The organism is uncultured Clostridium sp., assembly GCF_934754915.1.
Lineage (GTDB): Bacteria > Bacillota > Clostridia > Clostridiales > Clostridiaceae > Clostridium.
In genome coordinates this window covers 1-51,547 of sequence record NZ_CAKVKB010000012.1, presented here as the reverse complement: position 1 = coordinate 51,547, position 51,547 = coordinate 1, and the positions used below count along the sequence as shown (strand labels likewise).

43 protein-coding genes are annotated in these 51,547 nt (G+C 29.0%); 7 read left to right on the top strand and 36 right to left on the bottom strand.

Annotated features, from left to right (window positions below; translation table 11 throughout):
• Positions 1–444: 444 nt before the first annotated feature.
• The 28 genes from fliY to Q0F58_RS03780 all read right to left on the bottom strand — a co-directional run bounded on the left by fliY (position 445) and on the right by Q0F58_RS03780 (position 36,250).
• Complete coding sequence (gene fliY, locus Q0F58_RS03915; RefSeq protein ID WP_294372837.1) at positions 445–1,704, bottom strand: flagellar motor switch phosphatase FliY; 1,260 nt, start codon at positions 1,702–1,704, stop codon at positions 445–447.
• Positions 1,694–2,692, bottom strand: coding sequence for a flagellar motor switch protein FliM (gene fliM / locus Q0F58_RS03910; RefSeq protein ID WP_294372835.1), 999 nt, complete (start codon positions 2,690–2,692; stop codon positions 1,694–1,696). Before fliM ends, fliY begins: the two co-directional genes overlap by 11 nt.
• Before the next feature lie 18 nt (positions 2,693–2,710).
• Positions 2,711–3,112 (bottom strand): chemotaxis protein CheW, encoded by a 402-nt coding sequence (locus Q0F58_RS03905; RefSeq protein WP_294372834.1) that lies wholly within the window; start codon positions 3,110–3,112, stop codon positions 2,711–2,713.
• Positions 3,113–3,349: 237 nt separating this feature from the next.
• Positions 3,350–3,709, bottom strand: coding sequence for a response regulator (locus tag Q0F58_RS03900; RefSeq protein ID WP_294372833.1), 360 nt, complete (start codon positions 3,707–3,709; stop codon positions 3,350–3,352).
• Between the two features lie 18 nt (positions 3,710–3,727).
• Positions 3,728–4,327: a chemotaxis protein CheC gene (locus Q0F58_RS03895; protein ID WP_294372832.1), complete on the bottom strand. Its 600-nt coding sequence runs from the start codon at positions 4,325–4,327 to the stop codon at positions 3,728–3,730.
• Between the two features lie 24 nt (positions 4,328–4,351).
• Positions 4,352–6,397, bottom strand: coding sequence for a chemotaxis protein CheA (locus tag Q0F58_RS03890; protein WP_294372831.1), 2,046 nt, complete (start codon positions 6,395–6,397; stop codon positions 4,352–4,354).
• 36 nt (positions 6,398–6,433) lie between these two features.
• Positions 6,434–7,201, bottom strand: coding sequence for a protein-glutamate O-methyltransferase CheR (locus tag Q0F58_RS03885; RefSeq protein WP_294372830.1), 768 nt, complete (start codon positions 7,199–7,201; stop codon positions 6,434–6,436).
• A 12-nt stretch (positions 7,202–7,213) separates the two neighbouring features.
• Positions 7,214–8,338, bottom strand: coding sequence for a chemotaxis response regulator protein-glutamate methylesterase (locus Q0F58_RS03880; protein ID WP_294372828.1), 1,125 nt, complete (start codon positions 8,336–8,338; stop codon positions 7,214–7,216).
• Between the two features lie 13 nt (positions 8,339–8,351).
• Positions 8,352–8,840: a chemotaxis protein CheD gene (locus tag Q0F58_RS03875; protein ID WP_294372826.1), complete on the bottom strand. Its 489-nt coding sequence runs from the start codon at positions 8,838–8,840 to the stop codon at positions 8,352–8,354.
• Positions 8,841–8,842: 2 nt separating this feature from the next.
• Positions 8,843–9,301, bottom strand: coding sequence for a chemotaxis protein CheW (locus Q0F58_RS03870; RefSeq protein ID WP_294372825.1), 459 nt, complete (start codon positions 9,299–9,301; stop codon positions 8,843–8,845).
• A gap of 12 nt (positions 9,302–9,313) precedes the next feature.
• Entirely contained in the window at positions 9,314–11,269 is a 1,956-nt protein-coding gene (locus Q0F58_RS03865; RefSeq protein WP_294372823.1) for a DUF342 domain-containing protein, read from the bottom strand.
• Positions 11,270–11,370: 101 nt separating this feature from the next.
• Entirely contained in the window at positions 11,371–12,102 is a 732-nt protein-coding gene (locus Q0F58_RS03860; protein ID WP_294372822.1) for an aminotransferase class IV, read from the bottom strand.
• Positions 12,103–12,121: 19 nt separating this feature from the next.
• Positions 12,122–12,763 carry an HAD-IB family hydrolase gene (locus Q0F58_RS03855; RefSeq protein ID WP_294372821.1) on the bottom strand — a complete coding sequence of 214 codons (642 nt, stop codon included), beginning with the start codon at positions 12,761–12,763 and terminating at the stop codon, positions 12,122–12,124.
• A 279-nt stretch (positions 12,764–13,042) separates the two neighbouring features.
• Positions 13,043–14,236, bottom strand: a complete 1,194-nt coding sequence (locus Q0F58_RS03850; RefSeq protein ID WP_294372820.1) for a pyridoxal phosphate-dependent aminotransferase — start codon at positions 14,234–14,236, stop codon at positions 13,043–13,045.
• 548 nt (positions 14,237–14,784) lie between these two features.
• Positions 14,785–15,117, bottom strand: a complete 333-nt coding sequence (locus Q0F58_RS03845; RefSeq protein WP_294372819.1) for a DUF1292 domain-containing protein — start codon at positions 15,115–15,117, stop codon at positions 14,785–14,787.
• Positions 15,118–15,420: 303 nt separating this feature from the next.
• Complete coding sequence (nifJ, locus tag Q0F58_RS03840) at positions 15,421–18,930, bottom strand: pyruvate:ferredoxin (flavodoxin) oxidoreductase (protein WP_294372818.1); 3,510 nt, start codon at positions 18,928–18,930, stop codon at positions 15,421–15,423.
• Between the two features lie 237 nt (positions 18,931–19,167).
• Positions 19,168–19,599 carry a flavodoxin domain-containing protein gene (locus tag Q0F58_RS03835; protein WP_294372815.1) on the bottom strand — a complete coding sequence of 144 codons (432 nt, stop codon included), beginning with the start codon at positions 19,597–19,599 and terminating at the stop codon, positions 19,168–19,170.
• A gap of 155 nt (positions 19,600–19,754) precedes the next feature.
• Complete coding sequence (locus tag Q0F58_RS03830; protein WP_294372812.1) at positions 19,755–20,828, bottom strand: undecaprenyldiphospho-muramoylpentapeptide beta-N-acetylglucosaminyltransferase; 1,074 nt, start codon at positions 20,826–20,828, stop codon at positions 19,755–19,757.
• A gap of 78 nt (positions 20,829–20,906) precedes the next feature.
• Positions 20,907–22,673: a single-stranded-DNA-specific exonuclease RecJ gene (gene recJ, locus Q0F58_RS03825; RefSeq protein ID WP_294372842.1), complete on the bottom strand. Its 1,767-nt coding sequence runs from the start codon at positions 22,671–22,673 to the stop codon at positions 20,907–20,909.
• A 67-nt stretch (positions 22,674–22,740) separates the two neighbouring features.
• On the bottom strand, positions 22,741–23,298 hold the full coding sequence (locus Q0F58_RS03820) for a DJ-1 family glyoxalase III (protein ID WP_294372809.1): 558 nt from the start codon (positions 23,296–23,298) through the stop codon (positions 22,741–22,743).
• A gap of 158 nt (positions 23,299–23,456) precedes the next feature.
• A complete protein-coding gene (locus Q0F58_RS03815) occupies positions 23,457–26,375 on the bottom strand; it encodes a DNA topoisomerase IV subunit A (RefSeq protein WP_294372806.1) in 2,919 nt (972 codons plus the stop codon).
• A gap of 14 nt (positions 26,376–26,389) precedes the next feature.
• Positions 26,390–28,339 (bottom strand): type IIA DNA topoisomerase subunit B, encoded by a 1,950-nt coding sequence (locus Q0F58_RS03810; RefSeq protein ID WP_294372803.1) that lies wholly within the window; start codon positions 28,337–28,339, stop codon positions 26,390–26,392.
• A gap of 416 nt (positions 28,340–28,755) precedes the next feature.
• Positions 28,756–30,144 (bottom strand): glycosyltransferase family 2 protein, encoded by a 1,389-nt coding sequence (locus Q0F58_RS03805; RefSeq protein WP_294372801.1) that lies wholly within the window; start codon positions 30,142–30,144, stop codon positions 28,756–28,758.
• 460 nt (positions 30,145–30,604) lie between these two features.
• Positions 30,605–31,951: an NADP-specific glutamate dehydrogenase gene (gene gdhA, locus Q0F58_RS03800; RefSeq protein WP_294372798.1), complete on the bottom strand. Its 1,347-nt coding sequence runs from the start codon at positions 31,949–31,951 to the stop codon at positions 30,605–30,607.
• A 203-nt stretch (positions 31,952–32,154) separates the two neighbouring features.
• On the bottom strand, positions 32,155–32,757 hold the full coding sequence (locus Q0F58_RS03795) for a hypothetical protein (protein WP_294372793.1): 603 nt from the start codon (positions 32,755–32,757) through the stop codon (positions 32,155–32,157).
• Positions 32,739–33,770, bottom strand: coding sequence for a rhomboid family intramembrane serine protease (locus tag Q0F58_RS03790; protein WP_294372791.1), 1,032 nt, complete (start codon positions 33,768–33,770; stop codon positions 32,739–32,741). The genes Q0F58_RS03795 and Q0F58_RS03790 overlap by 19 nt, the downstream gene beginning before the upstream one ends.
• Before the next feature lie 164 nt (positions 33,771–33,934).
• Positions 33,935–35,728, bottom strand: coding sequence for an oligoendopeptidase F (gene pepF, locus Q0F58_RS03785; protein ID WP_294372788.1), 1,794 nt, complete (start codon positions 35,726–35,728; stop codon positions 33,935–33,937).
• Between the two features lie 117 nt (positions 35,729–35,845).
• Positions 35,846–36,250, bottom strand: coding sequence for a DUF6762 family protein (locus tag Q0F58_RS03780; protein WP_294372784.1), 405 nt, complete (start codon positions 36,248–36,250; stop codon positions 35,846–35,848).
• 381 nt (positions 36,251–36,631) lie between these two features.
• Here Q0F58_RS03780 and Q0F58_RS03775 point away from each other — a divergent pair, with 381 nt between their 5' ends.
• Positions 36,632–37,060 carry a hypothetical protein gene (locus tag Q0F58_RS03775; protein WP_294372781.1) on the top strand — a complete coding sequence of 143 codons (429 nt, stop codon included), beginning with the start codon at positions 36,632–36,634 and terminating at the stop codon, positions 37,058–37,060.
• Positions 37,061–37,151: 91 nt separating this feature from the next.
• Here the strand turns inward: Q0F58_RS03775 and dltC are convergent, their stop codons facing one another.
• From dltC to dltD, 4 genes are all read right to left on the bottom strand, one after another.
• The gene (dltC, locus tag Q0F58_RS03770; RefSeq protein WP_294372779.1) at positions 37,152–37,382 is read right to left on the bottom strand and encodes a D-alanine--poly(phosphoribitol) ligase subunit DltC; all 231 of its coding nucleotides are present in this window, start codon (positions 37,380–37,382) and stop codon (positions 37,152–37,154) included.
• A 14-nt stretch (positions 37,383–37,396) separates the two neighbouring features.
• Positions 37,397–38,554, bottom strand: a complete 1,158-nt coding sequence (gene dltB / locus Q0F58_RS03765; protein WP_294372777.1) for a D-alanyl-lipoteichoic acid biosynthesis protein DltB — start codon at positions 38,552–38,554, stop codon at positions 37,397–37,399.
• Positions 38,554–40,068 carry a D-alanine--poly(phosphoribitol) ligase subunit DltA gene (gene dltA, locus Q0F58_RS03760; RefSeq protein ID WP_294372774.1) on the bottom strand — a complete coding sequence of 505 codons (1,515 nt, stop codon included), beginning with the start codon at positions 40,066–40,068 and terminating at the stop codon, positions 38,554–38,556. The genes dltB and dltA overlap by 1 nt, the downstream gene beginning before the upstream one ends.
• A gap of 238 nt (positions 40,069–40,306) precedes the next feature.
• Entirely contained in the window at positions 40,307–41,494 is a 1,188-nt protein-coding gene (dltD, locus tag Q0F58_RS03755) for a D-alanyl-lipoteichoic acid biosynthesis protein DltD (RefSeq protein ID WP_294372773.1), read from the bottom strand.
• Between the two features lie 269 nt (positions 41,495–41,763).
• Here dltD and Q0F58_RS03750 point away from each other — a divergent pair, with 269 nt between their 5' ends.
• Together Q0F58_RS03750 and Q0F58_RS03745 are read left to right on the top strand one after the other, a co-directional pair.
• Complete coding sequence (locus tag Q0F58_RS03750; protein WP_294372771.1) at positions 41,764–42,435, top strand: metal ABC transporter ATP-binding protein; 672 nt, start codon at positions 41,764–41,766, stop codon at positions 42,433–42,435.
• A 24-nt stretch (positions 42,436–42,459) separates the two neighbouring features.
• The gene (locus Q0F58_RS03745) at positions 42,460–43,260 is read left to right on the top strand and encodes a metal ABC transporter permease (RefSeq protein ID WP_294372769.1); all 801 of its coding nucleotides are present in this window, start codon (positions 42,460–42,462) and stop codon (positions 43,258–43,260) included.
• 190 nt (positions 43,261–43,450) lie between these two features.
• On the opposite strand, the gene Q0F58_RS03740 is transcribed toward Q0F58_RS03745, so the two are convergent.
• Both Q0F58_RS03740 and Q0F58_RS03735 read right to left on the bottom strand, forming a co-directional pair.
• Positions 43,451–43,873 (bottom strand): Fur family transcriptional regulator, encoded by a 423-nt coding sequence (locus Q0F58_RS03740; protein ID WP_294372841.1) that lies wholly within the window; start codon positions 43,871–43,873, stop codon positions 43,451–43,453.
• Between the two features lie 60 nt (positions 43,874–43,933).
• The gene (locus Q0F58_RS03735) at positions 43,934–44,485 is read right to left on the bottom strand and encodes a manganese efflux pump (protein WP_294372766.1); all 552 of its coding nucleotides are present in this window, start codon (positions 44,483–44,485) and stop codon (positions 43,934–43,936) included.
• 259 nt (positions 44,486–44,744) lie between these two features.
• On the opposite strand from Q0F58_RS03735, the gene Q0F58_RS03730 reads away from it, so the two are divergent.
• Entirely contained in the window at positions 44,745–45,959 is a 1,215-nt protein-coding gene (locus Q0F58_RS03730) for a 6-phosphofructokinase (RefSeq protein WP_294372764.1), read from the top strand.
• 187 nt (positions 45,960–46,146) lie between these two features.
• Here Q0F58_RS03730 and Q0F58_RS03725 read toward each other — a convergent pair whose 3' ends face one another.
• A complete protein-coding gene (locus Q0F58_RS03725) occupies positions 46,147–47,448 on the bottom strand; it encodes an aminotransferase class V-fold PLP-dependent enzyme (RefSeq protein ID WP_294372762.1) in 1,302 nt (433 codons plus the stop codon).
• A gap of 141 nt (positions 47,449–47,589) precedes the next feature.
• Here Q0F58_RS03725 and Q0F58_RS03720 point away from each other — a divergent pair, with 141 nt between their 5' ends.
• A complete protein-coding gene (locus tag Q0F58_RS03720) occupies positions 47,590–48,060 on the top strand; it encodes a hypothetical protein (RefSeq protein WP_294372760.1) in 471 nt (156 codons plus the stop codon).
• 10 nt (positions 48,061–48,070) lie between these two features.
• Positions 48,071–48,697, top strand: a complete 627-nt coding sequence (locus Q0F58_RS03715; protein ID WP_294372757.1) for a DUF4397 domain-containing protein — start codon at positions 48,071–48,073, stop codon at positions 48,695–48,697.
• A 73-nt stretch (positions 48,698–48,770) separates the two neighbouring features.
• Here Q0F58_RS03715 and Q0F58_RS03710 read toward each other — a convergent pair whose 3' ends face one another.
• Complete coding sequence (locus Q0F58_RS03710) at positions 48,771–49,373, bottom strand: TetR/AcrR family transcriptional regulator (protein WP_294372839.1); 603 nt, start codon at positions 49,371–49,373, stop codon at positions 48,771–48,773.
• A gap of 493 nt (positions 49,374–49,866) precedes the next feature.
• On the opposite strand from Q0F58_RS03710, the gene abc-f reads away from it, so the two are divergent.
• Positions 49,867–51,547, top strand: a 1,681-nt coding sequence (gene abc-f / locus Q0F58_RS03705; protein ID WP_294372754.1) for a ribosomal protection-like ABC-F family protein, incomplete at its 3' end; no start/stop codon positions are given.

The following is a 51,547-nucleotide window of genomic DNA, read 5'->3' as shown; positions in this document are numbered from 1 at the left end:
TAAATTGCTTTACAGTCTTATTTGAATTTGAATTATACATATTTATAAAAGAACTTCTATTTATTCTATCTATACTCATATTCATTACTCCTCTTACTTCTATTAATATATTTATCGAACAAATATCTTTTAAGTTTACACTTACAATCTCTTAAGTTTATACTTACATTTTCTAATACATATCTTTTAATGATAAACTTATATAATAATTGTGGATATTTCATAATTATAAATTCATATAACCTTAATCAACATACAGTATAGATATTTACTGTTAATATACTAAATATTAATTGTTTTTTGATTCATACTAATACGAAAAATCTTCAATCAAAGAAATCTTGAAAAGATTTCTTCATAAATTGTCAATTGAAACATTTTGAGCAATAAAAAAAGCAATTACATAAAACATGTAATCACTTTCTTCATCCATGCCAAGCACTTTTATTTTTTTAATGTCTTAAGTCTTTCTGCGTCACTCACAATGCTTGTTATTCTTACACCAAAGTTTTCATCAACAACAACAACTTCTCCTAATGCTATCTGTTTTCCATTAACTAATATCTCAACTGGCTCTTCTGCAAGTTTCTGAAGCTCTATAAGAGAACCTGCACCAAGATTTAAAATATCCTGAATGCTCTTCTTTGTCCTTCCTAAAACTACAGATATATCTAATGGTACATCCATAATTAAGTCGATATTTTTTATTGGAGGTACTGTGCCTTGCTGTGATAATGGTGCAAAAGCTGCTTGATGCACCTCTACCGGCTGACCATACATCTGTGGTTGTCCTCCATACATCTGTGGTTGTTGTTGCATTTGTGGTTGTTGTGTATATTGTGGCTGTTGCATTTGCGCCTCCTGATACTGTTGTGGCTGACTTTCTGGTTCAGGCTGAATTTCCTTGCTTAAAATAGTTTCTTTTTTAGGTTCTTCTGGCTGTACTTGTGGAACATCTTGTTCAACATCCTCACCAGTCATTATTGCCACTATATTTTTTGCAGTCCTTATAGGAAATATCTGCATTATATTACTATCAACAATATCCCCAATTGTCATTTTAAATGACACCTTTACTATTGGCTCATCTTCTGGTATTGCATCTGATATAGGTATACTTGAATCTTTAACAACTTTAGCAGTTGGAGGTGATATATCCACTTTTTTTCCAAACATTGTTGCCATTGATGTTGCTGCAGAACCTATCATCTGATTCATCGCTTCTGAAACAGCACTTATTTCAAGTTCAGACAATTCATGTACATCTGTTACCTTTCCATCTCCCCCCATCATAAGGTTGGAAATTACAAGCCCATCATAGGTTTTTATTATTAATATGTTTCTTCCAACTATACCAGCTATATATTCTATATCTAAAACTATATTAGGAGTTTCAAATCCTTCCTTTATTTCCCTCAATGTTGTTACTGATACTACTGGTGTTGTTATATTAACCTGCTGATTTATAAGCTGATACAACGCAGTAGAAGCAGACCCCATTGATATGTTTCCTATCTCGCCTAATAAGTCTTTATCTGTGTCTGTTATTTCATCAGCAGTTACAGTGCTCACATCTGCATCTAAGTTTTTATCTGTATTTTCATCTTTATTTGTATCTATAGCAGAATCATTTTCTTTGTTATCTGGAGATTCTCCTGATAATAATGCATTTATTTCTTCTTGAGATAAAAAATTATTGCTCATACCCATTCACTTCCTTATCTGTTATATCTAATATCATAACTCCCATATTCTTGCCTGCTATTCCTGGCTTTGCGTAATAGCACTCTTCATTTCCTACAAATACTTTTACTGGGGATGAGCTCTTTGTATCAAGTCTAATCACATCACCTATATTAAGCCTTAAGAAATCTTCAACAGTTAACATTGAATGACCTAATTCTGCTACAATATCAACATCAACTTTCTGAATTCCTTCCTCAATTTTTTCTCTAGATTCTGCTTTTGAACTTTCATCATCATTTTGAAAAGAATACTGCACCACTAACTTGTCTAATATTTTTTCAATACTTAAATATGGAATACACATATTAATAAACGTACTGCGTTTATTCATTTCCACTGAAAATGTAATTAATGCTACAGGATCATTAGGAGCCAGCGTCTGATTAATTGCTGGATTTGTTTCTATTCCTTCCACCTCAGGCTCTACATCCAAAATTGATTCCCATGCTAATTTCAAATTACTTATCATTCCACCAGTTATCTGTCTCATTATATTTTTATCTATATCTGAGAATTCTTTTGTTTCAACCTTTCTATCTCCACTTCCTCCTAAAAGTATATCAATAACCTGAAGAGAAAATTGTGGATTTGTTTCAAATATTATGTTACCTGCAAGAGGTGGCATCTTGAAAACCGTTATAATAGTTGGGTTTTGTACTGAATGTATAAATTCTTCATAAGTTATCTGCTCTACAGTTTCTATTTTCACTTTGACATTCTGTCTAGTCTGTCCAGTTAAGTAATTAGAAATAATTCTAGCATAATTATCATGAACCAATTCTAATGTTCTAATATGTTCTTTAGAAAATTTCTGTGGACTTCTGAAATCATAAAGCTTAACTTTATGTTTTTCTTCGTCTTTGCCAACTTCCTCCGGCTCCAATTCCCCTGTAGATAAGGCAGATAACAAGGCGTCTATTTCACTTTGAGATAAAACGTCTGCCATATTTCTCCCTCATTTCAATTAATTTAATAATTTATCTATATCTATTATAGTTAAAAGCTTATCCTCATAATTTAATATACCTTTTACATAAGGCTGAGATTTATCATTATCTTTATCAAGCTTTTGAATACTCTTTTCATCTATGTCTAGAACTTCTTCAACCTCATCAACTGATATACCTATTTCTTCATCTTCAACAGTCAATATTATTATGTTGTTTTGTTCATCACTATGTTTTACATCTAATAATAGATTTAAATCCACAAGAGATTTTATACTTCCTCTTAGATTTATCAATCCCTTAATATAAGCAGGTGCCTTTGGAACCCTAGTAATGCTCATAATATCATTTATACCTTGAACTCTATCTGTTTCAACAGCAAAATGTTCATCACCTAATTTAAATACTACTATCTGCATTTTGTAACCCTCCTTTTAACCATTGTTATTATTCACAATCATTTGTATACATAAAAGTTAATAACATAAGTTAACAGTTAACTGTCTAATTATAACTGTTAACTGTAACCCAAATTGCCAACTGTTAACCACCATAATTCTACTCAAATATAATATTGCTTTCTGTAATATATTACCACATTAAGTCATTATAATCAAATATTTGTAAAATTCTTTTATTAACATATCAGCTTATTACTAACCTAAAACTTTCTTAATAGCTTCTAAAACTCTTTCAGCTTGGAATGGCTTAACTATAAAGTCCTTTGCCCCAGCTCTTATTGCATCCATAACCATTGATTGTTGTCCCATTGCTGAACACATTATGATTTTTGCATTTGGATCAAATCCCTTTATTTGTTTTACCGCTTCAATACCATCCATATCAGGCATTGTTATATCCATTGTTACTACATCTGGTTTTTCTTTTTTATACATATCTACAGCAACAACTCCGTTGTTAGCTTCTCCAACAATTTCAAAATCATTTTTTTCTAAGATATCCTTTATCATCATTCTCATAAATGCTGCATCATCAACAATTAAAACTTTAGCCATATTTTTTTACCTCCAAAATTAACTTATTCCTATTGATTTTAATATTTTTTCTAAAGATCCCGGCATAGGGATATAATAAAAATGTCCTCCTATATTTTCTTCTGTATCATCCAAAAATATAGTCTCAATATCCAATATATATTCATCATATTGATTAGACTCTATAAATGTAGTTGTAAGTATTGCTCCAAGCATATCATACGTTACTGCTGGAACTGATGGTGCAATAACAAGATTAGTTAGTTGTGCAATTGAATTCATATACGAAGCTGAAATTATATTAGCAATTTCGCATAAAACAGATTGCCCCATTTCACTGTTAATATTTTCTTCACTTCCTATTAACTTTCCCACTATTTTTCTTACTGTTTCTTCTTCGAATACCAAAAGTATATTACCTGCAATATCACCTAGAACTCTTACTACAGTACCAGCAACTTCTATTTCTCCAGTTTCTTCAAGAACATCTTCTAATCTTACCACATTTACTGCTGGAACTGTCATATCTACTTTTTTATTAAGTAACATCGAAAGAGCTGTTGCAGCATTTCCCGCACCAATATTTGACACCTCTTTCAATGCATCTAATTGTACCATACTTAAACTTGAGTAGTCCACTAAACATCCTCCTTAAAAGTACTTTTATAATAATGCACCTATATCTAATATTAATGTTACTAATCCATTTCCTAATATTGTTGCTCCGATATACTGATCCAATCCTTTTAATGTTTTTCCTAAAGGTTTAATTACTATTTCTTGCTGTCCACATAAAGCATCTACAAGCAATCCAATAGTTTTATCACCTACATTTACTATTATAACAAACTTCTTATCAGTTTTACTAGACTCAATATCTAAACTTTCATTTAATCTTACTAATGGAATTACATCTTCTCTATAAACAATTACTTCTTTACCATTACTCTTCTTAATGCTTTCTTCTTTATAATCTATTACTCTATCAATAAATCCTAATGATATAGCAAGTGTTTCTTCTCCCACTTTAACAAGTAATGCCTGAATTATCTGAAGTGTAAGTGGAAGCTTTATAATAAATTCTGATCCTTTTCCTTCTTCACTTATTAAATCAACAGTACCTCCAAGTGCTGAAATTTTTGTTTTAACAACATCCATTCCAACTCCTCTTCCTGAAATATCTGTAACAACTTCATTAGTGCTGAATCCTTGTGCAAATATTAAATTTTTAATATCAGCATCTGATAATCCTTCTGTATTTATTCCCTTTTGTTCAGCCTTTGCTTTTACTTTTTCAACATTTATTCCAGCACCATCATCAATTACTTTTATTAATGCCTTAGTACCTTCTTGATATGCAACAAGTTTTACTGTTCCAACTGGAGATTTTCCAGCTGCTATTCTTTCTTCTTTAGTTTCGACACCATGGTCTGCTGCATTTCTTAATAAATGGATCAATGGTTCTCCAATTTCATCTATTACTGTTCTATCAAGTTCAGTATCTGCTCCTTCTATAACAAAGTTAATTTCTTTGTTTAATTCTACTGAAATATCTCTTATCATTCTTGGGAATCTGTTAAATACAGTATCAAGTGGAAGCATTCTTATCTTCATTACAAGGTCTTGTAAATCAGATGTTGTTCTTCCAACCTGTTCTAATGTTTCATTTAATTCCTGTGATTTATGTGTTGTAACTATCTGTTCAAGTCTTGTTCTATATATAACAAGTTCTGAAACCATGTTCATAAGATTATCAATTCTTTCAAGATCAACTCTTACAGACTGGTGTGCCTTTTTAACTTCTTTTTTCTTTTGAGGTTTCTTTGCAGCAGGTTTCTTTGCTAATTCTGCTTTCTTTTCTTCAGGTTTTGTTTCTTTTTTTACTTCCTGAGTTTTTTCTGCTTCTTTTGGCTGAACTTCTTCTAATTCAACTAAAGCAGCTTCTACTTTGGCTACTTCTGAAATGCCATTTACTATAGCAATTATTTCATCAACAGTATTATTAGTAACAAGAACAAATTTTAATTCTAAGTCAAATTCTTCATTTTCAATATCCTGTGTTGAAGGTATTGATTTTAATATTTCACCATGTTCTTCTAAGTCTTTTACTATCAAAAATGCTCTTGCTGATTTAAGAAGAGTATTTTCACTTAATGTAACCTTAATTTCAATTGCATTAAATCCTTTTTCTTCTGCCTGTCTTATAACTGATGTATCATATTCATTTAAGTCCATTCCAATAGTATCGCTTGCTGTTACTACTGATGAAGCAGATGATGTATCTGCCTTTGCAGTATTTGCTGCTGATGCTTGTTCTGGTGTTTTATTTCCATTCTCTTTTATATCAGCTAATTTAGCCATTATTCCTTGAATATCAACTTTTTCATCTGATCCATCCTGAACAAGATCAACCATTTTTTCCAATGTATCAAGACAGTCAAACAATACTGTTACTACATCTTGACTAACCTTTAACTCTCCTTCTCTGAATTCTGATAAAACATCCTCCATTTTATGTGTTAATTCAGCAATATCATTAAATCCCATTGTTGCAGCCATTCCTTTTATTGTATGTGCAACTCTGAATATTTCATTAACCTTATCTATATCTTCGGGATTTTGTTCTAATTCCAAAAGAGATTCATTTAAAGTCTGTAAATTATCTAATGATTCCTCTAAAAACATTGACATATATTGAGATGTATCCATATGTATTCCTCCTTTATACCTTTTGTTAAAATTTATTTATATCTTTTTATATATAAAAGTTGATGCCTTTTCAAATCCATAGTCTCTATAATTATATATACTTTCTGTAGCACCTACAAATAGAAGACCACCCTTTTTTAATGATTTGCTAAACTTTTTATATATTTCCTGTTTCACATCGTTGTTAAAATATATAACAACATTTCTACATACTATTAAATCAAAATCAGATTCATAGGAATCTAATATAAGATCATGTTTTCTAAATGTAACTCTATCTTTAATTTTTGAGTCTATATAGTATTTATCGTCCTTTATGGAAAAATATTTACTCAAATCAGCACTGGATACTGCTTTCATTTCATTTTTAGTATATTCTCCAATTTTAGCTTTGGATAAAATCGTATTATCAATATCAGTAGCTATAATATTATGTCTTCCTAATGGAGCTATTTTATCTAATATCATTGCAATTGTATATGGTTCACACCCTATAGAACATGCCGCGCTCCAAATTTTTAAATTTGTATTATTAGGAAGCAGTTCAGTTTTTATTTTATTTTCCAGTTCAACATACAACTCTGGATTTCTAAAAAATTCTGTCACATTAATTGTTATAAAATCGAGAAACTTTTGTCTCTGTTCTGAATCTGATTTTATAACTTTTGTATATTCATCCAATGACTTTATTCCAACTCTTGTCATTAAACTGTTTATCCTTCTATTAAGCTGTTCAGGTTTATAGGCTGATAGATTAATCCCCAGCTCTCTATGTACCCATTTATGAAATTCATTAAAATCCATGACTTTTCTCTCCTATATACCTCGTACAATTTCTGTTATTTTATTGCATATCTGATCAAGCGGAAGCACCAAATCAACTTTTCCAGTTTCATATGCAGCTTTTGGCATTCCATAGATTGTACACGTAGATCTATCCTCTGAAATTGTTATTCCTCCACTTTCTTTTACCCTTACAGTACCTTCTGCTCCATCTCTTCCCATACCAGTGAGAACAACTGACAAAAGTTTACCTCCATATACATTTACAGCAGAATCAAATAATTTATCCACAGCTGGGCGAACTCCCCATATGGCTGGTTCTTTATTAAGTGATATTTTGTTTATTGAGCCAATTGTCATATGGCTTCCACCTTTAGCTATATATATTGTATTTCTATTTATCTGCATACCATCATCAGCTTCTAAAACAGTCATATTACACGATTTGTTGAGCCTTTCTGCAAAAACTTTTGTAAATCCTTCCGGCATATGCTGAACAACGAATACTGGTACATTTAAATTTCCTGGAAGCTTTGTAAGTACTTCCTGTAAGGCCTTAGGGCCTCCTGTTGATGCTCCTATAACAACAGCATCAATTGCCTTATTTTTAGGAAGAGGTTTATTATTAATTACCATTCTCTCCCTATTTAAAGATTCTTTAACATTTACATTTTTTCTGATACTATCTATATTTTTTTCTTCTGTACTGGTTGTCCTAAAATTGTTTTGTGTTTTATTATAATTTGAAACTTTTATACTGCTAGTTATTCCTTTTATTTCTTTTATTAATCGATCCTTAACTTTATCTATATCTAAAGAAATACTTCCAGAAGGTTTTGTAATAAATGTTATTGCTCCATTGTCCAGACATTCTAATGTAAGTTCTGATCCTTCTGTTGTGGAACTGCTCAACATGATTATGGGATAACTTTTCCCCTGTCTTTTCAACTCTTTAAGAGTTGCTAACCCATCTAGATCCCTCATATGAACATCTAAAGTGATTAAGTCAGGTTTAAACTGATCTACTTTTTCAATCAGTTCTCGTCCATCTCTAAATTTTGCTACAACTTCAAAACTCGCCTCAGATTCTATCATATCAGATATTGCTTTTCTCATAAAAGCAGAATCATCAACTACTATAATTCTAATTTTGTCCATCCTCATCACCTCACTAAAGTTCAACTATACCTTTTCCAACAATCTTTAATGTAACTTTACCAGTACTTGCTTCAAGTATCATTGTCCTCCCTTTGTTTCCTCCAGTGTCTTCTGCAATTATAGGTATTCCTACATCATTAAGTGCTTTTTTTACAGCTTCGCTATTTCTCTTTCCAATATCACTTATTATGCTTTTATCACTAAAATTAAACATTGATGCTCCACCTGCAATTTTTGCAATAATATTCTGTTTTTTGCATCCCTGTTTCTGCATTTTTTCTACAAGTATAGGAATTGCCGAATCTGCAAATTTCATTGGATTAGTTACATTTTTAAATTGTGTACTATCTGGAAGCATAATATGTGATAAACCAGCAACTTTTAATACTTTATCATACAACGCAATTCCAATGCACGATCCTAAACCTATAGTCATTATTGTTCCAGGATCAAGGACCAGATTTAAATCAGCTATTCCAACTTTAACCTCATTATTCCCCATTTTTACCCCCTAAAAATGTTTTCTTCATCTTCCACTGATAATATTTTCTCTAGATCCAATAATATGATTATATTATTTTCAAGCTTTATAAGTCCACTTATATACTTTCTTTCTGTCGTATTAGTTATTTCAGGTGTTTCTTCAATTATGCTATTATCAATGTCAGTAACTTCGTAGACACTATCTACTATTATACCGAATTTTTTTTCTTGCCTCTTTACAACAATTATCTTTCTTTCTCCAGTATAATCTTCCTTTCCAATCTTAAACTTATTTAAAAGGCTTATAATTGGCAGGATTTTTTCTTCATGGTTTATTACTCCCTTTACAAAAGCAGGTGCTTCTGGAAGGGCTGTAGGCTCCTCATACCCAAGTATTCTTTCTACTTCTTTAATATCAGCTGCATAACGCTCTCCATTTAATCCAAAAATAATTATCTTTCTAATATTATCTAATGACATATCCTCTTCCTCCTACAAACGTAATTTATCGATTGTTATGTCCCCCATTTCATCTACATATGCTTTTACATTTTTAGATGATACATCTAATACCATCTGTTTGTCACCAAAACAAAATACTGTATTACTATATGCTACATCAGCTGTAATAATCCCTTCTTTAGGAACTTTTAGAATTGTATTTACTCCAGCTTCACTTCCAACAGTCTTTAATTTTATTTCTTTTCCAGCTGAAAGAATTCCTCCCCTACACACTGAATTTTCTTTAGAAAATTCAATATTTTTCACTGCAGTTATTTCTGAAGTATACTGTCCTTTTCCATTAATAAAAACATTCCCTATAGATTCTATTTTTGATCCCTGTATATATTCCGCATATACATCAGCACTTTCTGATTGGAATTCTTCCATTTCATCTATTTCCTCCTGTAAAAGTTCCTCAAATTCAATTAATTCCTCTGCTTCGCTTATATTTAAAGGACCAAATCCTATTATTTTTTCTCTTATAAATGATGTTATAGGTGAATCTTTAATGCCTTGATTTTTACATTCATCCAATATGTTTTCACATATTGAAATTAATGATTTATATTTATTTTCAATTAATATCTTTATAATTTCTCCTATATTTTTCCCATGGAGTATATCATTATCCTTAATCTGATTGACAGCTGAAAATAAATCACCAACTGTATTTTTTGCATCCTTTAAATCCATTAAATATTTCTTTTTGTTTATGCTGTTTTCTCCTGCAATGATAGTAGAATTAATTATATTTCCATTTATAGTTATGTTACTTGAAGCAGTTATTTTTGCCGAGTTTACATTCTTTCCAACAAAAACAGTATTACCAGCTACTATTTCCATGCCTTCACGAACATTTTTCTGTACTTCTACATCTGCAACAAAATTTATATTTCCTGTGCTTAAATCTACCTCTTCAACCTGATAAACTTGATGAACCTTGAATGTATTAGATTTAAATGAAGGTTTTCCTTCCACAACAGCTATAACTTTGTTATTTTCATATTTGCAGCCTTCACCAATTTTAAATTTTATTTTTTGAATATCCCTACATTTAACATCGTTTCCATAAACATCTTTACCATCTTTACCTGGCACAGCTGGAATAATATTGGCTATTTCTTTTCCTGCCTGCACTGTTGCTAACATAAACCTATTTCTATAATCAATTTTTTCTTCTGTTCCATCACTTTCTTCAAGTTTATCTGAGTCTTTAAACAGAACTTCAATTTTTTCAGGTATCCCCTCAACTGCTTGTACACCTTTTGCAACTAATACTTCCTCAGAATTTTCATTTCTGCATAACTCATTAATATTATCCTCTAAAAATCCAAAAACTACATTTCTATCTTTTAATGCATTTTTTATTTCTTCTTTCGTATATTTAGGTGCATATTGTTTTTCAGATACAATTTTTTTCAATATAAGATTTTTAGTAAACTCACAATCTTCTAATGCATATATCTTTTTAGGAATCGATATTATTGTAACATATGCTTCCATTTTATCCTTAGAAACAAATATTTCCATTCTTTTTTCTGGTTCAGAATCTTCTTCAATATGATATTCTATAGCATCAGATTCATTAGCATTTTCAATCAAATCAGTCTTTTCTCCATTTAGGATCAAATCAACCCCATCACATGATTTTATAGTAATTGATTCATTTCCAAGAGATTTTATTATTATTTTCCCATTATGTACTCTAGCACCATATGAATAATTCTCTATACCCTGACCATCATTTATTGTATTTTTTTTATGTTTATTATTTTCTATAGAAGCATTATCTTCTTGATATACCTCTATAGTTATTGTTTTCTTAAAAAAATGTCTTTCTTCTTTTATCACTTTATAATCAATATTATTTTTATCAATATTTAGTTTTTCTGCTGCTTTTTGCAGACATTTATCAATACTTCCTGCTGAAAATATTAAATTCATAACTAATCCTCCATAAAAATACTTATTGCTTTTAGTATACCACAGGGAGATACAATTTTATATGAATTTTTAGATTTCTGTGAAGTCTAATTACAGATATTCTATCTTCTCAAATATCTGTCAATTTCCTTATTATATTCATCAGACAATTTTTTTATTATTTCATTTTCAGGATTTATTTTTATTGTATCTACTTGATTTATAGGAAGAACTTTTGGTGAAGTTCCTGATATAAATATACCGTCAAGCTTATTAATATCATTAAATTTAAATTCTTCTTCTCTGACATTTATTCCTATCTTTCGTGCAATCTCTATTATTTCTCCTCTTGTTACTCCTGGAAGGACTGCTTTTACCGGTGAAGTAATTAATTCATTTCCTTTAACCATAAATATATTCGATTTGCTTCCTTCTGTAATAAACCCATTTCTATCAACCAAAATTGCTTCAAATGCATTATGTTTAAGAATTTCATCATTAACCTTGCTTCTAAAATCATCATTTACTATTTTTGCATTAGGATTATTTCTTTCACCAAAATACAGTATAGTCTTTACACCCTTCTTATACATTTCATCTGTTGGATATGAATGTTTTATAAAAAACACTTTGAATTCTTTTGTGTTTAATCCATAAGTTAGTTTTATATTTCCTGCTTTTTTCCCTTCATCTTTTATAAGTTTCTGTATTTTCATTAGTATCTCTTCATAATTTAATGGAAATTCAGTATTTACAAGCTTAAATGAATTTTCCATTCTCTTTATATGTGCTTCAAGAAAGATAGGCTTTCCTTCAATAACTCTTAGCACTTCATAAATAACCTTCTCTTCCATAGTGTCATTACATCCCCTTTTATTTCCAATTCAATATCTTTATTGAATTATATTTCTTTTTATAATTTATCAAATATGGCTTTCCAACTAAATCTAATAATGGCTTATCAGAAAGTGAATCAGAAAACATATACGACTCCTTAAAATTTACAGCTATATTATTTTCCTTTAAATAAGATTTTAACCTTTTTACTTTTTCTTCACCCTTACAGTTTTCTCCATCCATCTTTCTAGAAAAAACACCATTATCAAATTTAAACTTTGTTCCAATAATTTTATCCACTTCTTTTATAGCATAAAATTCTTTAACATAAAATTCAGGTGATGCAGATATAAGATATATATCATACCCTTCATTTTTTAATTTTTTCATCATGTCAACTGCATCCTTATACAGTATATTTTTCAACCTGTCATTATAAAAGTTTTTCACAAGAGCTGACAAATCTTCTTCTTTTATTTTATCTATGAATTTTAAAAAAGTTTCCTTAACTTTTTTTTCATCATAAACATTTATAAGATACATCAATCCACAATATACCGCTCTTGGCAGAAATCTAATATTTGTCTTTTTATTTTTGACAGTATACTTAAATAACTCCATAAGGGTTTCTTTTTTTGTTATAGTATAATCAATATCAAATATGGCAAGTTTTTTCAATGTTATTATTCCACCTTCATTTTATAATTTTATGCTATATAAGACCTCACAATTCTTACCAGAAACTTTTTTAATATTATGAAACATTAAAACGGCAGATAAAAATAACTTCTATACTACTATGTTACAAAAACAATTATGATATAACAAGTAAGTTAAAGAAATTTTTTCATTTTAACAGAAAATTTTATTTTCACAAAATAAATATTTTCAATCAAACAATCAAAAGACTCACATCAAATACATGTGAGTCAGTATTTTTACAGTTTTTATTGTCTGCTATTTTATTTTTTTCAAAAATTCTGCTATTCTATCAATTCCTTTTTCTATAACATCCATTGAAGTAGCATATGATAATCTTATATATTGATCAAGTCCAAAACCAGCTCCTGGTATAACAGCAACTTTTTCTTCATCAAGAAGAACTTTTGCAAAATCTAAAGAATTTTCAATTTTTTCTCCTTTAAATGAAGTATTGAAATATGATTCAACATTTACCATTATATAAAATGCCCCACTTGGTCTTATGATTGAAACACCTTCAATTTCATTTAATCTATCTATCATGAAGTTTCTTCTTTTTTCAAATTCCTTAACCATTTTATTCAATTCTTCTACAGGTCCATTTAAAGCTTCTATTGCTGCATATTGAGCAATAGTATTAGTATTTGATGTCATATGACTCTGAAGACTTGTCATAAGCTTTATTATTTCTTTAGATGCAGCTGCATATCCTAATCTCCATCCTGTCATCGCATATGTTTTTGACACACCATTGATAACAATAGTTCTTTCATATGCATCTTTACTTAAAGAAGCAATACTTATATGCTTTTCTCCATCATAAATTAATTTTTCATATATTTCATCTGATATAATCAATAAATCATGCTTTTTAGCAAATTCAGCTATCTTTACTAATTCATCTTTATGATAAATAGTTCCTGTTGGATTGTTAGGACTGTTTAATAAAACAGCTTTCGTTTTATTTGAAACTGCTTTTTCCAAATCTTCAACTGTATATTTATAATTATTTTCCTTTGATGTTTCTACAAATACAGGTACCCCATCTGCAAGTTTTACTAACTCAGGATAACTTACCCAATATGGGACAGGTATTAAAACTTCATCTCCTGGATTTAAAACTGCCATAAATGTATTAGCAAGGCACTGCTTAGCCCCTGTAGAAATTATAATTTGTTCTGGTACATAATCTAAATCATTATCATTTTTAAATTTATTACAGATTGTTTTCTTTAAATCTAAAATTCCTCCAGCTGGAGTATATTTAGTCTTTCCATCTTTCATTGCCTTTATAGCTTCATTCATTATATTTTCAGGCGTATTAAAATCTGGTTCACCAGCCCCAAAGCTTACTACATCCACACCTTGAGCTTTCAATTCATTAGCTTTTGCTGTAATGGCCAAAGTTATTGATGGACTTATATTGCCTGCCTTTTTTGATAAATTCATTGCTTATTACCTCCAATTATATATACAACTTCTTATGTATTTATATTTCAATTAATATCATACTATGTGCAGATATCAATTAGAAATCCATTATTTTATTCCTTATTCTTCAATTCCCGTCCATTAAAAATATATCATTATTGCAAAGCAATGTAAATAGTTCATTTAGCTAATAATCAGCTATTTAATTAAAGTTTTAACTCAGTAATTAATTAATGATAACTTATTTCATAACATCCTTATTTTTTGATAGTTTCTATATTTCTGTAATTTTAAAAAGACATTAATAAATACTTATTTTATCTGTTAAATTATAAGGTTTAAGTAAAAAGCTTTATAATTTTCCACACAATAAAAGAATGAATACTCCATGCCCATTTCGTGGATAACATTTTAATAACTTCACACTCATTAAATTTCGTTAACATTAATTAGATACGAATTTTAAAAAACTCTATAATTTACTGTATAATTAAAAAGAACTGTTACATAAAGACCATATATTGTAACTACAGTCTTTAATGGAACAATTCTTTAATATAATTTTATTATTCTGCTAATTCATTTTGATAATATGCTGAAACTTTTTCAAATTCATTTTCTTCAGGTACAATTAATTCTTCCCCTACTAATTTAAATAAGTAAACAGAATCTTCATTGGGATTTTGAACTAAATAATATTGATTATCTTCGTATTGGAATTCATCTATTATTGGACATGTAATAACATTTCCATTTTCATCTTCCAAATCAACTACGAAGTTTTCATCTTCTCCACATCCGCAGCTGCCATTATCGTGGCTTCCACATTCACAGTCATGATTATTATCTTCGCATCCACATTCTGAACCACATGCGCATTTTTCTAATTCTTTATCCATCACTTACCCTCCTTTTGGTTGTTGTATTTATTTTAACCTGTATTAATAAAAATTAAAACCCTAAACATAAATTTATTTTTACAATTGACAATAAATACTGAAATCTCTTCAAGATTTCTTTAATTATTATGTAATTTTATTATTGAAATGTATATATTTAAATTAAAAATTATAAAATTAATAACAAAAATAAAAAAACAGAACTGCTACATGAAAGATTTTATCTGTAATATCCAGCATCAATCTTTATGCAGCAGTCCTGTTCACGCGCAAATTTATTCTATTTTATTAAACTTTCAAAATCTATTTTTGATTAGCAAGCTTCTTATATCCTTCTAATCTAGCCTTAGCATCTGCATGAGTCTTTTCAAATAATGCATCTGCTTGTTCTGGGAATGCCTTAGCAAGTGAAGCATATCTAACTTCTCCCATTAAGAATTCCTTAAAGTCAGCTGTTGGTTCCTTTGAATCAAGAGTAAATGGATTCTTATCAGTTCCAACTAAAGTTGGGTTATATCTGTACATCTGCCAGTATCCACAAGCAGTTGCTCTCTTAGCTTCTTCCTGACTGTTACCCATACCAATTCTGATACCATGATTAATACATGGAGCATATCCTATAATTAATGATGGTCCATGATAAGCTTCAGCTTCAGATATTGCTTTAAGGACTTGATTTCTGTCAGCTCCCATATTAACTTGTGCTACATATACATATCCATAAGTCATAGCCATCATACCAAGATCTTTCTTCTTAGTCTTCTTACCTGATGCAGCAAATTTAGCGATTGCAGCAGCTGGGGTAGCTTTAGAAGATTGACCACCTGTATTTGAGTAAACTTCTGTGTCAAATACAAATACATTTACATCTTCACCTGAAGCAAGAACGTGATCAACTCCGCCGTATCCAATATCGTAAGCCCAACCGTCTCCTCCGAAGATCCATTGTGATCTCTTAACGAAGTATTCTTTCTTTTCTAATATAGCCTTAGCAGCATCTGTTCCTGATTTTTCAAGTGCATCAACTAAATTAGCAGCTATTTCTCTTGTGTTAGCTCCTTCATTCATGTTATCTACCCATGCTTGTAATTCAGCCTTAGCAGGATCTCCAGCCACTATAGCAGCTTTTGCCATTTCAGCAATTTCTTCTCTTTGAGCCTTAACTCCTAAGAACATACCTAAACCAAATTCAGCATTATCTTCGAATAATGAGTTAGCCCAAGCTGGACCATGTCCTTCCTTATTCTTAGTATATGGAGTTGAAGGTGCAGAACCACCCCAAATTGATGAACATCCTGTTGCATTAGCAACCATCATTCTGTCACCAAATAATTGAGTTATAAGTTTAGCATATGGAGTTTCTCCACAACCAGCACAAGCACCTGAGAATTCAAGTAATGGTTGTTCAAATTGGCTTCCTTTAACTGTATTCTTATTCATTGGGTTCTTCTTAGCAGTTACATCATATACTAAGTAATCCCACGCTTCATCCTGAGCAGCTTGAGAAGCTTGTGGTTTCATAGTTAAAGCCTTGCCTGGTGCTGGACAAATTTGAGCACAGTTTCCACATCCTGAACAATCAAGAGTAGATACAGCCATTGAATAATATAATTTTTCTTCGCTCTTTATTGCTTTTGCATCAACTATCTTAGCTGAAGCTGGAGCCTTAGCTTTTTCATCTTCATTAACTAAGATTGGTCTTATAGCAGCATGTGGACATACTAAAGAACATTGGTTACATTGAATACACTTGTCAGCATCCCATTCAGGAACGTTAACTGCAATTCCTCTCTTTTCAAAAGCAGCAGTACCAGCTTCGAATGTACCATCTTCCATACCAGTAAATGCAGATACAGGAAGGTTATCTCCTTCTAATCTATTCATTGGTATAACTATATCCTTAACAAATTTAGTAGCACGTTTGATTGGTGCAGCTTCTTCATCTTTAACACTCTTCCAAGCTTCTGGAATAACAACTTCATGTAAAGATTCAACACCTTTATCGATAGCAGCATTGTTCATATTAACAACTTTTTCACCCTTCTTGCCATAAGAAGTTACAACTGCTTGTTTTAAGTACTTAATTGCATCTTCTAGTGGAATTATGTTAGCTAATTTGAAGAATGCAGATTGCATTATCATATTAATTCTTCCACCAAGACCGATTTCTTGAGCTATAGCCACAGCATTTAAAGTATAGAACTTAATGTTGTTATTTGCTATAAATCTCTTATATGAAGGTGGTAATTCTCTCTCTAAATCTTCATCAGACCAGATTGTATTTAATAGGAATGTTGAACCTGGTTTTAATCCATCTAATACGTTGTATTTATGAACGTATGATTGATTTGAACAAGATACGAAATCTGCTTTGTTGATTAGGTATGGAGACTTAATCGCCTTCTTACCAAATCTTAAGTGTGATACTGTGATACCACCTGATTTTTTAGAATCATAGAAGAAGTATCCTTGAGCATACATGTCTGTATGATCACCGATAATCTTAATAGCGCTCTTATTAGCACCAACAGTACCATCTGATCCTAATCCCCAGAACTTACAAGCTGTAGTTCCTTCTGGAGTAGCATCTATATCTTCAGTTACTACTAATGAAGTATTAGTAACATCATCATTGATTCCTAAAGTAAATCCATTCTTAGGTTCATCTGCTGAAAGGTTAGCATATACTGCAGCAATATGACCTGGATTTGGATCTTTAGAACCTAAACCAAATCTTCCCCCAATTACAAGTGGAGCATCAGCCTTACCATAGAATGCATTTCTTACATCTAAGTATAATGGTTCACCAGCTGATCCTGGTTCTTTAGTTTTATCTAATACAGCAATTTTCTTAACAGTCTTAGGAATAGCTGCAATTAATCTTTCATTTGAGAATGGTCTATATAATCTTACTTTAACGACACCAACTTTTTGTCCGTTAGCATTTAAGTAATCCACAGTTTCTTCACAAACATCTGTTACAGAACCCATAGCTATGATAACTCTGTCAGCATCTGGTGCTCCATAATAATCGAAGCAGTGATATTCTCTTCCTGTTAATTTAGTGATTTCAGCCATATATCCTTCAACAACTTCTGGTAAAGCATTATAATACTTGTTAACTGACTCTCTTTCTTGGAAGTATATATCAGCATTTTGTGCAGTACCTCTTGTTACAGGATGATCTGGGTTTAATGCATGTGCTTTAAATGCTTTAACTGCATCCCAGTCTACTAATTTAGCTAATTCATCATATTCAAGTACTTCGATTTTTTGAATTTCATGAGATGTTCTGAAGCCATCAAAGAAATTTAAGAATGGAATTTTGCCCTTAATTGCTGATAAATGTGCAACTGCTGATAAATCCATAACTTCTTGCACAGAACCTTCAGCAAGCATAGCAAAACCAGTTTGTCTTGCTGCCATAACATCTTGGTGATCACCAAAGATATTTAATGCAGAAGTAGCTAATGCTCTAGCTGATACATGGAATACTCCTGGTAACATTTCACCTGCAATTTTATACATGTTTGGTATCATTAATAATAAACCTTGTGAAGCAGTATAAGTAGTTGTTAATGCTCCAGCTTGTAAAGATCCATGAACAGCACCAGCAGCACCAGCTTCTGACTGCATCTCCATAACCTTTACCGGTTGTCCAAATATGTTCTTTCTTCCTTGTGCAACCCATTCATCAACATGTTCTGCCATTGGTGATGATGGTGTAATTGGGTATATTGCAGTAACTTCAGTAAATGCATAAGATACATGAGCTGCTGCAGTATTACCATCCATAGTTTTCATTTTTCTCATCGCGTTGACCCCTCTTTCTACTTTAAAATTTAAATTTTAAATAATTTAAATTTTTATATTAAGCAAGCCTAAAAAGGATTACTTAACTAACACGTTAACCTTGAGATTTAATCTAGCTTCCTCCACACAAAGACCAGATAATTCCATATTCTGTTATCTAAAATCTGCCCGCTTTAATAGTGTAACAATAAGTCTCCACCCTTATCATTGCATCTTAAATTTAAACTCCACTTTAAATTATTCTGCAAGCATCTTTCCAAGTTCTTTTGCATATTGAACCTGTGCTCTTGTTGGAGATTCTTTAACAGATAAATCTCCAATCACATTGAACCCATAAGATATCATGTTTTCCTTCCATAAATCCATGAAAGCATTTTCAATCCATCCATAAGTTGCAAATAAAATGCAATCTTTATTTTTATTCTTATCTTTAATCTGAGATAATTTTTCAATAAAAGGCTGCATTTCTCTTTGTTCAATTTTAGTTGAATCTTTTGCCGGACTACCAAAAGCTACAGCATCTGCCCATACTATATCTTCAAGCTCTGCATCTGAAACATGTTTCAGATTAACTTCTGCACCATGCTCTCTTGCACTATCTGCAATAACATTTGCAAGAACTTCAATATTGCCTCCACAACTCCAGTAAATCACTGATACTCTCTTCATTTTAATAGCACCTCATCTTCTTGTTAAATAATTAACTTTTTTTCTTCATCTCCTAAAATGAACCTCACATTTATTATATCTCACATACATATTTTTTCAAGATTTGATTGCATAATTTGGTTTATTTTAAGAGACGAAATCATAATTTATATTTTTTATCTTTTTATACTATTAAGTAATATTTTTACTATAGAATCAACTGCATTAGTTGTTTCACTTTTATTCATATTATTTATCAATTCGTCTTTCTTTAATTTAAGTTCCTGTATTTTATTATATAATGCATCATCTTTCAATTCTTCTTCTTCAATAACAAGAGAATAGCCTTCTTTTTCAAAAGATCTTGAATTTAGAATCTGATCTCCTCTGCTTGCTTTCTTTGAAAGAGGAATTAATAATGTAGGTTTTTTTAGAGCCAAAAATTCAAAAATAGAATTTGCCCCAGCTCTCGATATTATATAATCTGAACATTTCATCAAATGTGGAAGTTCTTCACTAACATACTCAAATTGTTTATATCCCCTTTGGTTTGTGAGATTTCCATCAATATTTCCTTTTCCACAGATATGAATAATATCAAAATCATTTAAAAGTCTTTTCAAATTTTTTCTTATTTCATTGTTTATGAGTTGAGATCCAAGACTTCCTCCCATTATAAATAGAACTTCTTTATGACCCTCAAAGCCACAAATTTTCAATCCCTCTTTTGCATTTCCTTTTAATATATCTTCTCTTATAGGGCTCCCCGTAAGAACACCTTTTCCATCCTTTATATATTTAAGACTTTCTCTGAATGTAACACATAATTTATCACAAAAAGGAGCACTTAACTTATTAGCAAGACCAGGTGTCATATCTGATTCATGAGCTACAACAGGTATTCCTTTTATAGATGCAGCAACTACAACAGGAACTGCTACAAATCCACCTTTTGAAAAAATAACATCAGGCTTTTCTTTTGATAATATCCAAAATGCCTGCCCAACTCCTTTCAACACTTTAAAAGGATCACTAAAATTTTTCATAGAAAAATATCTTCTAAGCTTTCCAGATGATATTCCATAGAAGGGTATATTGTTATTGGTTATTATCTCCTTTTCTATTCCATTATTACTTCCAATATACTTTATTTCAAAATTAAGTTCTTTCAATTTTGGAACTAACGCTAAATTAGGAGTTACATGTCCTGCTGTTCCTCCACCTGTCATTATTATTTTATATTTATTCAAAAGTATTCATCCTTTCCTAATTATTAACTTCAAATAAAATAATTAATTCCTGCTCTAAAACTAATCTACTATAAGTCTTTATCTATAATTTTGTATAACAGCTTGAATAGTTATATTTCCATTATATTCATTTATATCTGGATAAAAAACAAAATCTAATTTTACATCATTATAACTTCCATCATATAACTTGACCAATTGTTCTTTTCCATACTTTTCAGTTATATTTTCTTCAAATTCTTCTATATCACCAAAATAAACTGCATCAATAACTTTTCCTTTAATACTCTTTAATTTCAATTTGAGCACATTCCTATTTTTGCCCAATATTACGGCTTTGATAACATTTATATTTTTTTCACCAAATAATGGTTTTGGATTAGCTTTTCCAAAAGGTTCAAGTCTTCCCAAATCATTAATCAATTCATATGTTATTGTATCAAGAGGAAGAACTGTATCTATTGTAACCTTTTTCACCAAATCCTCTTCACTCAATGTTGTATTCTCATTCAGTCTTTTTCTAAATTCATCAATATTTTCTTCTTTTAAAGAAAAACCTGCTGCCATTGGATGCCCCCCAAATTTGTCTAAAACATCCTTGCATTTAACAAGTTCTTCAAACATATTATACTCTTCTATAGACCTTCCAGAACCTTTTGCTCCATTTTCAGTTTTTGTAAGAATAAAAGTTGGAACATTATATTTTTCTCTTATTCTTCCAGCAATTATTCCTGCAAGGCTTTCATGTATATGAGGAAGATATATTACAAATACTTTATCATTCTTTATCTTTGAATTTTCAACTATCTCTATAGCGTCTTCCACGCCATTTAGAGTCATTTCTTTCCTGTCTTCATTAAGCTTTACTAATTCTTTTGCTAAAGATACTGCTTCCTGTCCATTTTCACTTAAAAGTAAACGAACTCCTTTTTTGGCATTATCTAATCTTCCCGATGCATTTATACACGGTCCTATTATAAATCCAAGATGATATACACCAATTTTTTTATCCTGAATTTCACATTCAGTTAAAAGTTCCTTAAGCCCTATATTAGTTGTTTTATTAATCTTTTCAAGGCCCTTCTTAACAAAAACTCTGTTTTCATCAATTAAATCAACTACATCACATACTGTGGCTATTGCAAGAAACTCAATAAATTTCAATGCTTCTTCTTTTTCTATGTCCAATTCTTCATACAACACCTGAATCAATTTAAATGCTACGCCTGCTCCACACAAATTCTTAAATTTATACTTACATTCTTTCTGTTTTGGATTTAAAATTGCATCAGCTTCTGACCTTATAAATGTTCTTTTTCCATCTTCATCCTCAACAAAAGGTATGTCATGATGGTCAGTAACTATAACGGTCATTCCTAATTCCTTGGCTCTTTTTATCGGCTCAATTGCAGATATTCCATTATCACATGTTAGAATTGTATCAACATTATCTTCTTTGGCTTTATCTATTATATTAACATTAACGCCATACCCATCTCTTATTCTATCAGGTATTTCATAATCAACATCTGCATTACATCTCTTAAGTGCTGAATATAAAATATATACACTTATTACACCATCTACATCATAATCTCCTATAATTCTTATTTTCTTTCCAGATTTTATTTTTCTAATAAGAATTTCAGATGCTTCATTCATGTCCTTCATTTCTCTTGGATTATGAAGCATGCTGAATTCAGGATTTATATAACTACGTATAACTTCATCATCTAGTATATCTCTGTTAACCATGAGCCTGCTCATAAGTTCTGTAATTCCATATTTATCAGCCATGTACTTGTAATTCATTTTTTTATTTTTAATAAACCACTTTTCTGCCATAATAATTCCTTTCATAAAAATATTACCTCCAAAAGTATAACACCCTGGAGGTAATATTTTAACTGTTTTATTTTTCTATAAACATTTTATATAACATTCCACAAGATAATTTTTCAGCTGTTTCTGAATATCCTAATACTTCAAGCAGCTTATATCCAAAAGCCATAGCTGTTGCAGGTCCTCTGCTTGTTATTATATTTCCATCAACGATTACCATTTCATCTTCAACATATTCACATCCTGGAAGTTCTTCTTCATATCCTGGATAAGATGTCAGTTTTCTTCCTTGTGTAAGACCTGCCTTTCCAAGAACTATCGGTGCCGCACAGATTGCACCTATTAATTTTCCTTCAGCATTCTGTTTCTTTAACAAATTAATAACTCTTTCATCATCTCTTAAATTTGTAGCACCTGGAAGTCCTCCTGGAAGAACAATTAAATCATATTCCATATTATCATCAAAAACTTTATCTGCTTCTATTTTTAAATTATGGCTTGATGAAATCATTTTATCTTTCATGCTTACTAAGTCACACACTATTCCTGCTCTTCTCATAATATCTGAAATAGTTAATGCTTCTACTTCTTCAAAACCTTCAGCTAATAATATACAAACCTTTTTCATAGAAACAACCTCCTTCAATAATTTTATAATTTAATTTTATTATATATGTTATAAGACTAAAATTACATATAAAATTTATTTAGCACCTACAAAAATACCCCAAGAAATCTTAAAAACATTTCAGCCTTCATTGCAAACCATCACCTAGACATTATCAATTATGCATTGGATATTACTTCTTTTATTTCGTCATCTAAAACGAGAAGCATTATGTTATTTCCTCTTCCTGCCCTGTTTTGAAGTTTTATATCTTTAATCTTTACTTCTTCTTTATTCTTACTTTTTGAAGTCAATACAATCTCTGCATCATCTTCATTTAAAATAATATTATTATCTGATGTTGATATATAGCTGCTGTAGTATTTACCGTAAATTACTTCATCATCATCTTTTAAGCTTATTCCTGTAACTCCAGAAGCAATTTTACCCATGGAATTTACATTTTCAACTGGAAATCTTATAGCCATTCCTCTTTTTGTCACCATAATAAGATATCCTAAAGAACTCTTATCAATATCTACAGATACAAGTTCATCAGTGTCATTCTTAAATTTATGACAAGTCTGCTTAAAGAATTCTCCTTCATATTCCTTAATGAAAGTTTTCTTTACCATACCTTTTTTAGTAAAAGTATATATGCACACATCATCATCATAAGAATTTATAGATGCAATTCTTATAATTCTTTCTTCTTTTTCAAGTTTACCTATTAACTGTTCTATTGACATATCCTTTTTCAGAATATTCTTCATCATAAATACAGGTACTTTATATACAAATCCACTATTAGTAAATATCAATAGTTCATCTGTAGATTTTGTTCTCACCTTTAAGTAATCTTCTTTCATCTTTGCATATGATTTAAGTTTTCCTTTTTCACTTATTCCAAGATTTAGTTCAAAGAATTCAATTTCTTCACTATCTTCGACTTTCATAACTTTATCATCTTCTGGAAGATTAAATAATTGCGTTGGAAGTATATTTCTTGTTGTATTTTCAACTTGTGGTTCTTCAAGAGTAAATTCAAGTTCATTTTTAGTTGTAAACTTCAAGAATTTATTTTCTTCATCCATATTAATCAATTTAACACTTATAAGTTCATCATTTTCTCTCAATTTCAGTCCTTGAAGTCTAGTGTATGATGTCTGGAATTTTTCCAAGCTGCTTACCTTTATTCCACCACCACTTGTTATAAATCTGAATCCTCTATCTGGAGAAAAACTTTCTATAGAAATTACGCCTACTATTTTTTCATCATCAAGATTTAATGACTTAATAACATGATCAAGTCTCTCACCTTTTTCTTTCCATTTTAATTCTGGAATATTTATTCCTTTTGTCTGATACATATATCCTGTATTAGTGAAAATTAAAAGATTATCCTTTGTATTCGAACTTATAAGGTATTTTAAGAAATCCCCTTCCCTATATTCGATATCATTTGGATCAGAGTTCGATCTGTTATAATTTTTTAAAGGTATTCTCTTTATAAATCCATCATTTGATATTGTAATCATAACTTCTTCAACTACAATTAATTCTTCAACATCAATTTTACTTTGAGTATCATCTGAAATTATCTGAGTTCTTCTTTCATCAGCATATTTATCACATATTTCTTTAAGTTCAGATTTTATAACTTTAAGTAATTCCTTTTCACTTGCCAATATCTTCTCAAGTTTCTTTATAAGTTTAGTCAAATCTGCATATTCTTTTTCAAAGACCTTTATTTCAAGACCAGTAAGTCTGTATAACATCAGTTCTAATATTGCCTGAGCCTGCAATTCTGTAAAACCATACTGATTTATCAAATTATCCCCTGCATCTTTTTTAGATTTTGATGAACGTATTGTAGCAATTACCTCATCTAAAATATCTATAGCCTTTATGAAACCTTCAACAATATGAAATCTTTTCTTTGCAATTTCCAGCTCTTTTCTGGTTCTTCTTGTAACTATCTCCTTCTGATGATTAACATAGTGCATTATTATAGTTTTTAATCCCATTGTTTCAGGTTTTCCATTTGCAAGGGCAACCATATTGAAACTTATGTTACATTGTAGATCTGTCTTTTTAAAAAGATATTTCAATACCTTTTCTGCACCATTTTCATCCACAGATTTTTTAAATTCTATTACTGCTCTTATCCCATTTCTATCAGATTCATCTCTTATATCTGTAATGCCCTCAAGAACTTTTGCATGCCTCTTATCTCCAGTCATTTCAGAAATAGTTTGAAGTATTTTAGATTTATTCCTTCTGAAAGGAAATTCAGTAATAACAATTCCAATCCTTCCATTTTCTAATTTTTCTATAGATGTCTTCGCTCTGTATGGAACTTTTCCTTCTCCTGTTTCATATGCAGATAATAATGACTTTTCACCTATAAGAATGCCTCCTGTAGGAAGATCAGGTCCTTTAATATACTCCATAAGTTCCTTTGTTGTTATTTCATTATTATCTATATAAGCTAAAACTCCATCCGTTACTTCTTTTAAATTATGAGGTGGAATATTAGTTGCAAGACCTACTGCAATACCAAATGTTCCATTTACAAGAAGATTGGGATATCTACTTGGTAAGACCTTAGGCTCCATTTCACTATCCGAATAGTTTGGAACCATATCTACAGTATCTTTATCAATATCTCTTAACATTTCCATGGCAATAGGTGCTAGTCTTGCTTCTGTATATCTCATAGCAGCTGCACTATCACCATCCATAGACCCCCAGTTTCCATGCCCTTCAATCAAAGGTTCTCTTGTAGAGAAATCCTGTGCTAGAATTACCATTGCCTCATATACAGATGAATCTCCATGTGGATGATATTTACCTAAAATATCTCCTACTATTCTGGCAGATTTATAATAAGGTCTGTCCGGAAAGGCCTTAAGCATATGAGCACCATACAGAATTCTTCTATGTACAGGCTTAAGTCCATCTCTTACATCTGGAAGCGCTCTTTCCTTAGCAACTTCAATTGCATATGGTAAATAATTTTCAGGCATTGCTTCTTCAAGAAGAATGCCTATAATATTATTGTCTTTTGGAATAGTGTTTTCCTTTTTCTTTGCCATAATATCTTCCTTTCTTAAAATTCTCCGTATTTATACATATAATTCTTTCTTGGTTCAACTACATCTCCCATAAGAAGAGAAACCATTTTTTCAGCTTTAGCTGCATCTTCTATCTTCACTCGTAAAAGAGTTCTGCTTTCAGGATTTAAAGTTGTTTCCCATAATTGGTCTGGATTCATTTCTCCAAGTCCTTTATATCTTTGAATCAATGCTCCTTTGCCCACTTCTTTTTTTACTTTTTCTAAATCATCATCACTATAAGCATATTTAACAACACTCTTACCTTTTGTCTCTTTATAAACCTTATACAAAGGAGGCTGTGCTAGATAAAGATGTCCATTAGCTATAAGAGGCCTCATATATCTGTAAATATATGTCATCCAAAGCGTCCTGATATGATATCCATCAACATCAGCATCACTCATAATTATTATCTTATCGTATTTTAAATCCTCTTCTTTATAATTATCTAAAGTTCCTGTTCCAACTGCTGTATTAAATATTTTTAATTCTTCCGATGCCAATACATTCTCAAGTTTTTGCTTTTCAGTATTCATTATCTTACCTTTTGAAGGCATTATTGTCTGAAATCTTCTGTCTCTTGCCTGCTTTGCTGAACCTCCCGCAGAATCTCCCTCAACTACAATAAATTCATTTACACTTTTATCTTTCATAGTGCATACGGCAACTTTACCTGCAAGTGGTGCTGTACCTTTTCCGATTTTTTTTCTTTCAGCATCATTTATTTTCTTTATCTTATCTCTTCTTTTAGCTGCTTCAAGTGCATTATTAATTATAGATGTAGCAAGTTCTTTATTATCTTCAATCCACTCAGAAAATTTAGTATATACTAAATCATTCATCATAGTATATGCTTCACTATTTCCTAATTTTGTTTTAGTCTGTCCTTCAAATACAGGATTTGTTATCTTTATCCTTACAATTGCTGTCATGCCTTCTCTTAAGTCATCACCTTCAAATTCCTTATCTTTTTCCTTAACAAGGCCTAACTTTTTTGCCCATTCTTTAAATGCTCTTGTCATTCCTGTTTTAAATCCTGTCTCATGAGTTCCAGCTTCTGTTGTAGGAATATTATTTACATAACTTGCAATATATTCAGTTGTAGAATCCGTAAACTGTACACATATCTCTCCATACATCTGAATATTACTCACAGTTCTTTCTCCATCAAATATTATTGGAGTTTCATGTATTGGTGTTTTACTTTCATTTAAATATTTTATAAAATCCAAAAGACCATTCTCAGAATAATATTCTTTGGAATTTTCCTGGCCTTTTCTTGTATCTATTAATTCAAGTCTTATCCCCTTATTCTGGAAGGCTAATTCCTGAAGTCTGCTGTCTATTACATCAAATTTGAAATCAATTGTTGAAAATATATCTTCATCTGGTCTAAAAGTAACCTTAGTTCCTGTTTTATCTGTCTTTCCAATAATCTGTAGTTCAGTTACTGGAGTACCAGGCATATCCCTTTTTAATTCTTTATCAAATGCATATTCGAATCTTTGTCTATATATATTTCCATTCTGATAAACTTCAACTTCAACCCATTTTGAAAGTGCATTTACAACAGCAGCACCAACACCATGAAGACCTCCTGAAGTTTTATAATTTTTATTATCAAATTTTCCACCAGTGTGAAGTTCAGTATATACCATTTCTACTCCTGACTTTTTTTTCACTGGATGAATTCCTGTAGGTATTCCTCTTCCATTATCTATTATTGTAACACTCTTATCTTGATTTAATATTATAGTAACTTTATTTCCATATCCATTAGCTATTTCATCTATGGAGTTATCAATTATTTCCCATATACAATGATGTAATCCCTTGCTTCCTGTAGATCCTATATACATTCCTGGTCTTATACGAACAGGCTCTAATTTTTCAAGTGATGTTAAATCTGTTACATCATAAGTATTATTATTCCTTGCTTCCATATTATTCCTCCACTCTGAACACCAGTTCTGTTTTTTTGCATTTTAATCAATACCAATTATTTCTAGTACATACTTTTTATATTCTACATCATACACTCTTTATTGTCATTAACAAAACAATCCTTAATGTTTATATTATTAAGTTTTAATCATCATGTCTCTTATTATACGCCATTTTTTAATATACTTCGTTTCTTAAATATTGTCAAAATAAATTTCACAACTAACAATGTACAATGGACAATGAAAAACAAAATCTTTTCAAAATTTCTTTAGTATTTTTACATGTGTTAGCTAAATTTCAAATGTAATTTTAATCTTGCAACAATATCTGTAAATAAAAATAAAAACACCATAAAGTTTTAAATTACTTTACGATGTTTTATAAAAATTAATATAATTCATAAAATCTGTTCTTAAACATCACAGATTTCAATCTTCCTAACATGTTTAGTATGACTCCACTCTTTATTATTTTTATTTAATATTCCTTGAATAGTAATTGGAATCCAAGTTAATGTATAGAGTCCATATAATAAAAATCTAAAGAATAATATAAGATTCTTCTTTCCTAATATTAAACCTGTAAGTAAAAGGAATACTAAATTGTATCCTAATGTAATTGCCATTATCTTAGGCCAGCTTTCTATGTTTGCAGTCAAATATGGAACGACAAATACATTGCTTGAATACAAACACATCATAGCAAGAAATCCTTTTGAAACCTTCTTTTCTATTGCAAGTATTAATGGTGTTATTAAAAATTGAAGCACTGCAAAAGATTTAAATCCAACATCACTAAATAGATAATTTATTATAAATATATTCAGTCCCTTTGTATTTGCCTGCAATAATGTCAACACTGCTGATATTCCAAGTAATAATGTTACAAATGGTTGTAATACATACAAAGCACAATCAAAAATGTAGAATTTTCGTTCTACTATAGATTTTTTTAATAATTTAAAGAAATATCTAGATGCAACATCTGAAAATCCCTGCATCCATCTTTTTCTCTGTGTCCATGACTGACCAAGTTTTAATGGTTTTTCATCATAAATTATAGCATCATGAGCCCAGCCTACTTTTTCTCCATTCAATACAAGCTTACATGTAAATTCAAGATCTTCTGTAAGACATGTTGCTCCCCAGCCTAACTCTTTTAAGGTTTCTGTTTCAACAACAAAACCTGTTCCACCTATCTGATTAGAAAATCCAACATTTTGTCTTGCAAGTTGGAACATTCTATTTTGTGTCCAGAATGCTATTGAGTAAGATGCTGCAATCCATGAATCATTTGGGTTTTTACTATCTATATAACCTTGTACAACTTTATATCCTTCCATCATTTTGTTATTCATTTCACGCAAAAAATTTTTATGTACAAGATTGTCAGCATCAAATATTGCCACCGCATCATATTTTTTATCCATTTTGAATAATTTATCAAACATCCATTCTAAAGCATATCCTTTGCCTCTTTTATCTTTTGAAAATCTTTCACAGACATTAACTCCATATTCACCAGCTATTTTTGCTGTGTTATCTGTGCAGTTATCTGCAATTACAAATACATCATACAATTCTTTAGGATAATCAAGCTGCAACATACTTTCTATAAGACTACCAATAACAACTTCTTCATTATGTGCTGCAATTAACAATGCAAATCTTTTTTCAGGTTCAAAAACCTTTTTATCATCTTTTCTAAAAAGACCAAATAAACCTAAAATTAAATAATAACATGTTATAGCAAATACAAAAATTTGAAATACTGCTGTTATGGTAAAAATATAATTTCCCATTACATTCACTCCTAATATTTAATGAAATTTTACTCATTAATTCATTTTAAATTTTTGTTTTCATAATATACCTATTTAATGATATTTCAATAGAAATAAAAAATCAACCCTATATTATTACGATAAAATTAATATTTTCCCATAATTTTAATTATATGTTTACATCCGTTTTATGAATATGTTTTCATACTCAAATTAAATTCTTAGAGTATCCTTCTGAATAATTACAGATATTACTTTATCAAAAATATATATGTAAAATTAAAATTTGAGAATTTTTCATATTAGTTAAACATTAAACACAAATCAATTTATAGTGTAAAGTAAGCATATATATTTCAATTATTCACTATAAATTGTTAATTGAAATATATATAAAAAGAATGTCACATCTTAACATTCTATATAGAACAAAAATGTGACATCCATTATAATTTAATTTTTAATGTTCTTTAATGTATTAAACTATTCCTTGAGCCATCATAGCTTCTGCAACTTTCATGAATCCAGCAATGTTAGCACCAGCTAATATATTTCCTTCTACTCCGTATTCCTTAGCTGCATTTTTAGAATTATGATATATGTTCTTCATTATTCCATGAAGTTTTTCATCAACTTCTTCAAATGTCCATGATAATCTCATGCTGTTTTGTGACATTTCAAGTGCTGAACAAGCAACTCCACCTGCATTTGCAGCTTTTGCTGGTCCAAAGAATATTTTATTATCTTGGAATACTTTGATTGCTTCAAGAGTTGATGGCATGTTTGCACCTTCAGATACAACCTTAACACCATTAGCAACTAAAGTCTTAGCACTTTCTTCATCAATTTCACCTTGAGTTGCACAAGGAAGAGCTATATCACATTTAATAGTCCAGATTCCTTTGCATCCTTCATGATATTCAGCAGTTGGTACTGCATCAACATATTCTTTAATTCTTCCTCTTCTAACTTCTTTGATTTCTTTAACAACATCTAGTTTAATTCCATCTTTATCATATACATATCCGTTAGAATCACATAAAGCTACTACTTTAGCTCCTAATTCTTGAGCTTTTTGTGTAGCATATATAGCAACATTTCCTGATCCTGAAATTACAACAGTTTTTCCTTTGAAGCTGTCTCCATTATCATTAAGCATTTCTTCTGTGAAATATACTAAACCATAACCTGTAGCTTCAGTTCTAGTTAAACTTCCTCCAAATGTTAATCCCTTACCAGTTAATACTGCTTGATCACTTAATGATCTTAATTTCTTGTAATATCCGTAAAGATATCCGATTTCTCTTCCACCTACACCAATATCTCCTGCTGGAACGTCCATGTTTCCACCAATATATTTATATAGTTCTGACATAAAGCTTTGACAGAATCTCATTATTTCATTATCTGATTTACCCTTTGGATCAAAATCAGATCCACCTTTACCTCCACCAATTGGAAGTCCAGTTAAAGAGTTTTTAAAGATTTGTTCAAAACCTAAGAATTTAATTATGCTTAAGTTAACTGATGGATGGAATCTTAAACCTCCCTTGTAAGGTCCTATAGCACTGTTAAATTGAATTCTGAATCCTCTATTAACATGTACCTTTCCAGCATTATCTACCCAAGGAACTCTAAACATAAGTTGTCTTTCTGGTTCAACAATTCTTTCTAATAATCCTGCTTCTACAAATTCAGGATGCTTATCAAAAACTGGTGTTAAAGAATTTAACACTTCTGTTACTGCATCTAAAAATTCTTTTTGACCAGGATTAACTTTTTCTACTTTTTCTAAAACGCTTGAAACATATTCATTGCCCTTCATTTTTACATCTCCTTAAAACTTATTACCATATATTATATTATCGTAATTTTATATTAATTTCTATATCATTTTTCATTTTTCTATTAATTTTGTAAATTATTTTTCATTTTAATGTTTTTTACACATCATATAATTTTTTTTGTAATTTTTCGGGCACTTTTTTGACCTTTTTACAATAATCCACAATTGCAAAAATATTGAAATTATAAGATATTATCTTTTTTATGCTTTTTTAGCATTAATCTTATGGGAATCATAGAAAATATTCCTCCTATTGTTCCACATATAATATCCATCATTGTATCACTCAAACTGTTATTTTGAGAGTGAAAACCAAAAATCTTATCAGTAGAAAACTCCCATATTTCCCAACATCCAGCAATAGCAACACTAAAAACAAATATAAATATAATCAAAAACTTTAAGTCTAATTTATCAATATATTTTTTTGTAAAATGCTCATAAACTACAAAACCTATTATACCTGATATTATTCCAGATATAAAGTGAAGTATTTTATCATAAAAATTTATTACGGAATATATATTTAAAATATTGCCCATATACATAGACATAAAAATAAAAATCACAATAGATATATATGCTAACGTATATTTACTTAAAAATGTCTTTTTAAACAATACCCTTACAATCAAAACCACAATTGCTGTAAGCAATATTCTAAATACTTTATCTCCACCATTAAAATAAACATTTGAAAATAAAGTCAATGTAAGAACAGTTATAAAAATAACCGTAATGAAATTAAAAAAATCTACTTTTATTACTATATTTTCTTCTTCCATTCAAAAACCTTCTTACTTTTATATATTACTCCCCCTAAAATTACTCCTCCTAAAAATCCCCCGATATGTGCTGCATTATCAATGTTTATGACTACAAGACCTATAATCAAATTTATACCTATTGTTTTTAACAGCCCTTTTGTATATTCCTTATTTATATTTTTTCTTTCTATTAATGCAAATGCCAACAATGCTCCCATTAATCCAAAAATTCCGCCTGATGCTCCAACTGATATACTTTGAGGATTAATTATCATACTTAAAGTACTTGATGATACACATGAAACTAGATATATTATTATATATCCAACCTTTCCATATATTTTTTCTATCTCTGGCCCTATTATATATAACATATACATATTACATGCTATATGAATAAAACTTCCATGTAAAAAGGCACATGTTATAAGTCTCCATACTTCTCCTTCCTGTATTAAAGGAGTGTATTTAGCCCCCAAGAAAATCAGAACTATATTGTTTATTCTATTTCTTTCCGCTTCGGATATTGAACCTGAATAGTTTGAATAAATCATATAATTAGTTATCAAGAACATAATTATATTTAAGGCAATTATAATTAATGTGGATACTTTATATTTAAAATAATTTTTACGATTATCCTTTGGAGATAATTTCATTTTTTCTATAACATCTGTAATTATTTCAGCTAAAGGCCTGCAGCCATTATCACAATGCATTATATTATAATTTTCCTTATTTAATACGATTTTATTCACATCATAAATATTACTATCTATATAATTTTCATCACTAATAACAATAGCATTGAATAGAAATGGCCTGTCTAAGCTTTTAACATATTCCAATGCCTCAGATATATTGATGTTTTCATCCTTATCATCAGTTACAATAACACAATACACTCCTCCTTGTATTTCCCGTACTGCTACATACATATTTTTTGAATGGAACCTGCTATAATATTGTTTCATGTAAAATTTTTCTCTCTCAATTAAATATTTATATAAACTGCTATAAAATTTATTCACATTTCCACCCTCTTTGTATATAAACTAATATTATTAAGTGTCTTATTCTATAAATACTACTGATAAACTTTGTATACTTTACAAATAAAAAAGTACAATACAGCATTTAAACAGATTTTCCATTTATACGCTATATTGTACCATGTAAATACCATTATAAACTATTAATTTTTGCTTAATTCAATCATATCTAATAATTCATTAAATCTCTTTATTGTAGCTTCAATAGGTTCTGAAGTTGTCATATCCACACCTGCATTTTTCAATATATTTATAGGGTAATCACTGCCTCCAGCTTTTAAAAATCCTTTATATTTTTCTACTGCATTTTCTTTTCCTTCTAAGATAGAATTTGAGAAAGCTGATGCTGCTGCATATCCTGTAGCATATTGATAAACATAAAAATCTGAATAGAAATGAGGAATCCTTGCCCATTCAACATCAATTTCCTTATCTACAACCATGTCTTTTCCAAAATACTTTACATTTAAATCATGCCATACCTTATTATAATCATCAGCTGTTAAAGGAATTCCTTTTTCTAAAGTCTCATGTGTATACAATTCAAATTCAGCAAACATCAATTGTCTGAATACAGTTGTTCTTATCTGCTCCAACTCTTGATTTATAAGGTATAATTTTTTATTTTCATCAGTTTCTTTGTTTATCAAATAATGAATTAATAATGATTCGTTGGTTGTTGAAGCAACTTCTGCACAGAATAGAGTATATCCTGCATAATAATATGATTGTTCCTTTCTTGAATAATATGAATGAATTGAATGACCCATTTCATGAGCTAATGTTGATACATCTTCCATTTCATTATTATAATTCAATAATACATATGGCATGGTATCATATCCACCCCATGAATACGCTCCACCTTTTTTACCTTTATTTTCATATATATCAATCCATCCCTCATTAATTCCACTCTTGAATATATTCAAATATTCCTCTCCTAAAGGCTTTAATGCATCTAAAACTATATTAACACCGTCATTAAATTCAACTTTTTCCTTTTCCGCTTCAATAACTGGAACATACAAATCATACATATGAATTTCATCTAATCCCAATAGCTTCTTTTTTATTGAAACATATCTATGAAGGGATGATATATTATCATTCATTACTTTAACTGCATTTTTATAAACTTCTAAAGGAATGTTATTAGGACTTAGAGAAGCATCCAATGCACTTTCATATTTTCTTGTTCTACTCATGAAATTGAAGTTCTTTATTGAACATGTTAATGATGTTGCAAGTGTATTTTTAAATTTATCATATTCACCAAATAATTTTTCAAAAGCAGCTTTTCTCACATTTCTATCTTTGCTTCTTATAAATGAAGAATAATTTCCTTCTGTAAGTTCTATTTCTTTTCCTTCTTCATCTTTAATCTTTCCAAAAGTCATATCTGCATTAGTCAATACATTGTGTATAGCATCGGGAGCATCAAGACAGTCAGAAGCAGCTGCAAGAAGTTCTTCCATTTCCTTAGTCAATATATGAGGTTTTTCTTTTAATATATCATCAAAGAAAAACTTAAATGGTTTTAATCCATCAATTCTCTTTATTTCCTTTTCAATAAATCCATCTTCAAGATTCAATATTTCTGGTACAAAATAAGCTGTGTAACTTGATAATTCAGCCATATATATATCTATTTTACTCATAAGACTTTGATATGTTGAATTTGAAGTGTCTTCATCAGATTTTAAATGTGCATAGATAAATAACTTTTCTGCTTTTCTTGATATTTTCTCATTTAATTTTAAATATTCTAAAATAGTCTCTCCATTATTTAATTTACCATTAAAATCTTTAAGTTTAACCGCTTCTTTTTTTAGGTTTTCAAAATCTTTTTCCCATTCATCAATGTTTTTATAAATTTTATCTACTTTCCATTTATACTTTTCATCAATGTCTTCTCTTCTTTTTAATTCACTCACTATTTTCACTCCTTCTTCAATTAATCTTACAAATTTACAATGTACAATTGACAATTAACAATGAATGAAGAAATCTCTTCAAGATTTCTTTTATTGTTTATATTGTTTTCCAATAAATTATTCTTCTGAATACTCTGCTTCTTTACCTTTAATGGCTTCAAATACTTTGCTCATTTCTTCAGTTATAATAGATATGCATTCATCTATTTTTTCTTTCATAACTTCATAGTCTTCATCATATTTAAAGTTTATTATATATGTTGGATTATATTCATCTAAATCTTCTGTAACTTCATACCCCTTTTCTTCAAAAGGTTCTACATCAAACAAATCATATATAGCTGAGTATTCCCATTCTTCTACATTTTTATTTGTATCAAAATACATATACACAGTTCCATCCAAAACAAAAAGTTTTTTTACGTATAAAGCGCCTTCATTCACTTCAAAACTTCCTAATTCCTTTTTTATAAACCCTGTCTCTTTATCTTTTTCCATTAATACTAAGCTTGAAAAATCCATAATATTTACACCATCCTGTTAAATTTTATTTTTTCTATAAGTCTTTTTAACTAATTTTAACACAATATGCTATTTCCATACTATTATTTATGATCACTTTTAGATTATATCAAAAAAGTAAGTTTCGTATCTATTGAAGATAAAATTTATCATATACGAATAAATTAAGGCATATGATTTTAATTTAACTTTTATCCATATTATGTTAATATTCATTTAAGACTTAATTTATAATATATATTACAATTGACAATGCACAATGTACAATTGACAATGAATGAGGAAATCTTTTTAATATTCCTTTAAAGTTTTTGCATGTATTGAATAAAATCGGGATGTGATTTTAATCTTGCAATATCTAATATATTCTGGAGGTTTTTTATGAATGCTAATTTATCAGAACAAAAGCCTACAATTTATAAATATCAAAAGTCAAAATCCATTAAAAAAACAAAAAATAAATTTCACAAAAATAGCTCTATATATTCTATTATTTCCATAGTATTGATAGTTATAAGCTCATATTTTATAACTCAAAATTTTTATCTTTCGAAAGATTCAAAAGACCTTTCGTATGCTGTAGAATATGCTTTTACTAAAAGCAATACAGATAATAGTCTTCTTCGTGTTAAATACATGACACTTATAAGCTGTGATGGAAACAATGCTACTGTAGAAGCTTCTGGTCTTTCAAAGTCTAAACCACATCATACTATATCTATTATTGGAAACTTCTCTAAAGATAATAATCAGAGCTGGCATCTCGTTGAGATCTCAGATATTTCCAACCCCATAGAGAAACAGAATTGACACTGGAAGATACAATTGCTTTTAATTTTATTTATATATAAATCAAAAGGACATCGAAATTTTCTTGATGTCCTTTGATAATTTATATAAATTATTTTCTATTTTCTAAGAATGCTGTCATTTTATTTACAGTAGACATATCCTCTCTTTCTAAATCTGTTGGCTGAAGTTTTATTCCTAGCTTTTCTTCAATCTGTAATAACACTTCAATGATTGCAAGAGAATCAAGTAATCCAGCATCAAATAAATTTAAGTCTAAATCTTCTGCTATTTCATCATTTCCTGTAACATCAATAAATATTTCTAATACTTTTTCTTTCATCTTAAATCCTCTCCTTATTTATTAAATAAATATCCTGAAAATATCAACATTCCAAAACAAACTATGTGAAATGTCAATATAGTCTGTGCATATTGAAACCATTTTTCTTTTTTATGTTTTTTATAATATTTAGATTTTCTCTCATAAATATCTGTAATAACCAAAAGTATACCTTGATATAATCCATAAATGATATAATATGCTGTAAGTCCATGCCATAATCCCATTACAAACATAGTTATAATTTGAGCTACATGAGATGCTATAAATCTATTTTTAAATCTTTTTTTCCTCATGGAATTTAATACAAATCTTGAAAAAATATAATCTCCAAACCATCTTGATAATGATATGTGCCATCTTGTCCAAAATTCCTTCATATCTTTACTGATAAATGGCTTATTAAAATTATCAGGTGTCTTAATTCCAAAAATATAACTTGTCCCTACAGCAAATAAGCTATATCCTGCAAAATCAAAGAATAAATACATTGTATAAGCATACATATAATTTAAACTGTTTATAAAATTCACCTCTGTAGGAATTCTTAAAAGCCAATATGTGTGTATAAGATATGCAATTATAAATTTATAAGCTATTGCTATAAATATTTTTTCTATACCTGGTATAAGATAAATATCTATATAGTCTTTTCTTTCTACAGACTCATTTAAATTATCCTCAAATCTTTTCCATCTATCAATAGGACCTGAACTCAAAGTAGGAAAAAATATAATAAAGTAAGTATATTCAAAAAAATTGACCTTTTTTATTCTTCCATCATAAATTTCAATTATCATCTGAATGACTTTAAAATTTATATAGGACAGTCCTACAAACCCTATCATAGATGCATATTTTGTTATTCCTGCTACTTTTACTATTATAAGGGGAAGTATAGAACAAAATAAAAATGCAAAGTATATATACTTATTATCTGTTTTTTTTCTTATACTTAAATATACATATATTAAAAATGTTTCACCAATAAAAAATGCTGCAAAAAGTATACTACTTATATTTTTTCCCATTATAACACATATCATAACAATTGATGCAATAATTCCATAATATTTTACTTTTTTACATGATAACCCTAATACTATGGCAGGAATGAAAGTTATAAATAAAATGTATAGATAAAAATAATCACCATACTGTGTAATTTTCATTATACTTCCTCCAAAAGTTTTTTTCTATCAATCTTTCCATTCACATTTGTAGGAAATCCTTTTACTATTTTTACATTTCTCGGAACCATATATGATGGTATCAATGTGCCTAATTCTTTTTTTATAGAAATACCATTTTTTAATCCACTTAATCCATTGTCCTCCTTCAATTGAACAAATGCAGTTAGATATGCTATTTTGTTATCTTTTTTAACAGGTACAACAGCTGCATTCTTAACATTAGATACCTTTATCAAATTATTTTCTATATCTTCAATTTCAATTCTATACCCATTAAGCTTTATTTGAAAATCTATTCTGCCACAATAATACATATTCCCATTTTTATAATATCCTAAATCTCCAGTTTTATATGCTCTGCATTTGCTTCCTTTATAATCAGCATAAAAAAATGACTTATTGGTTTTTTCCTCATTATTAAAATATCCCTTGCTTACACTTGGACCTATAATTACTATTTCTCCCTTTTGTCCTTCTTTTACTTCATCTCCATTTTCATCACAGATTTTTACTATTGAATTCTTCATAGGATGTCCAATAGGAAGACTTCCTTCTTGTTCTAACAGACTTCTATTCATATCGTTTATAGATATAGCAACTGTAGCTTCTGTAGGTCCATACCCATTTATTATCCTTGTATTGGGAAATCTATTTAAAAGTTCTTCACATAAAGTTTTAGGAAGTACTTCTCCTACAAAAACCATAGCTTTTAACTGTGGCAGCATTTCTGCATTAAAATTATCTTGAGCTACACACATTCCTGCAAATGATGGAGTAGATACCCATAAATTAATATTAGATTTACTTATATCATCAAACATATTTTTTAAATTTGATAAAGTCTTCTTAGAAAGTCCATGAAGAGTTTTTCCATAACATAATCCTGGATATATTGAAGTAACAGATAAATCAAATGAATAAGCAGCCTGATTCATAAAAATTTCTTCACTTTCATCAAGTTTTAAGTATTCTCCAATCCAATCAACAAAATTATCTAAATTATTACTGCTTATCTGTACACCCTTTGGTTTTCCTGTACTTCCCGATGTAAACAATATATATGCATTTTCATCACCTTTAACCCAGTTTTCTTCTTTTACTTTAATATTTTTACATTCTTTAACAATTGAATCCACATCATCTTTTCTTAGTACCCTTGTGCCATTAAACTCATTTCCTTCACTAAAATCAAACAATACTTTAGGATGAACTTCGGACATTATTGTCTCTACTCTTTCCTTTGGATAACTTATATCAATTGGAACATATGCTCTTCCAGATTTTAATGCTGCCATCATAACTGCCATCATTAAATTTTCCTTATTGCCATATAATACAACTGGAGTTCTATCCATTCCAAATTCTCTTAAAATAAAAGCTGCAATTGCATCAGATATATTATCTAATTCTTTATAACTCATTGATTCTCCATCGCAAATCAAAGCTTTTCTATCAGTTTCTGCAAATCTTTTAATACTTTTTAAAATCTTCATGTATAACACTTCCTTAAAATTGATTGTATATAAATGGTATCTCGTTAAAAGGTTCAAATATTACTAACATAATAGCTATTGCTATTATTACAGATATCAATAAACTCACGCATATATCCTTATTTTCTTTTAAAATTTCTGTGAAATTTTTCATGTATAAAAAACACCCCTTCATTTATAATAATAATTCACTATTATTCTCTATATCTTTCAAGCAACTATATATTATTTAAGTTAATTATCTATTTTGGAAATGTTTATAAAGCTGCTCATCTACTTCAAGCCACCCTTTCCATCCAAAATGTGTTCCATCATACATAAAATATGGTTCATATTCACGATCAGAAAAATTCAGCACTTCACATCCGTTATCTTCACTTATTTTTTCTAACTTTGCATAAAATTCATCACGATTTTCTTTTTTAATTCCTAATTCATCATACCATTTACCATTTGTAGGCATCAATATAATATATGGTTTTATTCCCATATCACTGCACACATCCAAATATAGCTGAAAATCATCATATTCTTTTGAATTAAGTATATCTCTATCTTTTAAATAATTTTTATGCAATTCTAAATCTGGTTTATATTTATTATAATAATCATCATATACCATATAATCATTATTGGTTATGCTTTCTTTACCTTCTTCATAAGATTTTTCATATTCTTCATCCCAATCAATTTTCCTAAATTCTGTAGTTACTTCTTTATCATTCAAGGTTTTTAATTTTTTGTATAAGAGACCTTTATCCTTAAGAGTAACACTCTGCTTTCTCATAAGAAAATATGGTTCGAATATATATTTTACCATCCTGCTTAATACACTTTTATTTATATATAACTTTGCATACAATTTTTCTGGAGAATATTGAGAAGTGCCTTTTAGTAAATCATTTATCCGTACTGCATATCTATATTTATTTTTATCTGATATTTTCTCATTATCCATAAAACTATAAAATTGAACTGGTGAAAAAGTGCTTTGAAAATCATCAGCCGTCATGCCATCTTTATTGTAAAACCATTGAAGTGAAACTATTAATGCAACTTTTCTATTTTTATTCTTTCTACTTTCACTTCCTATTACAGACAAATGGACAATACTTTGTCCCCCCTGAATTCCTACAGTTTCAACATCATTCATTCCTTCAATAGGAAAAAATTTCATAGGTGCCTGTGGAATTTTTACATTTAATTCTGAAGTTGCCTGAAGTAATATATAATCGTTGTCTGCGAAATAATTATTAAACCTTACTCCTTTGTCTTTGTAAACACTATTATATTCTTTTGATGCCCATGACAATTCTTTTTTCTCTAACATCTCATTTATATTGTTGTCAAGAAAATTATTTATTATCACAACAGTAATTACTGTCACAATAAAAGGAATTATCAGACATATAACTTTCCTTATCATAATATCCTCCTTTAATTTTTTCCAAACATAATTTTATACCTATCAAATGTATTATTCAACATATGTGGAATTATTTGAAACATAATACTATGCAAATATTTTTGTGTGGGTATTGCAAATGATTTGCATATAGATGTATAATAAGCATTAGTATATGTGTACAATTGACAATAGGGGATTAAATATTTTCAAGATTTCTTTAATATTTTACATGTATTGAAGTAAATTTCATTTATTGTTAATTGATATTAAATCAAGGAGCTGATTTTTTGATTAAAATAAACAATATGTCATTTTCATATGTGAAAGGAAATGATTTATTAAAAGATATAAATCTAGAAATTAAATCAGGAATGTATCTCTCTGTTTTAGGAGAAAACGGAAGCTGCAAAAGCACTCTTATAAAATTAATATTAGGCCTATTAAAACCTGACAGTGGTTCTATTGAAATAGATACAAAAAAAATTTCTTATGTCCCTCAGAGAATTGATAGTTTTAACAAGGAATTTCCTATAACAGTTACAGAAGTTTTATCTTCTCATTTAAAAGCAATAAAATTAAAAGATCCAAAAGCTATTTCTGATGTTTTAGAAAAAGTAAGCATGAGTGATTTTAAAAATAATCTTATTGGAAATCTATCTGGAGGACAGCAACAGAGAATATTTATTGCAAGAGCTCTTCTTGGTAATCCTGATCTTATAATATTAGATGAACCTTCTACTGGTGTAGATGAAAAAAGTCAAAATGAAATTTATCCTTTACTTCAAGACCTAAATAAAAATCATGGAAAAACAATAATTTCTGTAGAGCACAATACAAAAATTGCTTTAAAATATTCTACTCATATATTAAAACTTAACAACGGAAATATAAAATTATATACAAAAAATGAATTTATTAAACTTTTAGAATGCGAAAATTCTATATCCAATATAGTATAAAGATTTAAGAAAGGTACGAGAAAAATGTTTGAATTAAGTTTTATGCAGAATGCCTTTGCTGCTGGATTTATTGTTTCAATATTATGTCCATTCATAGGACTTTTTATTGTGCTTAGGCGTTATTCAATGATTGGTGATACATTATCCCACTCTTCTTTTGCAGGAGTTGCAATTGGACTTGTTTTGGGGACAAATCCACTTCTCACTGCATTCATATTTACAACAGTTTGTGCTATTGTAATTGAATACCTCAGAACATATTATAAAAAATATGCAGAACTTGTTATGTCTATAGTTCTAACATTAAGTTTAGGTATTGCAATAATTTTAACAAGTAGTGGAAAAGCTACAGCTAAAGTTGAATCATTTTTATTTGGAAGTATTCTTACAGTTACCTCTTCAGATATAATTTTAATTGCAATTGTAGGTGCAATATGTCTTTTAGCTCTTATATTGATTTATGATAAGCTTATATATGTTACTTTTGATGAAAGTGGTGCTGAGACAGCTGGAATCAATGTAAAATTAATCAATTATGTATTTACAATACTTGTAGGTGCAACAATTTCACTATCAATCAGGATAATGGGAATCCTTGTAGTCTCATCAATAATAGTTGTTCCAGTTGCTACAGCAATGCAGCTTAAACGAGGATTTACCAAAACTCTTCTTCTATCCATATTTTTCGGATTCATAGATGTAATGGCTGGTTTGGTTCTTTCATATTACATGAATAGTGCTCCTGGGGGAACAATAGCGCTTACTTCTGTAATAATATTAATTCTAACCCTAATAACAAAAAAATTTATTGCTCCTGAAGAATAGAGAAATCCTCAAAGTTATTCACAGATTCTTCTCAAATATAATTTCATATAGAATAAAAAAGTCTTGTTATAGAATTTACACTTGATTTATCAAAATTCTATAACAAGACTTTTTAATATATAATACATTAAAAAAATTTTGGAAATATTTCATCATTAATTGTTAATTATCCCTTATTAATTAAAACATATTATTTTTTATTTATATTATTCTTACATTCCCTGCATACACCTTTTAAAACAAGATCATGTTCAGTAAGAGTAAATCCAGTTTCATTTTGAACCATTTCCTCTATCTGGCTCATGGGACATGGAATATCTATTTCTTTATGACAGATATCACATCTCAAATGATGCCTATGTGTTTTTTTCTTTAATTTATATGCAAATACTCCATCAGTAAGAGTAATTTTTTCTGTAATATTCTTTTCTTCAAATAATTCTAATGTTCTATAAACTGTACTTAGATTAATATTTATATCTTTATCTCTTGATATGTGATATATTTTTTCAGCTGAAAGACTATTTTCTGAGTTCTTCAATATATCTAGTATTTCTAGTCTTCCCTTTGTCACTTTTATATTTTTTGATCTAAGAAATTCCTGTGATTCCACTTTCATATCTCCTAACAATTAAATATTATCTATATTATAACACAAATACAGACAAATATTTTAAAAGAAAATCACTTTTAGACCAAAAAGAATTAGTGCAGCTCCACCTAAAAAATCTGCATATTTGACGATAAAATCAATCTTTTTTATATATCTACATACAAAAAATGCTATTGTACATAAAAGTAAAGTTATAAATCCTATAAAAATAGAATTAATTATCAATGTTAATATACCAGATATTCTGCAAAATACAGTAAAACCAATCACAAACGCGTCTATACTAACTGAAATTCCAAGTATTATACATGTGCTATCTTTTATTAAAAGAGTGCTTTCTTTTTCCTTTAATCCCTCAAAAAACATTATTATTCCCATAATAACCATTACAATTCCGCCTGCAATATTAGGAATACTGGTTATATACATATCAAATAAATGTCCTGCAAATCCTCCTGCTAATACAAGAAAAAATTGAAAAAAAGCAAATGATAATATAAATTTTATTTTATTATCCCTCTTTAATATTGGATTTAAACCTATTCCAAGAGATACGCCAAATGCATCCATAGCTAACGCTATACCTATAATCATAATATAATATATACTCATTTTTTCTCCTTTTATTATAGTAATCAAAACAGATTTCTTAATCTATTAATATTACACATAAGTTACATTAATGTATGCATAAAATTATAAATATATACCATATTATTTTTTGTACTATACAACAAATTTATACTGATTATTTTGTCACAAGTACTTTATTTAATCGTTATTTTATTGTATATTAATAAATAGAGTATTACTTTTATCAATCAGTATAACATATTTAAAATTATAGTGTAACAAATAAGGAGGACTTTTAATGTCAAATTGTATAATAGCCCAATCTGGAGGCCCAACTTCCGTAATCAATTCAAGTGTTGTAGGTCTTATTCATGCTAATAAGGAACTTATGGCCTTTGACAAAGTTTATGGAGGTTTAAATGGAATTGAAGGTATATTGAATAAAAACATAATTGATCTTTCTTCAAAATCCGATGAAGAAATCAATGCATTTAGATTCACACCATCTTCTGGATTAGGTTCTTGCAGATATAAATTAAAAGATGCTGAAACATGTGCTGATGAATATAAAAAATTAATCAACATTCTTAATGAATATGATATAAAAGCATTCTTTTATATTGGTGGAAATGATTCGATGGACACTACTGCAAAATTAGCGCAGTATGCAAAAGAAAATAATATTGATATTAAATTTATAGGTATTCCAAAAACTATTGATAATGACTTAAAATACATAGATCACACTCCTGGGTTCGGAAGTGCAGCCAAATTTATAGCAACAACTACTCTTGAAACATCATTAGATGCATCAGTTTATATAAATAATGGTATTTTCATTTTAGAAACCATGGGAAGAGATACTGGATGGTTAGCAGCTTCAGCATGTATCGCAAAATTAGATGGCAAGCCAGTTGCTGATTTTATTTATCTTCCTGAAGTTGCATTTGATAAATATAAGTTTTTAATAGATGTAAAAAAACGCTTTGAAGAAAATAACAAAGTATACATAATAGTCTCTGAAGGAATAAGAGATAAAGATGGAAAATTCATATCAGAATTTGAATGCGTATCTCAAGATAAATTTGGCCATACACAACTTGGAGGAGTTTCTAATTATTTAAGAAACATAATACTTGATTCAGGAATAACAACAAGAGTTAAAGCCTTAGAACTTGGAATTCTTCAAAGATGTGCTATGCATTGTGCTTCTGATACCGATTTAGAAGAAGCTTATATGGTAGGTGAAATGGCACTTAGATATGCTTATGAAGGTGAAAGCGGAAAGATGGTTACAATTCAAAGAGAAAACAATAATCCTTATAAAGTGTCTTATTCATTAGTAGATGCCGATAAAATAGCAAATAATGTACGATATTTCCCTTCTGAATGGATTAATGAAGAAGGTAACTTTGTTACTGATGAAGCATTTTCTTACTTTGAACCGCTTATAAATGGAACTCCAATATTAGATTGTGATGGAAATCTTCCTAAATTCAAAGTATTCAACTAATATAGCATAAATATTCTTAACTGAACTATAGTATATATAGTTCAGTTAAGAATAAAATTTTTTATAGCAGATATACATTTATCCTTTAAAAATAGTTATTGTATTGTAAATTATTTAATAAATCATAAAATCAGTATGATTATAATAAATTTAATCTCTATACAATAACTCTTTTATATTTTTTTATCTAAAATTTGTTTCTGCAGATATCATCTATCGCATTGAGAAATATATCCACTTCTTCAATTGAATTATATACTGCAAAACTTACTCTTACCATTCCAAGCATTTTCTCTTTTGGATTTTCCAAAAACAATTTTGCTTGTTTTTCAGTTACATTCATAAGCCTTCTACAGTATGGATGTGCGCAGAACCATCCATGCCTTACGGATATTCCATATCTTTCTGCCAGTAATTCTGCTGTATCATAATGATATAAATTTTCTATATTAAATGTGGCTATTCCAAGCCTATCATCAATGTCATCCACATCTCCATAATTAATTACCTTAGGGATACTTCTCAAACCACTTAAAATATGATTTAGTAAAATTTCTTCATGTTTTTCTATATAATCATATCCTATGGTCTCTATGAAAGTTAATGAATTTATTAGAGACATGACTCCAAAAAAATTAGGTGTTCCTGCTTCATTTTTATCTGGCGGCATAAGATAAATGACATCATTGTCTGATACAAATTCTACAGTACCACCTCCTGAATTATCAGGAATAGATTTTTCAAATTCTTCTTTAAGACCTATAATTACACCAGTGCCAAATGGAGAATATATTTTATGAGATGAAAAAACTAAAAAGTCTATATCTTCTTCTTCTGTTTTACCGCTTATTTCAATTTTTTTATGCGGTACAAGCTGAGCTGCATCTACTATTAATTTAGCTTCATATTTGTGAACTATTTGGGCTATATTGTGAATATCATTTACATAGCCAGTCACATTAGAAGCTCCTGTAAGAGATACATATTTTGTTTTTCCAAAATTTTCTTTCAGCTTCTTTTCCAATTCATCAATTTTAAGTCTTCCATATTTATCAACTTCAATATAATCAACTTTCCCTCTATTTCTCCATGGCAGGTCATTAGAATGATGTTCCATTCTTGACAAAATTACTACTTCATCATCTTCTTTTACAAGAGTCTTTGCTAATCTATTTATTCCGTCTGTTGTATTATTTACATATATTACAACATATTTATATTTATTCTTTATACTAAAGAAATCCATTATAAATTCCCTTGACTCTTTGTATAATTCAGTAGTTATTTCTGCTTTCTGTCCTGTTCCCCGACCTATTGAAGCATAGGTATTGCTTAATTCATATATCCAGTCAATACATGACTTAATAGGCGGAGTTGTTGCCGCATTATCAAAATTTATACATTTCATTAAACATCCCTTAGAGTTATAAACTTTTTCATCTAACCCAATAAATAAATCTCTGATGTTCCTTTTCTTATTTATCCTCATAATGCATCTCCTCCAATTATATAATATTCTGTCACAAGTTTATTGTGCATGTACTATCTACTTCAAAAAATTCATATTAATAAAAGTAACAGTGATAATTTTATTAGTACTGTATTCATTTAATATTAGGGAGGAAATTACATGAAACCAGATGAAAAATATATGGGCGAAATAAATTTAAAAAGACATTTTAAATTTATACCACCATCATTTGATAGAAGCCTTATAATTGAAGACAATAAATCTAATGATAATATGAATAATGAAAATGACTATCTGGATTTGTATCCATCTGAAACAGATGAAGATCAACTTTACTGCTACTATAATAGTGTGAAAGCTTGTAATAATACTGTTGAAAATACAAAATCAAATAGCAGGACTCCAGAACCTTTTGAAGTGCTAAGATGTCTTGATTTAGATATGGATGAAACTTCTAATTCAGATAATATTTCATCTCAAAACAATATAGATAAAATTTATAATAATATTATCACTAATCATTCCAGCATATGCAATTCACTTTCTTTGTATGGAATGCCTTCTCCTATAATAAAAGTAATTACTAAAAGACTTATAAAACTTTCCTTATTATACAACAATAGAAAGTAGGTGATTATATATGTATTTATTCAGAGATTCATTACCTAAGATAAAAGGATATCTGCGTTTTATACACGCCACTCCAGATGCACCTAATATTGATATATATCTTAATGATAAACTTATTTTTTCTAATTTATCATTTGGAAATGTAACAAATTATATTGCTATAACTCCAGAAACATATTCTATTGAACTATATAAAACTGGAACTCATGAAAAAACACTTATATCAGAACCTTTTCAAATACTTCCAAATAATTTATCCACTATAAACATTACATTTGAAAATAATGAGATAGCATTCTTTTCTATTGATGATACTCATGATTTACACAATAATCGTCTTGCATATGTACGGTTTATAAATCTTGCACCTACATCTCCACTTATTTCTTTATCTCTTCCAGATGAAAGAGTTTTATTTAATGAAACATCATACCTTGAAACAAATGATTATTATCCTATCTCAGCAGGAATTTATAATTTTATAGTTTCAACATCTGATGGCAGCTTAACTAAATATATAAGCAATATAAAATTAGAAAGAGACATGTTTATCACCATATATATTGTAGGATTATATAAAAAAAGACCTCCTTTAGGCTATATTCTTGTAAGGGATAATTTATCAATTAATAGATAATCTATATGCACTCTTATAACTTTAAAGAACTGACACATGAATTATTATGTGCCAGTTCTTTATAATTATGTAATCATTCCATCATTGCCCTAATTTTTTTAAATAAAATAGGTTTTATAGTATCTATATCTGTAGGTTCTTTAAGGACTATTGTTGTATAACTTATACTTCCAACAAGCTCTATTATCATAAATAAAGTCATTTCAGCTTCATCTTTATCCATACCATATTTTATAAGATTATTTATAAAATCGTCTAAAACCTTTGTTACTTCATCATACTCTTTAGGATTCATAATAGCTTTTCTATAAAGTCCCCATGATATATTCTTATTTATTAATTTTAAAAGAGATTGATTGCTTTTAAAAAAACTAATTATAGTATCAATAAAAAACAATGTTCTTTCCTTGAAATCTACAATTCCTAAATTATTTGCTTTATCTAGAGATTCTCTTATTATTTTTCTACTATTTTTTAAAATCACCTTATTTAAAATATCATGCTTATCTTTAAAATATAAATAAAAAGTTCCCTTTCCAACCTTTGCTTTTCTTGCTATATCATCAATAGATGTCTTTTCTATTCCCCTGGATATGAAAAGTTCACTTGCAGCCATGAGTAATTCTTCTTCCTTTAATTTCTTTTTCATGGTAATATTCATTTTTTTATTTTCCAACACAACTCACCTCCAAATATTACCCAACATCAATTATAATTTATAAAACATTAATTTCAAAGTTACATTTTATAACTTTAATTTTTTATTGAAATTACAAACTATATCTTATTACTTATCATGTATTATTACTATTCCTCTAATTAAATGGTATAATTATTATATGTTTGACTTGTTCTAGATATTTAACTTTATACAAAATCTGTTTCTAATAATATACATAATAACCAAATATTTTAATAAAAATACATAAATTACTCAATATTAGTATTTTTATATAAATTGTTAATTATAATTATATATTATATGTATTCTAAAAAATAATCCAATTAACAATTTACAATAAATAATGGTGCCTTTGCAAGATTTCATCTTTGCATTGTCAATTTTACATTGTCAATTGCAACATATATAAATTCTATTTTTACATTTCAAACTTTGTATTTTAATCTTGCAATACATTATTTAAGACTACAAAACCGGAGGATAAAAAATGATTGTTTTAAGCTGTAAAGACATATGCAAAAGTTATGGAATAAATGAAATATTAAAAAATATAACTTTTTCCATTAATGAAGGCGATAAAGTTGGTATAATTGGCTCAAATGGAGAAGGAAAATCTACTCTTTTTAAAATTCTTACTAAAGAAATCTCATATGATAGTGGAGAAGTATTTATAGATAAGAATAAAACTTTAGGTTATCTATCTCAGCATCTTTCCCTTGAATCATCTAATACTATTTATGATGAAATGCTGTTAGTTTTTGATGACCTTCAAAGACTTGAAAAAAAGATTGCTGACCTTGAATTAAAAATGAATGAACCATATGATGTAAATAATGCAGATTATCATGAAAAAATAATAAAAGATTATGGAACTGCACAAGACCTTTATGAAAATCGTGGTGGTTTTACCTATAAGGGAGAAATTTCACGTATTGTAAAAGGACTTGGATTTACAGAAAATGATTTTGATAAAATAATTTCTACTTTGAGTGGAGGTCAAAAAACAAGAGTTGCTCTTTGTAAACTCCTTCTTTTAAAACCTGATATACTTCTTCTTGATGAACCTACCAATCATCTTGATTTAGACGCTATTGAATGGCTTGAAGAATATTTAAAAACATATAAGGGAACTGTTGTTGTTATATCCCATGATAGATATTTTTTAGATTCTGTTACAACTTCAACATTTCAAGTTATAAACGGACATGTGAATTGTTATAATGCTGCATATACAAATTCTTTAGAACTTATGAAAAAGGACTATGATGCTAAATTAAAAGCTTATAATCTTCAACAAGCAGAAATCAAAAGACAAGAAGCTATAATTGAAAAATTCAGATCATTTAATCGTGAAAAAAGCATAAAAAGAGCTGAAAGCAGAGAAAAGGCCCTTGAAAAAATAGAACGTCTTGATGCACCAGATGTAGAACATGCTGCTTCAAAAATTAAATTCGAAGCTTCAGTAAAAAGTGGATATGATGTTCTACATGTTGAGAAATTAAGTAAAAGCTATGGAGAAAAAAAATTATTTTCAAATCTTTCTTTTGATTTAAAAAGAGGTGAAAAAATAGCTCTTATAGGAGAAAACGGCCGAGGAAAAACAACTCTTTTCAAAATAATTATGGATAAAATCAAACCCGATTCTGGTTCTAAAGTTCTTGGTGCAAATGTTAATGTTGGATACTATGATCAAGAACAATCTAATCTTGATCCTAATAAAACAATATTAGATGAAGTATGGGATGACTTTCCTGAAATGACTACAACAGAACTCAGAACTGCACTAGGTTCCTTTTTATTTAGAAATGATGATGTATTTAAGGAAATAAACAAACTCAGTGGTGGAGAAAAATGTAGAATAAATCTTTTAAAACTTATGCTTTCAAAATCTAATCTTCTTCTCCTTGATGAACCAACTAACCATCTTGATATTCCATCAAGAGAAGCATTAGAAGAAGCAATATTAAGCTACGACGGTACTCTTATTGTAATTTCCCATGACAGATATTTTTTAAATAAAGTAATAAACAGAATTTTAGAACTTCAAGAAGATGGCGCTCATGAATATCTTGGAAATTATAATTATTATGTAAAGAAAAAGAAAAATCCACTAAGATTTGAAGAATACGAAGTTACTGGAATTGGAAAAACTAAAACAGCTATAAAAG

Bases quoted from the DNA above. Each gene is read 5' to 3' on its own strand.
- fliY (WP_294372837.1), bottom strand. From the start codon at position 1,704: ATGAGCAATAATTTTTTATCTCAAGAAGAAATAAATGCATTATTATCA.
- fliM (WP_294372835.1), bottom strand. From the start codon at position 2,692: ATGGCAGACGTTTTATCTCAAAGTGAAATAGACGCCTTGTTATCTGCC.
- Q0F58_RS03905 (WP_294372834.1), bottom strand. From the start codon at position 3,112: ATGCAGATAGTAGTATTTAAATTAGGTGATGAACATTTTGCTGTTGAA.
- Q0F58_RS03900 (WP_294372833.1), bottom strand. From the start codon at position 3,709: ATGGCTAAAGTTTTAATTGTTGATGATGCAGCATTTATGAGAATGATG.
- Q0F58_RS03890 (WP_294372831.1), bottom strand. From the start codon at position 6,397: ATGGATACATCTCAATATATGTCAATGTTTTTAGAGGAATCATTAGAT.
- Q0F58_RS03885 (WP_294372830.1), bottom strand. From the start codon at position 7,201: ATGGATTTTAATGAATTTCATAAATGGGTACATAGAGAGCTGGGGATT.
- Q0F58_RS03880 (WP_294372828.1), bottom strand. From the start codon at position 8,338: ATGGACAAAATTAGAATTATAGTAGTTGATGATTCTGCTTTTATGAGA.
- Q0F58_RS03875 (WP_294372826.1), bottom strand. From the start codon at position 8,840: ATGGGGAATAATGAGGTTAAAGTTGGAATAGCTGATTTAAATCTGGTC.
- Q0F58_RS03870 (WP_294372825.1), bottom strand. From the start codon at position 9,301: ATGTCATTAGATAATATTAGAAAGATAATTATTTTTGGATTAAATGGA.
- Q0F58_RS03865 (WP_294372823.1), bottom strand. From the start codon at position 11,269: ATGAATTTAATATTTTCAGCAGGAAGTATTGATAAATGTCTGCAAAAA.
- Q0F58_RS03860 (WP_294372822.1), bottom strand. From the start codon at position 12,102: ATGGAAGAGAAGGTTATTTATGAAGTGCTAAGAGTTATTGAAGGAAAG.
- Q0F58_RS03850 (WP_294372820.1), bottom strand. From the start codon at position 14,236: ATGAATTTATCAAAAAAGGCAGGCAATATAAGTCCATCAATAACTTTG.
- Q0F58_RS03845 (WP_294372819.1), bottom strand. From the start codon at position 15,117: ATGGATAAAGAATTAGAAAAATGCGCATGTGGTTCAGAATGTGGATGC.
- nifJ (WP_294372818.1), bottom strand. From the start codon at position 18,930: ATGAGAAAAATGAAAACTATGGATGGTAATACTGCAGCAGCTCATGTA.
- Q0F58_RS03835 (WP_294372815.1), bottom strand. From the start codon at position 19,599: ATGAAGAGAGTATCAGTGATTTACTGGAGTTGTGGAGGCAATATTGAA.
- recJ (WP_294372842.1), bottom strand. From the start codon at position 22,673: ATGGCAGAAAAGTGGTTTATTAAAAATAAAAAAATGAATTACAAGTAC.
- Q0F58_RS03820 (WP_294372809.1), bottom strand. From the start codon at position 23,298: ATGAAAAAGGTTTGTATATTATTAGCTGAAGGTTTTGAAGAAGTAGAA.
- Q0F58_RS03815 (WP_294372806.1), bottom strand. From the start codon at position 26,375: ATGGCAAAGAAAAAGGAAAACACTATTCCAAAAGACAATAATATTATA.
- Q0F58_RS03810 (WP_294372803.1), bottom strand. From the start codon at position 28,339: ATGGAAGCAAGGAATAATAATACTTATGATGTAACAGATTTAACATCA.
- Q0F58_RS03805 (WP_294372801.1), bottom strand. From the start codon at position 30,144: ATGGGAAATTATATTTTTACCATAACAGCAGTATTTCAAATTTTTGTA.
- gdhA (WP_294372798.1), bottom strand. From the start codon at position 31,951: ATGAAGGGCAATGAATATGTTTCAAGCGTTTTAGAAAAAGTAGAAAAA.
- Q0F58_RS03795 (WP_294372793.1), bottom strand. From the start codon at position 32,757: ATGGAAGAAGAAAATATAGTAATAAAAGTAGATTTTTTTAATTTCATT.
- Q0F58_RS03780 (WP_294372784.1), bottom strand. From the start codon at position 36,250: ATGGATTTTTCAAGCTTAGTATTAATGGAAAAAGATAAAGAGACAGGG.
- Q0F58_RS03775 (WP_294372781.1), top strand. From the start codon at position 36,632: ATGAATGCTAATTTATCAGAACAAAAGCCTACAATTTATAAATATCAA.
- dltC (WP_294372779.1), bottom strand. From the start codon at position 37,382: ATGAAAGAAAAAGTATTAGAAATATTTATTGATGTTACAGGAAATGAT.
- dltB (WP_294372777.1), bottom strand. From the start codon at position 38,554: ATGAAAATTACACAGTATGGTGATTATTTTTATCTATACATTTTATTT.
- dltA (WP_294372774.1), bottom strand. From the start codon at position 40,068: ATGAAGATTTTAAAAAGTATTAAAAGATTTGCAGAAACTGATAGAAAA.
- dltD (WP_294372773.1), bottom strand. From the start codon at position 41,494: ATGATAAGGAAAGTTATATGTCTGATAATTCCTTTTATTGTGACAGTA.
- Q0F58_RS03745 (WP_294372769.1), top strand. From the start codon at position 42,460: ATGTTTGAATTAAGTTTTATGCAGAATGCCTTTGCTGCTGGATTTATT.
- Q0F58_RS03735 (WP_294372766.1), bottom strand. From the start codon at position 44,485: ATGAGTATATATTATATTATGATTATAGGTATAGCGTTAGCTATGGAT.
- Q0F58_RS03730 (WP_294372764.1), top strand. From the start codon at position 44,745: ATGTCAAATTGTATAATAGCCCAATCTGGAGGCCCAACTTCCGTAATC.
- Q0F58_RS03725 (WP_294372762.1), bottom strand. From the start codon at position 47,448: ATGAGGATAAATAAGAAAAGGAACATCAGAGATTTATTTATTGGGTTA.
- Q0F58_RS03720 (WP_294372760.1), top strand. From the start codon at position 47,590: ATGAAACCAGATGAAAAATATATGGGCGAAATAAATTTAAAAAGACAT.
- Q0F58_RS03715 (WP_294372757.1), top strand. From the start codon at position 48,071: ATGTATTTATTCAGAGATTCATTACCTAAGATAAAAGGATATCTGCGT.